The following is a 53,470-nucleotide window of genomic DNA, read 5'->3' on the forward strand; positions in this document are numbered from 1 at the left end:
TGGCGGAGTAAGTGGGAAAATCTCTCAGTTTACTTCAAATACCCAGAGCAAGTGCGAAGGGCGATTTATACAACGAATGCGGTTGAAGCGGTGCACCGTCAGTTCCGTAAACTGACCAAGACGAAAGGGGGCTTTGCTAATGAAAATGCATTGCTCAAGCTGCTATACGCGGGTATGTTGAAGGCATCAGAGAAGTGGACGCATCCGGTGCAAAACTGGAACCTGACATTGTCTCAGTTGAGCATCCACTTCGAAGGCCGAATAGACCAGCACGTCGATCTTTAAGAAATGGGTGACACAGAACTATGAACACCCTCGCATTTTCTGGTGAGACACCGTTTTCTATAAGCAGTCTTGTTAGAAAAGTCAGACGCATGTCATCGATTTCTATAAGTGCTTTGCGCGGTAAAGGGTCATTTTCTGCCCAAATCCGCATTTGCTTTTCCAATCGCTCGTTGTTGCCAAATGCGATATTCAATAACTCTTCCAGTGCGACTCGTTTTGAAGGTTCCTTGTCAATAGTCACAATGATGTTCTGTGATGCGGTCTCTTTCCATTTCTCAATAATCGCAGTATGGAAGTCACTTACTGCATTGAAATAGTTGTAGAAACTCCCTCTGGTTACGTGTCTTACCTTAGATAAGCTATCTGCTTTAAGTGCGGCAAAGCCATGATGGCGAAGGGTATCTAGACCAATTTCAATCCATTCTTCTATAGCATCCATGACTCAGCCCCATGAAATTTGGCTGGCTCAGCCGTAAACTTGAAAAGCACTTGGATGAAAGATAAAAAAGACCCCGCTATGAAGCTCCCCTAATAGCTGGATGCCCAATATTTTCACCAAGCGACAGTTGCTAATGAAAAAAAACGCCCGACTTGTGTCGGGCGTTTTTAATACAGCTCAGTACTCGCCTACAGCAAGAAACCATCCACCATATTCACCAACTTACCAATCTCTGGCTTGGTCATGGTGTCGTTTGCGCCTAACGAAAGGGCTTTCTGGCGGTTGTCGTCACTCATGATGGAGGAAAACATCAGTATAGGTGTGGTCTTATAGGCCGCGTCTGAGCGTAGGCGTTTCAGCAGGTGTAGGCCGTCCATGCGTGGCATCTCTACGTCGCTGATGATCATGCTGACAAGGTCGCTCACCGGAAGGTTTTCCTCTTTGGCGACCATGGCAAATTCGGTCAAAATTTCGTAAGCGTCGGCACCATCTTTGGCCGCAATCACGTTGTAACCCGCGGTACGTAGGGTGGTTTCAATCAGTTTACGAATAAAGGCAGAGTCATCCACCACTAATAGGGTGTTGGCTTGGCGTTTGGCGGTCATACGGTCGTCGATGATCACTTTACGATCTTCTTTGACGTTGTATTTTTCCATGCTCAGTTCTGGGTTGATGTCGGAGATGATTTTCTCAAAATCCAGAATCATGATCAGGCGCTTTTCGCGGCGCACTACGGCCACTACGCAGTCTTGCTCGCCACTTTCTAGGAACTGGCTTGGGGACTCAACCTCTTCCCAAGAGATGCGGTGAATACGACTGACACCATCGACTAAGAAGCCGTTAGACATGCGGTTGAAGTCGGTGACGATGACGTTTTTACGATCATGCTCACCTACACCGGGAATACCTAGCCAGCCCGCCAAATCTACCAGTGGAATTAGGCTATCGCGCAAAGAGAATACGCCCACTAGGTGCGGCTGCGGATTAGGGTAATCAGTGGTTTCAGGGAAACGAATTACTTCTCGAACTTTGGCAACGTTGATGCCGTAGTGTGAGATCTTCTCGCTGCCGTTGGGCAGTTGTTTACGCAGTTGAAACTCGATGATCTCCAGTTCGTTGGTGCCACTTTCCAGAAGAATGGCTTGTTTCCCTTGATCTGTTGTTGAAGCTTTAGTGGCGGTCTTCATAGTTCCCTCTTTAATTCTGTTGATCATACCGACGCTGAGAAAATCTGCACCATTCTGCGCTTTCATCCGCGTAGACGCAATTATATCCCTACAAAATCCAGTATTAAAAATGATGATCAGGCTGACTGCGCATTCAGTTACCCACACCCTGTTGTTTTTAAACAGGCTGTGGGTAAGTGTGTGGGGTGCTGCTTATCGCTCAAACACCACGCGACCATCTACCAAGGTAAACATGACTTGGCCCGATAGCGTTTCGCCTTTTTGTGGATAGTTTTCTCCAGCAGAAAATAGCTCGCCATGCTGAACTGTCCAAGTTTGATCGGTTTTGAACAAACAAATATCCGCTGCCTGCCCAATTGAGAGCGAACCAGAGTTTAGCCCTAGGGCTTTTGCTGGGCCTGTGCTGAGGCGCTCCACCAGTTGTGGCAGACTGATAATCTCTTGCTCGACCAAAGATAAGCCTTGAGCCAGTACGGTTTCCAGTGTGGCCATGCCCGGTTCTGCTGCTGCGAAGGGTGCCATTTTTGCGGCTTCTTCATGCGGCAGGTGCGCTGAGCTAATGGCGCTTAATACGCCATCACGCACGCCTTGACGTAGTGCTTCTCGGTCAGCCGCACTGCGTAGTGGCGGCTCTACAAAGAACTGGCTGTTGTAGCCGTCGATCTCTTTTTCGGTGTAAATCAGGTGGGCAATATCCACATCGGCGGTTACGGCCAAGCCACGCTTTTGAGCATTGGCGATCATTTCAACAGCACGGGCGGTTGAGAGCATGCCAAAGTGAACTTTAACGCCTGTGTTTTCAATGAGGTGCAATACACGGGATAGGCCAATGGCTTCTGCTGCCGCTGGAACGCTGGCTAAACCCAGTCGAGTCGCTAAAGCGCCTTCGTTAACACAGCCTTCGCCTTTTAACCATGAATCCTCAGGGTAGAACACGACGCGCAAATCAAAAGTTGAAGCATATTCAAAGCAGCGACGCAGCACCAAGGTGTTATCAATGGCGTTACGCATGTTGGTCACAGCCACACAGCCTGAATGCTGTAAGCCCGCCATGTTGCTCAGATGGGTGCCTTCTAACCCTTTGGTCATGGCGCCAATCGGACGTACTTTGGCTTGGCCTAGGGCTTCGGCTTTGTCCAAAATCTGCTGCACAACGGCAGAGGAATCAATGCAAGGGCTGGTATCAGGACGACAGCAAATGCTGGTATAGCCTCCAGCCAATGCAGCTTTGGTTTCTGAACGCAGGTTGCCTTTGTAGCTTGGCCCTGGCTCGCGCAGGTGTGCGCCGATGTCGATAAAGCCCGGTGCTACAACTAAGCCCTCTGCATGCAATGTGCGCTCAGGGGTAAAGCCTGCGGGGGCTTGACCTAAGGCCAGTACGCGCCCATCGGCAATATGAATATCTATCACTTCATCCAACTGTTGTGCAGGATCGATCAGGCGGCCACCACAAATGGTCAATTTCATGCTGAAGCCTCCTCGTTGTCGTCTTCTGATTGTTGGGCTGAGAGTTGTTGTTGCACTTTTTGCTGGGTTTGACCGCTGATCGCCATCGACATTACCGCCATACGAATGGCGATACCGTAGCTGACTTGGTTCAAGATTAAAGATTGAGGGCCATCGGCCACTGCTGATTCAATCTCAACGCCACGGTTGATAGGGCCTGGGTGCATGACGATGGCATCAGGACGGGCGTAGTTGAGTTTCTCTGTGGTTAGGCCATAAAGACGGTAAAACTCACCTTCGCTTGGCAGTAATGCACCATCCATGCGCTCTTTTTGTAGGCGCAGCATGATTACCACATCCACATCTTTTAAGCCATCTTCCATACGGGTATATAGCTTGGCACCCATTTCTGCAAAAGTTGCAGGCAATAAGGTTTTAGGGCCGATTAGGCGGACTTCTTGCGCCCCTAACATGTTCAGTGCTTGTACCTGTGAGCGAGCCACGCGGGAGTGCAGAATATCCCCGACAATGGCCACTTTCAGTTTTGAGAAGTCACCTTTGTGTTTGCGAATGGTGTACATGTCCAACATCGCTTGGGTCGGGTGAGCATGACGACCATCCCCTGCGTTAATGATGGCGACATTAGGGGTCACTTGGCTGGCGATAAAGTGTTGCGCGCCACTGTCGGCATGACGAATCACGAACATGTCGCTGCCCATCGCCTCTAGGTTCTGCAAGGTGTCTTTTAAGGTTTCACCTTTGGCGGTGGCAGACTTGCTGATGTCTAAGTTCAGTACATCGGCAGATAAGCGTTTTGCGGCCAATTCAAAGGTTGAGCGGGTACGGGTACTGTTCTCAAAAAACAGGTTTACGACGGTTTTGCCCCGTAATAAAGGGACTTTTTTAACCGATTGTTCGCCCATGTTGACAAAGGAATCAGCGGTATCAAGGATCTCTTCTAAGATCGCTTTATTCAGGCCGCCAATGGTCAGAAAATGGCGCAGTTTGCCATCTTCGGTCAGCTGCACAGTTCTAGGGTCTGTGCTTGAGTGGGTCACGGACGTCATCGGTTAGTTCTCACCAGCATATGTCGTTTAAAAAAAGGGTTCACAAGATCAGGTCATCAGAAGCCAACTGACTTTTGACGGTTATTTTGCGTCCTGCAACTCCAGCCGAAGTAGCTCTGGCCCGTTCAGTTTAATGCGCTCATTGGCCGCTAATGTCAGCTTCTGTCCGGTAATATCTGGCTGAATTGGCAACTCGCGTCCTGCTAGGTCAAGCAGAGTCACCAGCGTGATAGAATCTGGGCGACCATAATCAAATAGCTCATTCATGGCGGCACGAATGGTGCGACCACTCATGATCACATCATCCACCAAAATGATATTGCGGCCTTCAGTTGTAAAAGGCAGGTGCGAAGGCTGCACGCTAGGGTTTAAACCCACACGGGTGTAATCGTCACGGTAAAAAGAGATGTCTAAGCTCCCCAGCGCCTCTTCTACCGCAAGCAGCTGATGTAAACGCTCGGCCACCCAAACACCGCCAGAATGAATACCAACTATGGCGATGTTAGTTAACTGGCGCTCTGCGATCAGCGTTTGTAACCGCTCTGCGATCTGGGCAATGAGCTGTTCTGCATCGGGTAATCTGTTGTCTTGACTCATAATATAACCTTCACGTCCTTTTTGCGGGTTTGGCTTAAACCTCAGTGGGTTGTTCACGCTGTAGTTCAGCAAACCAAGCTTCTAATATCAATTGCGCGGCAATGCCATCAACGGGTGTTTTTTTGTAGCTGCCTTTATGGCCTAGTTCTTTGGCGATCTGCTTGGCTTGCTTGGTCGTGCCGCGCTCATCCATGCCAAACCAAGGTTTACCATACTGGCCATATAGTCGATTACCAAACTTGCGCGCCCGTCGACTCATCTCGCTTTCAGTGCCATCCATATTGAGGGGCAGGCCGACAACAAAAGCATCAGGTTGCCACTCTTTCAGCAGCTTTTCTAACTGTTCTTTATTGGGGATACCATCACGGGCTTGTAAAGGGGGCAACGAGTTGGCGGTGCCCAACAACTCTTGTCCCACGGCAACCCCAATGCGGGTGGTGCCAAAATCAAAGGCCAAAATGGTACGGGGTTTGGCAGGTGATTTTGTTTGGCTCATGCGTGGCCTGCTTGGCTGGTTAAGAGGGTAAGATCAATACCCAGCAAACCCGCAGCGGCATGAAGTTGTTCGGTAATAGGAGTGTCAAACAGCACGGGCAATGTTGCGGAGCAGGTTAACCAAGTGTTGTCTTGTAACTCTTTTTCTAGCTGCCCAGCGTCCCAACCGGCACAACCTAAAGCAATTAAGAACTGCTCTGGCCCTTGGCGGTTGGCAATAGCTTCTAAAATATCTACAGATGTGGTCAATGCCACTTCAGGTGTCACTTGCAAGCTAGAGTCCCAACTGGCGGCACCCGTATGAATAATAAAGCCACGCTCATGATGTACTGGCCCACCTTCTAATATCTGCGGCACCAACATTTCAGCTTCGGCTAAGCCACTGTTGGGGTTAGGCAGTTCAAGCTGGGCAAATAGCTCTGCTACTGGCAATTGGCTAAGTGGTTTGTTGATCACAATACCTAGAGCGCCTTCGCTGTTGTGCTCGCAGATATAAGTGACGGTGCCTGAAAAATTGGGGTCTTCCAGATGGGGCATCGCAATTAGAAAATGATTACGGAAACTTTGAAAGTGACTCATTGATAAACCTTAGTAATATTCAGTGCTGCTCAAATTAGCCCGCTTCACCAAATAGATTGCCATCGCCGAATTGCCAAGTTCGGATGATTTCCAAAATGTCGGTACGCTCTTTTATAGAACGCGGAAAAGCCGCGAATGGGGCGGCTAGTTTTACAATGTTGATTGCAGACTGGTCAAGCAGTTCAAACCCCGAGGATTTTAGCAGCTGAATCTCTTTGATGCTGCCATCGGCATGCAAGGCCACCAACATACGCAAGCGGCCTGAAAGCTTTTCTGCTCGAACACGTTCAGGATAGTTCAGGTTACCCACACGTTCGATCTGCTCTTGCCATTGGCGCAGGTAAGCCGCGTCATCATAGGCTTTGGCACTCACGGTTGACAGTGTGCGTACTTTTGGCCGTTTGGCATATTGTTCTGCAAGGGCTTGTTGCTCTGCTTCTAGGCGAGCGATCTCTAAACTACGTGCCAATAGGGCTTGAGCATCTATTTGTGGCAAAGCCTCTGTAGGCTCTGCTGCTGGTGTTTGTTGATCTGTAGGCTTAGGTGTGGCTTGGGGTTTGGGCTCTACTTTCGCTACTTTCGGGCTGTCTTGCTTTGCACGGTCTGTTTGAACTTCAGTCTTGTGTTCAGCCTTAGTAGGTTCCGGCTTAACAGCAACCGCTTTAACAGAAGTAGGTTGTGTCGGCTTAGCAGGCTCTGGTTTAGAGGCTACTTGTGCCGCAGGCGGTGAAGATTGTTGCTGCAATTGTTGAGGTTCTAAATCTTGCACTCCCACACCGCTGGCCGCTTGGTTGTGTTCTGCAATGTGCTGCACAGGCTCGTCAACGGTTTGTGCTTTAACTTTAACTAGCGTGACCCGCAGTGTGCTGTTGGTCTCGGTTTTAACTTTGGGCTGCGGCAGTTGAATATCCAGCGCAGCCCAAACCAAAAAGTGAATCACAACCGCCATTAATAGGGTAAAGGCCAAACGGTCAAGGGCATGCACTTGACTGTCAGGGTGGCTAATGGGCGGTAGTGTATTCACTGTATATCGCGCCTATAACTTAGCGTTCTGCCAATTTTTTGGCGATCACGTCAATCAACTGGCCTGCGATGTCTAAACCAAATTGATCGTTTAGCTCACGCACACAGGTTGGGCTGGTAACGTTTAGTTCTGTTAGGTAATCACCAATCACATCAAGGCCAACAAAGAGTAAACCTTTGGCTTTGACCACAGGGGCGACTTGCTCACAGATCCAGTAATCACGGTCGGTCAACGGACGACCAACACCTGAGCCGCCAGCGGCCAAGTTGCCCCGTACTTCGCCCTGAGCCGGAATGCGCGCCAAGCCGTAAGGAATCGGTACACCGTCGACCATCAAAATACGGGTATCGCCTTTCACAATTTCAGGCAGGTATTTTTGCGCCATAATCTGGCGCTGCCCCATCTCGGTTAAGTCTTCTAAAATCGCGCCAATATTGAGGCCATCTTCTTTCACACGGAAGATGCCAGTGCCGCCCATACCATCCAGCGGTTTAAAGATCACATCTTGATGTTCCACATGAAACGCTCGCAGCACATCGGCGCGACGGCTGACCACTGTAGGCGGGCAACACTGTGGAAATTGCTGCGCAAATAGCTTCTCGTTGCAGTCACGTAGACTCTGCGGGCGGTTCACCACCAGCACGCCTTCACGCTCGGCTTGCTCTAACAGGAAGGTGGCGTTTAAAAATTCGGTGTCAAAAGGTGGGTCTTTACGCATCAGCACTACATCAAGTTCAGCCATGCTGATGGCGCTTTCATCACCCAGCTCAAACCAGCGCTGATCATCACGGAATACTTTGAGCGGTTTAACCATCGCCATTGCTTTACCTTGACGCAGGAATAGATCTTCCTGCTGCATGTAAAACAGCTCCCAGCCCTGATCCTGCGCCGCCCATAACATGGCTAACGTGGTATCTTTTTTGTAGTTAATGCCCTGAATCGGGTCCATCACTACGCCTAGTTTGATACTCATGTTTGTACTCCTATTGACGGAAAGGATTGAGGTTCAGGGGATATGGGGGCGAAGCGCTGATCCTCAACGCTTCATACACATATTGAGTTGCGCAATACTGAAGGGGTCAAAAGTCGCCCCAGCAGTAATTCAACACACTTAAGGCCACCACGGGCGCAGTTTCAGTGCGTAGTACCCTAGGTCCAAGGGCTAGTGCTTTAAACTGATGCTGCTCTGCCTGAGTAATCTCGCTGGCGGATAAGCCGCCTTCAGGGCCAATCAACAATGCAACAGTTTCTGGTTGGGCATAACCTTCTAGACGCTGTTCGGTGCGATGGTGCAGTACCAGTTTTAAATCGGCCTCAGTTTGCGCCAACCAGTCTTGCAAACTAATAGCAGGATGAATCACTGGCACTGTATTGCGTTGACACTGTTCACAGGCACTTATGGCGATTTGCTGCCAGTGCTGCTGCTTCTTCTCGGCACGTTCGCCCTTTAAGCGCACGTCGCCATGTTCACTGTAAACGGGGGTGATCTCTGTGACGCCAAGCTCGGTGGCCTTTTGCACGGCATAATCCATGCGATCACCTTTGGAGATCGATTGCGCCAGATGTACTTTGAGCGGAGACTCACGGGAATCAGGAAAAAACTCTAACAACTGAACCGTAACAGAACGTTTGCTGGCTTGGGTGATTTGAGCTGAAAAGTAGCCGCCTTCTCCATTAAATAGAATCAGCGGCTCTTCGGCTTTCATTCGTAACACCAAACCCACATGGCGAGCAGCAGCTTCGTCTAGTTCAAGACTTTGCCCTGCTGCCATTGCTTGACGGCTATAGATACGAGGTGCGGCCATTGTGCTTATGCGTGACCTACTTCTTCTGATTGACGCTGCATCGCTTCGGCATACAGCGCATCAAAGTTAACAGGGGCAAGCATCAGAGCAGGGAAGCTGCCGCGAGTCACTAAACTGTCAATCGCTTCACGGGCGTATGGGAACAGTACGTTTGGGCAGAAGGCGCCTAGTGTGTGGTGCAGTTGCGCATCTTCCAAACCTTTAATGAAGAATAAACCCGCTTGCTGCACTTCAACCAAAAAGGCGGTTTTTTCTTCATTTGTTACTGTAACAGTTAAAGAAACAACCACTTCGTACAGGTCTTCAGCCACTTGCTGGCTGTTAGAGTTCAGGTCTAAGTTAACCTTTGGCGCCCAATCTTGACGAAAAGTGTCTGGTGCATTTGGTGATTCAAAAGACAGATCTTTTACATAAATACGCTGTAGGGCAAATTGTGGCTGTTGTGCTTCGCTCATGGAATTTCCTTTTATTTAACAATATCATGCCTCTCAGGCATAACTTCTTATTTTAACTGATTAGCTGGCCTGGCTTGCTGATCAAGCCAAGGCAAGTATCAACCTGCTAACAAACTGTCTAAGCGCCCTGCTGATTCAAGGGCGAACAGATCATCACAACCACCCACATGCGTGTCGCCTACCCAGATTTGCGGCACAGTGCGACGACCACTTTGCTGAATCATCTCGGCTAAACGCGTAGGTTCTTTTTCAACATCAATTTCTTGAAAAGCCACTTTTTTGGCTTGCAGCAAGCTCTTTGCGCGAACACAAAATGGGCACCAAGATTTGCTGTAAATTGTTACTTGTTGCATAAGACACCTTCATGTTTAAACGAATTAAACTTTGCAAGACCGTAGTGGTTGCTTAGTGATTACTTGGTGACAACAGGAAGTTTTTCGCCTTGCCACTGGCTCATACCGCCGCGCATTACGCGGGCATTCTCAAAGCCTGCCTGTTGCAACTGAGTTACCGCAGAAGAGGCTGTTTGTCCCATTTTACAAACCACAATAACAGGCTTGGTTTTGTATTTGTTTAGCTCGCCTATACGCTCTTTCAAGCTGGCAAAGCTGATATTCTGTGCGCCAGCAATATGACCTTTACGGAACTCATTGCGGTCACGGATATCGACAAACACGCCGTCTTCACGGTTCACCAATAAGGTTGCCTCTTGGCAGCTTACGGCTTTATTACCTGTGTTGAACTCATACGCCAACCACATCACCAGCAAACCCACAAAAGCGGTTACTAGCATCCAATTATTGGTCGAAAACTCAATTAACTGTTCTAACATGCTTCCTCGTCACCTTAATTTCAATACAAGGCCATCATCAAATTGCATTTTGGCAACTTACAACGGCAACTTTATATCGTTTTTATATCGTTCAGGTTTGATAGTGGCAAAATTAACCCTATCAACCGCTATTGGACTATATGAGCGTCCAATTCTGGTATTTTTTCGGCCAGTTAGTATACACAACCTGACCTGTTTTTTACTGCCGTTTTTTAGCTCAGTTTTAGGGTTGGTTTCAACCTGCTAATAGGCAGCGCATTAGACTATTTTAGCCTTTGGTTCACCACTTATTCACTGCAAAGGGTTTGGGCGCATCCTTTAATCTGCGGTATGATTGCCAATTCCGTATTGCCTGAAGCGATCTGGCAACCGAATTATTCGGCCTAATTAACCTAATTTAATTGTGACTCCAAACAGCCATGTCAAAACGAACTCCTACAGCTCTGATCATTCTTGATGGTTTCGGTTACAACGAAGCCACCGAAAACAATGCCATTGCCAACGCTAAGACACCAGTTTGGGATCAGCTTTGGCAACAATATCCGCATGCTCTGATTGAAACATCAGGCATGGCTGTAGGTTTGCCTGAAGGACAAATGGGTAACTCTGAAGTAGGTCACATGAACTTGGGTGCGGGTCGTACCGTATACCAAGACTTTACTCGTATTACCAAAGCAATTGCCGATGGCGATTTCTTTGACAATGCCGCGCTCTGTACGGCTATCGATAAAGCCGTTGCCAACAAAAAAGCCGTTCACATTATGGGCTTGCTGTCGCCAGGTGGTGTACACAGTCATGAAGACCATATCTTAGCGCTATGCCAAATGGCAGCAGACCGTGGCGCAAAACGCGTATATGTACATGGTTTCTTAGATGGCCGTGATATGCCGCCACGTAGCGCTGAAGACTCTATTGTGAAAACAGATGTGCTGCTGAAAAAGCTAGGCGTGGGCTTTGTGGCGTCTTTAATTGGTCGCTACTATGCCATGGATCGTGACAATCGTTGGGAGCGTGTTGAAGCCGCTTACAACCTGCTCACACAAGCCAAAGCGCAGCATATTTGTGCCGATGCTGTCACCGCACTGCACGCCGCTTATAACCGTGATGAAAACGATGAGTTTGTGGCGGCTAGCAGTATTCGTCCTGAAGGTGAGGCGATCAGCGTTGAAAATGGCGACAGTTTGATCTTTATGAATTTCCGCGCCGATCGCGCCCGTGAAATCACTCGCTGTTTTGTAGAGCCAGAGTTTGACGGTTTCAAACGTAGCATTACACCCAAGCTGGCAGACTTTGTCATGCTGACTGAATACGCAGCCGATATTAAAACCAGCACGGCATTCCCTCCTGCCAGCTTGGTAAACACACTGGGCGAGTATATGGCGAAGTTGGGCAAAACACAGTTACGCATTGCAGAGACTGAAAAATATGCCCACGTCACCTTCTTCTTCAGTGGCGGTAAAGAGACGCTGTACGAAGGGGAAAGCCGTGAGCTGATCCCTTCACCACAGGTTGCAACTTATGACTTACAACCTGAGATGAATGCGCCAGAGGTGACCGATAAGCTAGTCGCAGCAATTAAAAGCGGTGATTACGACCTGATTGTTTGCAACTATGCCAATGGCGATATGGTAGGCCACACGGGTAAATATGACGCCGCTGTAAAAGCAGTTGAAGCATTAGACCTATGCTTAGGTCGCGTTACCGAAGCGCTTTTAGAAGTAGGTGGCGAGTGCTTAATCACCGCCGATCATGGTAATGCAGAGCAGATGATCAACCCTGTATCAGGTGAGGTGCAAACTGCACACACTACCTTCCCAGTACCTTTAGTTTATGTGCATCAACGTCAACAACAGGCTGAATTAAGTGCAGGTCGCCTTTGCGATATTGCGCCTACCCTGTTAAAAATGATGCAGCTGCCTCAGCCTGAAGAGATGACAGGGCAGCCATTGGTCAGTTTTGGCTGATCTACTTACCGCTTTAATTTACGGTCAAGGGCGACAAGGTTTTACTTTGTCGCCAATGGAATTTGAGTCATTGATGATCGAAGTTTAACTGTGCTGTTACTCAAACACTCTCTAATCTGTAGCGTTCTTATTGTTGGCTTAAGTTTAATGCCCAGCGAATTTGCGCGTGCGGAAGAAAATAAAAAAGTCTCCGCCCAACAATTACGTGAGCTGAATGGGCGAATCAAAACCCTTGAGCAATCGCTGAATCAGGTGAAAGGCGCTAAGGCTGAAACTCAGAAAAAACTGCAAGAGTCTGAAATCAGCATCGCTAAGATTGCCAAAGACGTGCATCAGAATATCGAGTCCAGCAACAAGCTTAAAAAACAGCTACAAAGTTTAAGAGTGGAACGGGTTGAGCTGAATCAGAAACAAGCCCAGCAAAAAGACTATCTCGAAAAACAGATTCGTGCCGCTTACGCCATGGGGCGACAGGAATACCTCAAAGTATTACTTAACCAACAGCAGCCAGATCAAGTATCGCGGGTGTTGCGCTATTACGATTACATCAATCGTCAGCGCAGCCGACATATTGATGAGTACATTGCAATATCCAAAGACAAAGCCCGAGTTGAAAAAGAGATCACCCAAAAAGACTTTGCCCTTGGCGAACTACGCAGCAAACTTGAAGAGCGCAGCAACAAGCTGGAAAAAGAGCAAAAAAATCGTGAACAGCTGCTTGCCAGTTTAGACAGCGAAATCAAAGATAAAAACAGCGAATTGAATACTCTTAATCAAGATCGCACACGTTTAGAAAAGCTGTTAAAAGAGATCGAACAGGCGATTGTGAATATTCCAGTACCTAAAGACAGCCAACCTTTTAAGTCAATGAAAGGTAAGCTGCCTTGGCCAATAAAAGGGCTGGTGGCTCATGGTTACGGTAGTGAGCGTATTCCCGGCAAGCTGAAACGCTATGGCATGGAAATTCGAGCAAAAGAGGGTCTGCCAATTAAGGCGGTTCACTCGGGGCGCGTAGTGTTTGCAGACTGGCTACGGGGTTATGGGGTGCTGATGATCATCGACCACGGCAACGGTTATATGAGTTTATACGGCCATAACCAAGCGCTACTGAAAGAACAGGGTGACTGGGTGCATGCAGGCGAAAGCATTGCCACTGTCGGTCGAAGCGGCGGTCAAAGCCGTAGCAGTTTATATTTTGAAATTCGTCAACAAGGCCAAACTCAAGATCCAATTAAATGGCTTGGTCGTCGACGGGGTTAATACTATTTCTGATCAGAGCGTTTTTTTCTCCGCTTTGGTCAACAGGCCAGTGATGGCTCAAGGAGAGCATATGCGTTTGTTCAAACATCCGTTGGCCGGAACTATCGCCCAACTTTGTTTACCCTTGGCTCTAACGGGCTTTTTACAAAACCCTGCTTGGGCTGAGTCTAACGCCAATGAAGCTGAAGCCATTGACTTGCCTTTAGAAGAACTGCGTAACTTTGGTGAAGTGTTTGAACGTATCAAGCGCGCCTACGTACATGATGTTGATGATAAAACTCTGCTACAAAATGCCATTCGCGGCATGCTATCTGGCCTAGATCCACATTCAGCCTACCTTGATAGTGAAGACTTTTCTGAACTCCAAGAAAGTACTCAAGGGGAGTTTGGTGGCCTAGGTTTAGAGGTTGGCACCGAAAACGGCTTTATCAAAATTATCACGCCTATTGATGATACGCCTGCCGCCCGTGCTGGGCTGCGCCCCCATGACCTGATTATCAAGTTAGATGACACCCCCGTTAAAGGTTTGCCGCTTAATAAAGCCATCGACATGATGCGCGGAAAGCCTAACACCAACCTACGTATGACCATTGTGCGTGAGGGCGTTGATGGGCCGTTTGAAGTGACTTTAGTACGCGACCTTATTCGTGTGACCAGCGTAAAGCACAAATCGCTAGAACCTAACTTTGGCTACATCCGTATCACACAGTTCCAAGTCCATACGGGCGAAGAAGTGGTTAAGGCACTGACAAAACTGCATCAAGATAGCCCGAATAAAAAGCTTAAAGGCTTAGTGCTAGATCTACGTAACAACCCTGGCGGGGTATTACAAGCCGCAGCAGATGTAGCAAACGCCTTTATCAGCGAAGGGTTAATTGTTTATACCGAGGGTCGACTGAATAACGCAGAGATGCGCTTCACCGCCACTGAGGAAAATCCAGCTCAAGGCGTGCCTGTTGTAATTTTGATTAATGAAGGTACTGCATCTGCGTCTGAAATTGTTTCAGGAGCCTTACAAGATCATCGTCGTGCGGTCATCATGGGCACACAAAGCTTTGGTAAAGGCTCGGTACAAACCGTATTACCACTGGCTAATGACCGTGGTTTAAAACTCACCACCGCTTTATATTACACGCCATCCGGTCGTTCAATTCAGGCTCAAGGTATTACCCCTGACATTGAAGTAAAACCTGCGCGTCTGACACCTATTGAAGCTAAACTGCAAATCAAAGAGGCCGATTTAGACGGTCACCTTGAAAGCGGACAAACGCCAGAATCTGATAGCAAAAGTACAACAGAGTCGTTAGCCAATACCGACTATCAATTATTTGAAGCCTTAAGCTTGCTTAAAGGCATGGCCATTTTACAAAAATAAAGCTAATGAAAATAAAAGCTTACTTCTCAGCAATCTGTCTATGCTTGGCTTTATTTAGCGAGCATAGCGCAGTAGCTGATTCTGCCATTAAAGCCACACCTGAGGTGCCGCCTTTTAATCCTGCGCCCTCTATCGCTCCGCCCAGTACAGTAGCTAAGGTCATGCCTAGCATCACGCTTATTATTGATGATATAGGCTATAACCTTCGTAACGGACAACGCGCTATAAACCTGCCCGGAGCGGTCACCTTCGCAATTTTACCCCATACGCCCTACAGCAAGCGCCTTGCCAAAGAAGCTCACGCACAAGGTAAAACCGTCATGCTGCATGCGCCTATGAGTAATCTATTGAACCGACAACCGGGACCAGGTGCACTAACCCCTAGTATGAACAAAGAGGAGTTTACCACTGAGCTAAAACGCTCATTGGCGGCCATCCCCTTTGTACAAGGCTTAAACAATCACATGGGTAGCGAACTCACTCAGGATGCTGAAAAAATGCAGTGGTTAATGCAAATTGCCACAGAACAGCAGCTATTCTTTGTCGACAGCCGCACAACAGCAGCATCAGTAGCCGCAGATATTGCTCGGCAAAACCAAGTGCCGCACCTAAGCCGAGACATTTTTCTTGATCACATTCGCACACCTGAGGCGGTGAACGCTTCCTTCGATTTGTTGATCAAAAAAGCGCAACAACATGGTCATATTGTAGGTATTGGCCACCCCCATAGCGTCACGCTAGATATGCTAGAAACACGCTTACCTCAGCTAAGAAAGTTGGGTATCAAGCTGATTTCAGTACCTAATCGCCTGATTGCAGAGGGGCAGCACTATCCAAACCAACAACAAAAGTCCGCTGAAGATTCAGACGTATTAGTAGCACAACTTCCCTTACAGCCTGCGCAAGGTAGTCAGCCAATGGCGCTGCAACCGCCTGTAAAACGCATTGAACCAGAGGGAGGCAGCCAAGCTATCGAACTACAGCCTATTGTGCGTAGCATTAACCCTGCAATAAATAGCCAGCTACGGGATCTACAAGCGATTGTGCATGAGATTGTGGTCAGTAAAAATGCACGTCACTCAGAGGCCAATGAGCGTACGCTTTATCAGCCTGAGCGCATTAAAAGCTTACCTGAGAGACTCGAAGAGAAAACATCAACACCCGATTGGGTTCCTAGCTTAGGCCAAGACAAGCCTCAAGAGCGCCCCGAACGGCTAGCGCCAAGTTCAAAGCATCAGGACCAATCATTACTAGAGCAGCCTGTTCAAGACCCTAAATGGTTAGACGTAGCACCCGTTCAAGGCTGGCTGCTTCCTAAAAACTCTACAGCCGAGACACCATGAGTAATTTTTTCCAACAACTGAAAGAACTCGCCCCTTGGCAACAAACCGCTTACGCGGCAGCAATGGCCGAAAGAATGTTGCCTAACTATAGCTTATTCTGCCAAGCCACTGGTCAGGGCGATGCGGCGCAGATGAAAAACAGCTTAATGCTGATCTGGGAATTGCTATCGAGCAAAGAGAGCAAAATCAACTTTGAAGTACAGATAGAAAAAATTGCACAGCTGATCCCTGATGCCAACGAATTCGATATGTATGGCGTTTATCCCGCCATTGATGCGGCAATGGCGGTGCATACAGCAATGGAACTGGCGATGGGCACCTTGTCAGAAGAGGTGACAAGAGTAAGCCGCTTAATGCGCCAAACCATTATAGGCTTTATTGAAGCGACCGAAACATTGCCTGACGATGAGAAAAAGCGTCGTAGTTATTTAAATGACCATGAATTGATGCAGTTTGACCGTGACTTCCAAGACGAAGTACTGACGCAAATTATCGCCATGAAGCAACCAAATAAAGAAGCCTTAAAAGCACTGCGCTTAATGGCGGCTAACGACGGCATCAGCTGTTTAGGCTTAAGCGCAGCGGAATAACCCTGCGAGCAATTAACGACCACCAACGTAGTCAAATAATATGGAGCTGTCATGTCATTTGAAAAGCTAAGAGGTTTGGTTTATTCAACCGAAACAGGGCGGCTCTGCCCTGATTGCGAGCAGCCGATTGATGCTTGTACCTGCAAACAAGCAGATGACTGTATCCCAGCAGGTGACGGCATTGTACGAGTTAGCCGAGAAACCAAAGGGCGAAAAGGTAAAGGGGTCACCCTGATAACAGGCGTACCTGTCACCCCCAGCGAGTTAAAAGATCTTGCTAAAGCATTAAAAGCCCGCTGTGGGACAGGGGGAGCGGTAAAAGATCATGTGATTGAGATTCAAGGTGATCAACGTGATTTGCTGGTCACCCTGCTCTCTGAAAAAGGGTTTAAGGTGAAAAAAGCGGGTGGCTGATTGGTTTCTCTACGTGATTGAAACCGATGGCGGCCGTTTATACACCGGTATCAGCACAGATGTTGAACGGCGTTTAGCCGAACACCAAGCAGGTAAAAAGGGCGCACGCTTTTTACGTGGCCGAAAGCATATCGTACTGAAACATCAGCAGCCGTTTATTAATCGTAGCCTAGCCTCAAAGGCAGAGTACGCTTTTAAACAATTAAGGCGTGAAGAAAAACTCTACTGGTTGGCTCAAGGTTCAATACCGTTCAACCCAGCAACAGGCAAAATTGAACCAGCAGTAGCCAATACTGAAAATAGCGGCTTAACCGTGCAACAGGATTAACTATGAGTGAAGAAAACAGTTTTCGACCTTACGGCACTGAAGATGCCTCTTTCCAAGCCGCTGGCGGTGAAGAGGGTATTCGAAAGCTAGTTGATGCTTTCTATCAAGCGATGGACAGCCTACCAGAAGCCAAACGCATTCGAGAGATGCACGATCCAGATTTAACCGTATCGGCTGATAAACTTACTCGTTTCCTATGTGGTTGGTTAGGTGGACCAAAACTATTCCGTGAAAAATATGGCCCTATTTCAATTCCGCAAGCCCATGCCCATTTAGATATTGGCATTGCTGAACGTGATGCATGGATGCGCTGCATGGAAGAGGCGCTGAAAACACAGCCCTATGCAGAAGACTTCAAGGCCTATTTGATGAAGCAACTGCTATTCCCAGCAGAGCGTTGTCGGACAAGAGATTGAACAAAGTAAGCTAGGAAAAGTTTATAAAAGCCTGTGCAATAAAAACGCCCCTAAAGGGGCATTTTTATTGTGACCGGACATTATTAATCAGACCTAATAAAAAAACGCATTCACAATCTCTTTTGCCAATGTTAAGCCCAGCTGCTGCACTGCTTGCTGTTGTGCACGGTCAGGTAAGCTGGACACTCCTTTGCTCTCTCGTTCGAAAGCTCGCAAGGTATGGTTCTGATTGTCTTTGATTTGTACTGCTGAACGTGCGAAAACGTAGAACGTTCGGTTTTTATCGGTACGGCTGAGGCTTAAGGTATAGCTTAAACGCAGATCCGTATCACTGTTTGCTGCGGGTACTAGCTGCACACCTAGCTTTGTCAGTTCTTCTGCAAGAGAAGCCTCTAAGGCCCGTGCGCCAAGATCACCCGCTGTTAAGCTGATCTGCAATGATGAGATTAAGCGACTGATCTCTCTACGTAGTTGACGTACCTCTTCATCTGCCAGACGATTAAATGCGCCAGACTCTGCTACAAAGCTAAGCTGCTGTACCAGCTTATCTCGTTTGGCGAACAACGCCATCATGGGCAGGGCTTCACGTACGCGCTCTAGACGAGAGCCTGTTTGAGGCAGTCTCAATTCAGACAGCTCTAGATCTAAACTGGAGAGTTGCTCAGAGAGCTGTGCTACGGCCGCTCGACGGTTCAAACGCGCCAGCACATATAGAGTACCCGTTTCGGGATGCTGCCAACTGGTTTGCCAACCAATACCGGGCAAGCTGATATCAGGAATACGGCTGCGCACTTTGTCGTTTACCACTTCGACAAAGCCCGTATTACGACCATCTGTCATCTCTAAGCGACTTTGTGAACTAAAGTCACTACTCACCGTCACTTGTAGCTGTTTAATCAGATCGGCACGGGCGCGCTCACGGGCTAATTCAAGTTGGTCTGAGTCACTGGTACTTTTGTCAGCGCTACCTAAACCAAAAAGGTAGCCTTTCTGTTCTGGTAGCACATCAACCCATTCTGGGGGTGTCACTATGGGTTTTGGCTCGGTTCCTGAACAGCCTGCTATCAAGCTGACCAACATTAAAGCCAGTGCCAAGCTTCTGACAGATGTACTCAAGCGCTTAATGTATCCGTGCTGTTTCACCCACACACTCCCTCAGTTATAGATCTCAATATTATTCTAACGGGTCATCAGTTTTTTGATTTTCTTCTGACCATTCCAAACTTCACGGTTAGAGGTCATGTTGATCAGCTTGAGGTCTACTTGGTAGCTCTTCACACGGGTATCATCTAACTGATCAACAAAGGCATTAATGGTGCCAGATAGGGCAAAGTTGGCACCGCTTTCTTGACCCATAGCCGCTTGGGTGCCTGTGGCTGCATTCAACTCTTGATCTTTACGCTCTTCGCGCAGTTGATTACGCTCGTCACCACTGACCACAAAATCAACATTGCCTGAACGAATCAGCTCGCGCTTAATGTCGTTGATAAAGGTTTCCGTTGGAATATGTTCGTCAGTTTTATTACGTATCAACTGGATAATTACCGTAGGGCGGCGATCATCATCGCTGTCCATTTTGAAACGGCTGATCCAAGGGAAAGTCAGCATATCCTGCATCATCTCTTGGGCAACCAAACGCGAATCCTCATCATTCCAACGGTCGGTCAGTGCAATCTCTTGATTGGCATCCACACGCTGTACCGTAGGTTTACTGCTACAACCTGCTAATGCAATGGCACCACCTATTAGCAGTGCTGCACTCAGTTTCATGATCGGCTGCATATTCAAGCTCCTTTGATTGGAATTCTATTTTAAAACTACTGTTTTTTAGTGGGTGGCGCAGGGACAAATGTACGTAAGTTCAAGATTTTTAGCTCACCTGCCGCCAATGTAACGGTTTCTGTTTGTTGAACTGTTTGGCCATTTTGGCTTTCGCTACTCAAAACCAGCCGATGGGTGCCCGCAGGTAACTGCAAACGCTGAATACGAATATGGTGTGGCAACAATAACCAACTACGGGTGTCCGCATTAGTGGTACTGGCCGTGATTAATTTACTGCCTAAAATACCCAAGCCTCCCAAATTTTTTAAGGCTTTCATCGTCAGCATATTACGTAGCGTTTCCCGTGCCATTGCGTTATTTAGGTCATTCTGAGCATCAATAACTTGCTGTAATAAGCCGAGCATAGCCACTGAATCTGCTTTTATCATGGGGTAGCTTTTCTGCTGCGCAGTGGTTTTATCCGTAGTGGTTGTGGATAAATTTAACCCAACCGTTTTCATCGGCTCATAAGGTATCGGGTAGTAAGGCACGGCAACACGTACACCACCATTGCCCAAAATCTGATCCAGCCCAGTTTCTTCTACCAGCGACCATACAGGTTCCAGCGTGGTAGCATGGCTATTAAACAGCAAGCCTTCTGAATTCAAAATTGAACCGTCAGAAAAATCTCTCACTAAGTTATAAATGCCTTTATCGGCATATAAAATATAGAACCAAGCAGCTTGCTCACGCTGCTCTTGTCGAGAGCCGATAGGCACTGGGCGTACCACAATTTGCCGACTGCGCTCATTAATCATTAAGTGCATATTCAACACTTTACGCTGGGGCGATAAATCAACATGTTGCACCACCAGTAACTCCGCCTGATCTTTTTGATAAAGCTGTTCAAGCTCGCCCTCTTTTAGCAATGCTTTTGTTTTAACCAATTGAGGCCAGCGATCTTGATATCCCCCTGCCTTTTGCATCACCCGCACAGTGTCGCGCCATGCTTGCCGAGTCATCTCCGGATCAAGTTTATACTGCTGGGCATAACCCTTTTCATATAACTCAGCGGCCCGCTGATAGCTGATACGGGCGTTATCCAACTCACCATATTGTTCATACATCGCCCCCATCATGTAATGGGCAAAGGCTTGATCCCTAAATACTAGATCCGCAGGGTCGTAAAGCTCACCATTTAACTCACGAAAGATTTTACCAAACTGTGTAAACAGCTTTTCTTGGCCATTCTTAGCATCATCATAATCACCTGTTTTTAAGACGTTTGAATCTAATAGCAGCTGAATACGTCGATTTTCAACACGGGCACCATCCAATAGCTTCGCTTGATCTATTGCGTTATCACTCTGCTGAGCCAACATCAAATAGTTAAGCATTTTGGTGTAATGCAAAAAGCTACGTTCGTATAACTGGCCTTTATAAGCCGCATTACCGGGGTGAGTCATCGCTGTTGCCAGCCAATCTTTAAGCTCGGTTTGATATTGTGAATCAGCAATAAAATAAGCCTGCTCTAGAAGGGTATTACTGTCCTGATAACGGCCATCAAGATGAGCGATCATGCCGCGCTCTAAATAGTAAAGCAGTTGATCTTTGCCAATGGGGGATAAACTTTGTTGAGCAATCTCATCAGCAACAGCATAGTTGCCTGCTCGTGCATCATCGAGAACTGTTTGTACTGTTTCGCCATAAGTGGTGCAGCCCGCTAAGGCAAACAATAGTGCCGCTAGAACAAAGTACTTAATTTGAGAAGAAACCGATGCTAACAACAATGAGATCCTTTTCTTTATGTCGACTCGGCAAAGCGCTGCAAAAACAACTGTAGCTTGCGCTGCCATTGGGTACGAATCATAACCGATTCATTCACCAGATGATGTCTTGCTTCAGGAAAAAATTCGACAGTGGCATCAGGAAACTTTTCTTTAAGTAATGCCGTGTTATAACGCCAGTCTACAGTGTGATCACCCTCTCCTTGTAGAATTAAAACAGGGGTTGAAATAGGGTCTGCCTGCTCAATTTCAGGAATCCAAAGTTTGAGCGCATTCACCCAGTTCACCATTAAGTACCGCGCCTGTAGTGGGTCAGAGGGCAAAAACTGCAAGAAATTCTCATTATGGCTATTACAAGAGAATTTGCGCTTTAAGCGGGTTAGAAAAGGCGATAATAAATGATAGCTCAGCAAAGCACGCTGCCAATGCAGGGGTTTTACCAAGGGCGCAAGTAACACACTACAAGCGATAGGCACCTGCTCTGCAAATCCGCTACGCAACCACCAGTCAATCACCACCGCCCCGCCCGTACTTTGGCCGATTAAATGTAGCGGCTTAGGCACCTTAGCCTCTGTTTGCTGAACCACCTGCCAAAGCGCCTGAGTGTAATCATCAAAACTGATAATGGATGCTCTAGCGCCAGAAGACAAACCATGCCCCGGTAAGTCAAAAGCAATCACGGCATAGCCCGCCTCTAGTAGCGTGCTCATCAAATGACCATACAAACCAACATGGTCATAATAGCCATGACAAAGATAGAAGCTACCTTTTAAAAAATCCTGTTTGGGACGCCAATACTGATATACCACCTCATACTGACCAGAGCGCAAACAAGAAAGCTCATAATCAGCCAAAGCCAACAGCCTGCTTAAACCATAAAAGTTTAAATAACTGTGCTGCTTTTGCAGCAATTGCTTAGATAACCCCTGATGATTGAGTAACTGCTGTCGTAATGCGGCGCTTAAAAAGGGATCAACCAACATAAAATGCTCCTAGCGAGTGGTAAAACCAGCTTATGGCTATCATAGCTTAGGAAGCACTCTATTAGGGTGGTTTGACTAGATAAATTGTAATGAACTGGGCTGTTAAGCGGCAGTATATTGCGGATTATTGCAATCCGTGCTGGGAAATTATTGATGAGTTGCTTTTCATTGGCGGTTGCTTAAGTACGTATATTTCAGATTGGGGCTTACTTGGTTCCTATTTAGTATGAGGCCTTCGCATAAATCATGAAAGAGACAATACCGAACTACGCTTTGCATCATCCATCAGATCCGTAACACTGGCCAATGGGGTACGCATATTGCGAGGGACTGAAAATAAACGCTTGATAGAAAGTATTGGTAGAATGGGTAAACGCTGGGATGGTTGTCTTATGGGGGAGAAAATGGCCCGCTCGGCGCGATTCGAACGCGCGACCACCGCCTTCGGAGGGCGGTACTCTATCCAGCTGAGCTACGAGCGGGCAACAGAGACGGCATTCTATGGGGTTATTCGACTCTTGTCTAGTGAAGCTCATGGACTTAGTTCTGCTACATCTACGAAGCTATCTTCAAGTCTTTTTTATTTTTTATACTGCAATGCCGATACTTTAGAATGTTCTATTGATTAACCCCCTGCATGTATCAAAGGGTTTGTTATACCATAATTCACTCTATACTGATGTCAGCATTAGTTGATTCTTGGCTGATACTCGGTCTTGCTTACACAGTGATGTGGTGAGTTTGGGTATACTCTAACTTTATTAATCAAAAAGAAGCTCATATTGGCATGATCCCTATCTCCGAACAGGCTTTTGCAGAACAGCTTTATGCCCTTGGTTTTACACATACAGAGACCGCCTCATTGGTGCAAGCCAGCATGGGGCTAATTGCGCGGCATTGGCAAGCGCGCACTCTGTGTTTGTATCATCTATCGGGCCGTTGTGTGTATGCGTCGGAGCATGCCCAAGATCTTAGTGAACAATTACCTGAATTATTGGCCGATAAGCCCAAAGAGTTATCTAGCTACAAGGTGGGTGAGCTGCATTGCGTACCATTGAACCTAGGCTATATATTGATCAGTGATAGCACACCTGAGCCTGAGCTAAGTCGTCATTGGTGCGAAATATTTGTGCATAAGTTGGCGACCAACACGACCGAGAAGCGATCTGATGTACAAAGTAGAACCCAAACTGTAATTTCTAACGCTCAAATCATGCAGCTGGTGATGGACAATATTCCCACCCGCGTTTTTTGGAAAAATACGCAGCTAGAGTACGTAGGAGCTAACCAAGCCTTCTTACAAGATGTAGGGATTGAGTCATTAGATCAGTTACAGGGCTTAACGCTGTCGCAAATGCCTTGGGCTGAAGACAATAGGGTTCAGCTAACACAGCAGGACTTGCAGTTATTAGCGGGGGATGTACAAAGTATTGATTACGAAGAGTCTTTGACCATAGGTAAGAAAGTACTGTGGGTACAAGGACATAAGATAGCAATACGTGATAATGAGGGTAAAACCACTGGAATTTTAGGCACCTATCACGACATTACTACCCGTAAAAACGATGAAGAAAAGCTGCGCCTGCTCGCCACCGCCTTTGAGTCTCATGAAGGTATTGTGATTGCAAATTATGACGGCATCATTTTAGAAATGAATGCCGCTTTTTGTGAAATTACGGGTTATCAACCTGAAGAGATTGTCGGTAAAACCTTCCGTGTGTTGCACTCTGGTCGTCAAAATCAGCAGTTCTATTTAGCTATGTGGGCATCAATTCACGAGCGTGGACGCTGGGAAGGCGAAATATGGAACAAACGCAAAAATGGTGAAATTTACCCTGAATGGGTCACCATTACGGCTGTAAAAAATGATGAAGGTGCCACAACCCATTATGTTGCTGCATTTATTGACCTGACAGAGATTAAGACGCAGCAAGCAGAAATTCGTAGAGCTGCGTTGCAAGATCAGTTAATCAGCCAGCTATTTCATTTAACGCTACAATCCAGCTCAACCAAGCACTATTTACAGCGCACATTAGAGATTTTACTAGAATCTTTGCCTTGGTTGATGCCTATCGCATCTGTGCATATCGCGCCTAATGATAAGAGCCCCAGTTGGCAGTTAATGGCTGAATTGAATTTTTCAGGGACTTCTGATCTCTCTAATCATGCGGATTTATTATCACGACTGCGCGCTTTAGAGAGCAAACCTCAAGCACAGCATTTAAACAGCTGCCAACATTGTAGTGGCGTGCAACCCCATAGCCATTATCTGTTACCTCTATTGTTAGACAGCCAGCTTGTTGGTGCGCTCACGGTATGTTTGCGTGCTTTTGATGTGCAGAATAAGCAAGATGATGAGCAACTTAAGCGCATTTGTAATGTACTGGCGCTTGGGGTTTCTCGTCGACAAACAGAACAAGCGTTAATTCTTGCGAAAGAAGATGCCGAACACGCCAATCTTGCAAAATCTCAGTTCCTATCCAGCATGAGTCATGAGCTGCGCACGCCACTGAATGCCATTCTGGGTTTTAGCCAGCTGTTAGAGCTAGAGGAGCTTGATGATGAGCAGCAAGAGAGTGTCAGTGAAATCACGCAAGCAGGGCTACATTTATTAGAGTTAATCAATGAAGTTCTAGACCTAGCCAAGATCGAAGCGGGTCGAATTGATCTTAAAATTGAGTCTTTCAGTGTAGATATGGTACTGCGCGATTGTTTGTCTCTCTCGCAACCGTTAGCGGCTAAGCGCCAAGTACAAATAGAGTGCGACCTAGCTCAAGCTGAAAATTTTTTGGTTAAAGCTGATCGCACCCGTTTAAAACAGATTCTACTCAATTTGATCTCAAACGCTATTAAGTACGGCAAAGAGGCTGGTACGATTAGGATACTATTTTCTAATCCAGAATATGGCCGTGTGCGAATTGCCGTGCAAGATGACGGTGAAGGTATTAGTGCTGAGTATCAAAAAGAGCTATTCCAGCCTTTCCATCGACTAGGTGCTGAGGCATCTCACATTGAGGGAACAGGAATTGGCTTAGTGATCAGTCGTAAACTGGCTGAAAACATGAACAGTGAGCTAAACTTTACTAGTCAACTTGGTCAAGGCAGTACGTTCTGGATTGATCTACCTCAGGCATTTGATACTACCTCTATCGGAACTGATTTAGATGAAGATGATGACTTTTTATACGAACAAACATCTGTATCGCCAAAGCTCAGCACAATACTTTATATTGAAGATAACAAAACCAATCAAAAGCTGATCGAACAAGCCTTACATCATCGCACTAATGTTAAGTTGTTGTGTGCAGGTACTGCACTGCATGGCTTAGAGTTGGCATCAGGAGAACAGCCAGAACTGATTTTGTTAGATATGGGCTTACCTGACATGAACGGTTTTGAGCTATTAGAACTACTGAAATGTAGCAGTGAAACTGCGAATATTCCTGTGATTGCGCTAACCGCAGATGCAATGCCGGAAGTGATTGAGAAAGCCATTGCAGCAGGCTTTTCGGAATATATGACTAAGCCGATTGATGTCCAAGTTTTTTTACGTTGTATCGATCAATGGCTGGCTTAACTTAATACACGTTTTTATCTTAACAATAGGAATTTAAAGAGATGGCAGGGTCAGGAATAGATATTTTTTCAGCACGACTTTTGGTAGTGGATGACGAGCCTGTCAACGTTAAGCTATTAGAGCGGACTTTGGCGAAGGCAGGTTATCAAAATATTGAATCGACCTTAGACTCTCGCCAAGTTTGTGACCTTTATGAACAAGGTCAACATGACCTTATACTGCTAGACCTTAATATGCCGCACATGGATGGCTTTGCTGTTATGACAGCGTTAAGGCAGCGTTTTAATCCTACGCCTCAGGTGTTGGTGCTAACGGCACAAAGTGCGCAAGAGTTTCGAACACAGGCTTTAGAGCTGGGTGCTCGGGATTATGTCACCAAGCCCTTTGAACGCAATGAACTACTACACCGTGTGAGCAATTTGCTAGAAAGCACGCTGTACCGCCAAGAGCTGGAAAAGCTTAACCTCTCTTTAGAACAAAAAGTGCAGGATCGCACCCATGAGTTAAATGAAACTCGCCTGCAAATTGTGCGTCGACTCGGACGTGCTGCGGAGTACCGTGATAACGAAACAGGCTTACACATTGTACGCATGAGTAAAACCTCACGTTTGCTAGGTGCTGCAATGGGCATGAATGAAGCAGAATGCGAACTTTTATTAAATGCTAGCCCAATGCACGATATTGGCAAAATTGGTATTCCAGACAAGGTGCTATTAAAGCCTGGCAAGTTTGAACCTGAAGAGTGGCTGTTAATGCAACAACATGCACAAATTGGCGCTGATATTTTAGAAGGTGAAAGCTCTGACTTACTGAGTATGGCGCGGGAAATTGCACTCACCCATCATGAAAAATGGGATGGCTCTGGTTATCCTAATGGCTTGAAAGGAGAGGAGATTCCTCTTGTTGGTCGTATTTGTGCCATAGCCGATGTTTTTGATGCGTTAACCTCGACACGTCCTTATAAGAAAGCGTGGTCGATTGAAGATGCTTTAGCCCTGATCAATGAAAACAACGGCAAACATTTTGACCCCGCCGTTGTGGCTGCATTTATGGATAACCTAGATGCTATTCTTGAGATTAGGGACGCTTACAAAGAGCCTGAGCACGAATAGCACTGAATTTATTAGCGGCTTACCTGTGGATAACTCTGTTGCTAAGCCCTGAATCAAAGTGGATAACTTGTCATTACAGCTTTTGAGTGTCTGTACTCAAAAAAATAGACTGCTACTGACAAGTTAATGCATGACCTAACAGTCATTTAGCATAAGGCCGAATAGGCTTTTGTGCTGATTTTGGTTAAGGTACGCCGACTGAATGAGTGACTTAGGTTGGATCATGTACCGCTTCTCCTTACAAAAACTCGTGTTTTTACTGCCCGTTGTTTTCTTACTCTCTGTAATAGGGTGCAGTCAGCCAGAGACTAGTAATCACTTACCTGCCCTACAAGCACTCACTAGTCTTCATCAAAGCCGCGTTACAGTGTCAGGCTTTTCTTCTGGTGGTTATCTTGCTAACCAACTGCATTTGGCTTATCCAGAGCTCATTGAAGGGGCCGCTATTTTTTCCGCAGGCCCTTGGGGTTGCGCAATGAAAGGTTTAAGCCACGCACTGATGTCCTGCATGCAAACTCGCTTTCCTATTGCAGATATTGATGATCGTATGGCGATGCTGCATCGTGCGAGCCGTAAAAAAGAGATTGGTGATCCTGCATTGCTGGTGGACGACCCTGTATATATTTTTTATGGACAAAAAGATGATGTGCTAAAGCCTGCGGTATCTGAGAGTTTAATTAACTTTTACCAAACAATAGTGGCGTCTTATAACATTCGAATTACTGCGATGCCGCAGGCAGGACATGCTTTCCCTTCGGTGTTAAGTACACAAGCCTGTGGTTCTGAGGCTGCGCCTTATTTTCAAAACTGTCACTTTGATGGTGCAGCAGAGGCTTTGCGTGTGTTATTTGGCCAACTACAAGCGCCCAGTGATAGCAGCACAGGGCAGCTGATTGAGTTTGATCAGCGTAAATATTATGAAGGTAAAGGCATGTTAGATCGTGGTTACCTTTACCTACCCAGCCAATGCAGCTCAGGCGCTCGTGAGTGCCAACTACATGTAGTCTTACATGGCTGCGGCCAAAGCAGCGAAACACTGAAAACTGTTTTTATTGAGCAAAGTGGTTACAAACGCTGGGCAGATAGCAACGGCATTGTTTTACTATATCCACAGGCCAGTAAAAGCTTAGTGAATCCACAGGGTTGTTGGGATTGGTGGGGATATGAAAAAGGTCACTTTTACGCCCGTGACAACCCTCAATTGAGCGCCATCACAGGCATGATTAAAACCTTAGCGCGCTAATTAAACCAAGCATTACATGCTGATATTGCTGGCACTATCAACAGATATTAGCTGCTGAAAGTATTGCTGGGCATTGGGGTAACCCTGCCTAGCAGCTTGAGCGACCCAAAAAATGCCCAGCTTACGACTGATGGGTGTGCCCTCTCCCTGAAGAAACATCAAACCCAGTTGAAACTGAGCTGGTGCAATGCCAGAGTAAGCCGCTTTGTGTGTCCAGCGAAAGGCTTTGCGCGGGTCTTGCTCTACGCCGTAGCCTAAGCGATACATATTAGCGAGCTGCCACATTGCGGGCTTTACACCACCATGGGCAGCCTGCTTAAACCAGCGAGCCGCTTGAATATAGTCAGGCATTTGATTTTGTGGATTAAAATAAAGCCCTGCAAGATTAAACTGGGCGCTGGGCTCGCCTGCTTTCGCTGCACGAGTAAACCAATAGCGAGCTTGGTTCTCATCCGCCTCAACTCCCTCTCCTAGATGATATAAGCGCCCCAAGTTTACCATCGCATTCAAGTCCCCTTGCTCTGCTGCTAAGCGATACCAGTAGGCGGCCTGCTTTGAGTCCATCTCAACGCCTTCACCATTTTCATAGAGCAATGCAAGATTGTATTGCGCATCAGAATCTTGCTGCTGTGCCGCTTGTAGATAATAGTTAAATGCCTTTTGGTTATCCTCCGCAACGCCTTCGCCAGTGTCATACATTACGCCTAAATTAACCGTGGCAGAAACATGGCCTGCCGCAGAAGCGCTTTGATACCAAGCTAAAGCCTGCTGATTGTCTTCAGGGACCACTTGGCCGTAGTCAAACACGCGAGCAAGCTCATACATTGCATCGGCTAAACCTGCATCTGCGGCTTTACGCAACCACATCAAAGATAAGGCCGCACTGCCTTGAATCGTTTTATTACGCTGATAATGATGTGCCAGCTCTAGCATCGCCTGCCGATTACCTGTGTCTGCAATCTGTCTTAGTGCACCCAACTCAGGATTTTGGGCAACAGCCTGATACTCTTCCGTTGTAGCATAAGCTGGTGCAGCCTGATGCTGAGAGGCTTGATGGGCGCAGGCGCTAAGTAGCAACCAGCTACTGAATAATAAAATAAGGCGCATCTGAACCTCCTTAGAAACGATGAGTATCAGTGCGTGAAGGAAGACAAAGAGTAGAGAGTAGTTGCTATCTATCTCCGTTGCTAGTTTTGAGTATGGTTGAGTCTTTTACTGGGGAACTTGAAGATTTTGCGGCTATGGTGGCCTAAACGGGACTAAGGTTCATTATTCCGTTTAGGCGCAATAAGGTTGCTTATAGGGTTAAAGGGCGAGTGTTTCTGGCTTTTTCTTATCTTCTGTTTCAGGCTCAGCTTGTTGTTCAGCTTGTTTCTCTTTCAAGTATTGTTGGGCTTTTTCCAACTCTTGCTGTGCAATTTTTGCGGCATCTTCACCTTTCGACCATAGGCTACTGCCAAAGGCTTTAAGGCTTTGCCCCCAGTCACCACTGGCCTCTGTTAACAATTCAGCAGATTCATCCAGTAGCGCTTGCGCTTTTTCTTTTAAAGCTTCGGCATCGGCTTGAGCTGAAACACTGACGATGCTGGCGATAGCGAAGGCACTCAGCTTTTTTAACATGTTTTTATCTCCTTACCGCTTATCGAAAGTTGCGTTGTTGGTTTATAGACTCTTAAGCACTGAAAAAATTCAAAGGTGCAATCCTCTAACATCCTCCAACAGCACATGCTTAACTAGCAATGGTTCTAGCTCATCGACTGGAAGTGGTTTGCTGAACAGATAACCCTGTGCATATTGGCAGCCTTTATCGTGCAGCATATTAAGCTGGAAGACGGTTTCAACCCCCTCAGCTACGGTTTGTAAATTCAAACTACGGGCTAAGTTGATAATGGCCGTTGGGATAATTTGATCATTGCGGCGTTCAGTTAATTGCTGTGTAAAAGCGCGATCTATTTTCAGCTTATTAGCGGTGAAACGCATCAAATAGCTAAGTGATGAATAGCCCGCCCCAAAGTCATCAATAGAAATCGCAACACCAAGCGCAGCAATATCCCGCAGAATAGTTTCGGTGCGCTCAGGGTGTTTCATTACCGTGGTTTCGGTGATCTCAACGTGTAGTAACTCAGGCCTTAAGCCCGTGCGTTGCAGAACATCGGCTATTTGCACCGCTAACTGGTCATTCTCAAACTGCACCGCAGATAGATTAACGGCAATCGCCAGCGGGTACTTAAGGGTTTGATTCCATTGAGCACCTTGCTGACAGGCTGCTTCTAGCACCCATGTACCAATTTGATGAATTAAGCCCGTTTCTTCTGCATGCTCGATAAAGTCATTGGGATAGATCAAAGCATGGTTTTCAGGTTGCCAGCGCACAAGGGCTTCTACTGCAACAATGGCATGGGATTCAATTTCGATAATAGGTTGATAGTGTAAAACAAACTCTTGTCGAGTGACCGCAAGCTTAAGCTGTGTGGTGAGCGCCATACGGTCAACATTCAGATCGGTCATTTTATAATCAAAGAGCTTATAGCGCCCACGCCCAGCCTCTTTGGCCTGGTACATGGCGATATCAGCATGTTTTTTCAGTGTCTCAGAGGAGCTGCCATGTTCAGGATACAAGCTAATACCGATACTCGCTCCCACGTACACCTCTCGCTCACCGATAATGACGGCTTGCTCGATCTGTTCAATAATTTTGCCTGCAACAGTTTCTAAATCATGAATCTCATGCACGCTACGAATAATAATCGTAAATTCATCACCACTGATGCGAGCGACGGTATCAGGTTCACGAATACAGCTTTTGATGCGACGCCCCACCTCAACCAAAAGTTGATCGCCCACAGAGTGGCCGAGGGTGTCATTCACATATTTAAAGCGATCAAGATCAAGGTACAGCAAACCAAAGCGACTATGTTCACTGGCAGCGGTTCTTAACTCTTGTTCTAAGCGGTCATGAAAGAGCACTCGATTAGGCAGGTTGGTCAGCGGGTCATAGTAAGCTAACTTCTCTAGTTGTTGCTCAGCTTGCTTCATGCTGCTGATATCCATAAACACACCAACGTAGAAGGTATAGTTTTCATCAAACTCCCGTGCTAGACCGCTTTGCACGGCGTTGATGGTAAGCCATTTAGGGAAAACTTCGCCATTTTTGCGACGATCCCATATTTCGCCACTCCACTGACCATTTTTCGATAGGCTTTGCCACATCTCTTGATAGAAGCTTGCAGGATGTCGATCAGAGCGAGTGATATTAGGGTTTTGCCCTAGCACTTCTTGACGATTGAAACCTGTAATCCGACAGTAAGCGGGGTTAACTTCTAAAATACGGGCATTAGAGTCAGTAATAATCACCGCTTCACTGGTGTTGAATACCGCCATTTTGAACAGTTGCAGTTGCTTTTCAGCTTTACTGCGCTGGTCAATTTCAAGCAGGAGGTCTTCGTTCATTTTGGCCAAGCGTGCGGTGCGCTCCTGCACTCTGCCTTCTAGTGCATCATTAGAAAGTTGCAGGGCGTCTAGGGCGTTGGTCAGCTCTGCTTCAGCATTTACTTTCTGACTAATTTCTTCGTTTAGTTGCTGGTTTTGTTGGGCTATTTTTTGCTGACTTTGGTCAAGCTGCTTTAGGCTGGTTTGAAAGCAGTTAATGGCATCAGATAGCTGCTCTAACTCAAGAGTGTTATACCAAGCTCTGGGACGCTTAATATTGATGTTACCATTAGCCAGCGCCTTCATGGCTTCGATCATCTCATGCAGATGCCGAGCAAACTCTCCAGACTGTCTAGAGCTGAAGGCTAACAACATCAATAGAGCAACTAACACTAATAAAGTCGTAGCAAGAATATTTTGCTCGAATAGTTTGATCTGAATATTGATTTCTTCCTGCGAGCTTTTTCCCATTGCCTCCAGCAGGAGGATGAAAAGCTTGTGGCTTTCCATAAAGCGGCGATTGGCCTCAGACAACAGTTGGTTCGCTTCTAGTTGTCGATTATTGCTGACAAACTCTAGCGCAGTACTCATCACATCAATATAAGACTCCGCTTGCAGTTTTAGCTGATTGACCTGCTCATACAGCTCTATTTTTGAGTATTGGCGGTGATGATCATGGTCATATTGACCATCAAGATTGTTAACGATTTGGCGAGAGATGGTCAAACGTGCATGACCTAGCTCAGAAAGCGCCTCTGAACTTAAATTATCTTTATGCTGAGTCAATAGCTCATAAAGCGCGACGTGATTACGGGAAAAGTCAGACAGTAAGCTGGTGTAGCGGTTGATGCTGCCAATATCGTGGGTGGTGATATGTTGAGCCAAAGATTGCTGCTTGTTCAGCAGAAACAACATAATCACAATCACCACTGCGGTCACAATAAAGCCTAACGCAGGGATGATGAGTAGTTTTTGACGCAAGGACAAACGGCTGAACATAGAAACGCCTTTTTATCTCTTCGGTCTCTTGAGTATCGCAGGACTTTAACGAACCAAAAGCCAAGATTTTTTTATTATGAGTGAGCTTGGTAACCTCACAGAGGTTAAGCATCATACCCTAGCTTAACCTTATTTTTCATCAGGCTTATTATTGTACCGCTTGAATTCAAGTAATAAAAACGCCCCTTTGAGGTTACTCAGAGGGGCGCTTGTTTGTAGCGATACAGCACGTCTTTTATTTAATGGGCCTGATCCCAGTTGGCACCTGATCCGGTTTCAACCAGCAGTGGCACGTCTAACGCTGCGGCATTTTCCATATAAGGCTTTAAGGCCAATTTAAAGGCTTCAACCTGTGCATTGGGCACTTCAAACACCAATTCATCGTGTACCTGCATGATCATTTTCACATTCTGGCAGGCGGGGTCTTGGCCTTCTATTAACCATTGATTCACATGGATCATGGCGCGCTTGATAATATCTGCTGCGGTGCCTTGCATTGGGGCGTTAATCGCGGTGCGCTCTGCGGCTTGGCGCATGGCTCCATTACGAGCATTGATCTCAGGTAGGTACAGTCTGCGACCAAACAGCGTTTCCACATAGCCCAGCTCTTTGGCGCTGACCCGAATCTCATCCATATAACGGCGTACACCGGGGTAACGGTCGAAGTAGCGCTCAATATAGATTTTGGCTTGGGCTTGGCCGATATTCAGTTGCTTGGCTAAACCAAAGGCGGACATGCCGTAGATCAGGCCGAAGTTGATCGCTTTGGCGCTGCGGCGTTGATCTGAGCTAACCTCATCGACGGTGCAACCGAACACCTCGGCAGCGGTGGCGCGGTGAACATCTTGATCCTGCTGAAAGGCGGTTAATAACCCTTTGTCGCCCGACAGATGCGCCATAATGCGCAGCTCAATTTGCGAGTAATCGGCCGCGACAATGCTGAAGCCCTCTTCTGCAATAAAGGCTTGGCGAATACGACGCCCCTCTTCGGTACGAATCGGAATGTTTTGCAGGTTTGGGTCGCTAGAGGACAAACGTCCGGTTGCGGTGACCGCCTGATGGTACGAGGTGTGAATGCGCCCTGTAGCCGGATTTATCATCTGCGGCAGCTTATCGGTATAGGTCGATTTCAGCTTGCTTAGGCTACGGTGTTCCATCAATAACTTGGGCAGCGGGTAATCTAAGGCAAGCTCTTGCAGTACCGCTTCAGCGGTTGAGGGCTGGCCTTTTGGGGTTTTCTTTTTAACGGGAATTTTCATCTCTTCGTAGAGAATTTCACCCAGCTGTTTTGGCGAGCTTAGGTTGAACTCTTTACCCGCCAACTCGAACGCCTCGCGCTCTAACTGGATCAGGCGTGCGCTCATCTCTTGGCTGTGTTCTCCTAGTTTATGCAGATCTACCTTAGCACCATTGCGCTCAATGCTTGAAAGTACGGGGATTAAAGGCAGCTCAATCTCCTGTAGTAGCTTTTGCAGGGACGGCAGCTGTTGCAAATCGGCCTGCAAGCTATGGTGCAAACGCAGGGTGATGTCGGCATCTTCAGCCGCATAAGGTGAAGCTTGTTCTAGCTCGATCTGATTAAAGGTCAGCTGTTTGCTACCTTTGCCTGCAATCTGTTCAAAACTGATAGTGGTATGGCCGAGATACTTCTCGGCTAGGCTGTCCATATTGTGTTTTGTGGCAGTGGAATTCAGCACATAGGACGCCAACATGGTGTCGTCGGCAATACCTTGTAGTTGAATGTCATAGCGCGCCAGCACGCTCATGTCGTACTTCAGGTTTTGGCCGATTTTGCCTTTATTTGGATCTTCCAATAGTGGTTTTAACTGCGCTAATACCCATGCACGTTCCAACTGTTCAGGTGCGCCCATATAGTCGTGGGCCACAGGCACATAAGCAGCTTTGCCAGCTTCTATGGCAAAGGAGACGCCAACAATATCCGCCTGCATATAATCCAAACTGGTGGTTTCAGTATCAAAGGCAAACTGTGGTGCGGCTTGCAGTTGGCTGAGCCACTGATTGAATGCCGCTTCTGTCAGCAGTGTTTCATAACCGTCTTGGCTGATGGGACTGGCTATCTCAACAGGGGGGTGTGTGGCTTGAGGTGCTTGATCCATGTCGAGCGTTGAGGTCGCACTCGGTGAGCTTGTCAGTTCAAACGCAGGCGGTTGATCTGGAGTTTGACGCTCCAGTTCAGTCACCCAGCTTTTAAACTCTAATTCAGTATAAATATCTTTTAAGGTGTCAATGTCTTGTGGTGCCATCACCAGCTGGTCGATATTAATATCCAGCTCAACATTAAGCTTAATGGTGGCCAACAGATAAGATAGATAGGCCATCTCTTTATGTTCGGCCATTTTTTTGGCTAAGGTTTTCGCGCCCCGAAACTCTAAAGTGGCGATCTGATCAAGGTTGGCATAAATTTGATCTAAGCCCCCTAAACCTTGCAATAGACCCAACGCCGTTTTTTCACCCACGCCCGGCACGCCAGGGATGTTGTCCACTTTGTCGCCCATCAAGGCCAAAAAGTCGATAATCAGCTCGGGGCCAATGCCAAACTTTTCATGTACGCCGGGAATGTCCATCACCGTATCGGTCATGGTGTTCACTAAGGTGACTTTGTCGGTCACCAGTTGCGCCATGTCTTTATCCCCTGTGGAGATCACCACCGAGCGGCCTTGCTGTTCTGCCTGATGCGCCAAGGTGCCGATCACATCGTCCGCTTCAACCCCTTCAATACAAAGCAACGGCATACCTAAGGCTTTAATGGTTTGGTGAATCGGCTCAATTTGCAGGCGCAAGTCGTCTGGCATTGGTGGCCGCTGGGCTTTGTACTCTGCGTATAGGTCATCGCGGAAGGTTTTGCCTTTGGCGTCAAATACGACCACGACAGGTGAGCGTGGATACTGGCGCAACAAGCTTTTCAGCATGTTCACCACACCTTTTGTTGCCCCTGTTGGTTGGCCTTTAGAGGTCATCAGGGGGGGCATCGCATGAAACGCACGATACAAATAAGAGGAGCCATCAACCAAAACTAAGGGCAATAAGGTGGCATCATTCATAACGGGATATCAACTCAACTCGGTTATACTAGAGGCACAAGAGGCTGACTCTTGGCAGATTAGCTTCATCATAAAGCACAGTGGATTCAGACCAAAGGTCTGACAAGGATTAAAGCATGTTACGCGCACTCTTTTTTGGCCTTTTACTCTGTTTGCCGTTAGCACAAGCACAGGCAGAAAACCAACAGCCTGAGCCTGAAATTACCATTCGTGATGGCGGTGACCGCACTTTGTATGAATATCGCGTTAATGGCGTGCTATATGCCATTAAAGTAAAGCCTAAGATGGGGCCAGAGTATTATCTGGTGGATGTGAATGGTGACGGCAACTATGTACGCTCTGAATCGAACCGTAAGTCGTTTTTAATCCCCGAATGGGTTTTGCTACGCTGGTAATATGAATTAGTATAGCGCTCTTTTCCCGTGGATTTATAAGGCGTTTAGGTCGATTTATGGCTGTTTATACTGCAGTTTCTGCATCTGAATTAACCGAGCTTTGTCAGCGTTATGGCTTTGCTGAAACCAGTCAACTTAAAGGCATGGCGGGTGGCGTTGAAAACACCACCTATCAGCTGATCAGTGGTGAGCAGCGCTTTATTTTGACGCTGTTTGAGCAAGGTAGCGGTGAGGATCTAGATTACTTTGTGCAGCTACTCAGCTTTTTAGCGACACAAGGCTTTGCAGTAGCTGCGCCTTTGCCTGATCTACAAGGACAAGTTTTACATCAAATTGAAGGCAAGCCCTCACTATTATTTCCATTCTTACAGGGACAACACCCTGAGCAGGCTAATGCGATACAAGCTAAAGCCATTGGTCAGTGGCTGGCTCAGCTGCATCTGGCAGGGCAGCAGTTCCCTATTCAGCGTCCTAACCAACGTAGTATTGAGTGGTTGCAGCAACGCATGCCCGATGTCTTAGCGTTTTTGTCGGAAGATGATCAACGACTGATGCAAAAAGAAGTTGCACAGTTTGCAGAGCTATTGGAAACCTACCCTGACCTGCCTCAAGGGGTGATTCACGGTGATCTGTTTCGGGATAACAGCTTCTTTGCCGGTGATGAGCTAACAGGTGTCATAGATTTTTACAACGGTTGCACAGGTCACTGGCTCTATGACTTGGCGGTTGTGATCAATGACTGGAGCTTTCAAGCGGGTGATGAACCTAATACCAGTATCGGCACAGCCGTATTAGCGGGTTATCAGAAGGTTCGCCCTTTACGCCCAGATGAACAACAAGCCTTACCGGGGTTTTTACGGGCTTGTGCGTTGCGCTATTGGCTATCCCGTTTAATTGCCAAGCATCTTTCACCACCTAATGAAGATCAAAGCAGTGTGATTAAAGATCCAGAGCAATATCGCAAAATACTAGTGCTACGTAAGCGAGCATAAATCTGCCTGACAGAGCGGCTATTCCGTCAGCCAAAATTAATAAACTGACTGATACCCCCGCCCATATTTGGGCGAGGGTTTGCGGTGTAGTTTCTATATCTACTCAAGTACATCAACGCCCTCTCACCTGCTATTTTCCACACATTTTTCCGACTTTATGGGCAATTTATGACCTATGCGTCGCGTTTGTCTTATTCATTAGGCGTACGTGTAGGGACAAAAAGCCCTGTTTTCAGGTATCTTAAGCCCGTTAAGCCTGATCTAAATCAGGTGAGCACACTAAAAGCGCCAACCTGCGGCACACAGGCATTTAGGCGCACAAGGGCAAAAATAAGTTCTATAAGTTTTAGAGGCACACTTCAATGACTGAACGCGTTCAGACCGGCAACCTAAGCGTTGCAAAAGCGCTATACGATTTCATTACTAACGAAGCAGCACCCGGCACAGGTGTTGACGTTAACCAGTTCTGGGCTCAGTTTGACGCTATCGTCCATGACCTAGCCCCACGTAACCGCGAACTACTAGCGAAGCGTGATCAACTGCAAGCGCAAATTGACGAATGGCACCGCGCTCGTAAAGGCCAAGCTTTTGACCTGAACGCTTACAAAGATTTCCTAGGTGAAATTGGCTATCTGCTGCCAGAGGGCGAAGACTTCCAAGTTACCACCGAAAATGTTGATCCAGAAATGGCCACTATGGCAGGCCCACAACTTGTAGTGCCTGTGATGAACGCCCGTTTTGCACTGAACGCTGCAAACGCACGTTGGGGCAGCCTATACGACGCGCTATACGGTACAGATGCTATTTCTGACGAAGGCGGCGCAGAAAAGGGCAATGGTTACAATCCAGCTCGCGGTGCAAAAGTAATCGCTTTTGCTCGTAACTTCCTGAACGAATCAGCGCCATTAGCCTCTAGCGACCACACCCAAGCCACTCAGTACGCGGTAAAAGAGGGCGCACTGGTTGTCACCCTTAAAGATGGTTCAGAAACAGGTCTGGCCAACCCTGAGCAGTTTGTTGGTTTCAACGGCGAACAAGCAGATCCAACTGCAGTGCTGCTGATCAACAACGGCCTGCACTTTGAAGTACAGTTTGACCGTACGCACCAGATCGGCAAAGACGATGCCGCAGGCGTAAAAGATATCGTCATGGAGTCAGCACTGACCACCATTATGGATTGCGAAGACTCAGTTGCAGCAGTAGATGCCGACGACAAAGTGGTGATCTATCGCAACTGGTTAGGTCTGATGAAAGGTGACCTAACCGAAGAAGTGAGCAAAGGCGGCACAACCTTCACACGTCGCATCAATGCCGACCGTGAATACACCGCAAAAGACGGTTCAGCTTTGGCACTGAAAGGCCGCAGCTTGATGTTCGTGCGCAACGTAGGTCACTTAATGACCAATAGCGCGATTTTGGACAAAGACGGCAACGAAGTACCAGAAGGCATCATCGACGGCCTATGTACTGCGTTGATCTCACTGCACGATATTAAAGGTCTAGGCCAGTTCCGCAACACCACCACTGGCTCAATGTATATCGTAAAACCTAAAATGCACGGCCCAGAAGAAGTAGCATTTGCTAACGAACTGTTTGCTCGCATCGAAGACGCATTAGGTCTGGCTCGTTTCACCCTGAAAATGGGCATCATGGACGAAGAGCGTCGCACCACCGTTAACCTAAAAGAGTGTATCCGTGCCGCTAAAGAGCGCGTGGTATTCATCAACACTGGTTTCCTAGACCGTACAGGTGATGAGATTCATACCTCTATGGAAGCGGGCCCAATGGTACGCAAAGGCGAAATGAAAGCTGCGGCTTGGATTGGCGCTTATGAAAACTGGAACGTAGACAACGGCCTAAACTGCGGCCTAAGCGGCAAAGCGCAGATTGGTAAAGGCATGTGGGCGATTCCTGACCAAATGGCGAACATGCTAGAGGTTAAAATTGGTCACCCACTATCAGGTGCCAACACCGCTTGGGTACCTTCGCCAACAGCGGCCACTCTACACGCCATGCACTACCACAAAGTTGACGTATTCGCCCGTCAGCAAGAGCTGAAATCACGCGCGCGCGCCTCTTTAGATGACATTCTAACCATTCCAGTTGAGCCAAACCCAAGCTGGAGCGCAGAAGAGATTCAACAAGAGCTGGATAACAACGCACAGGGTATTCTGGGCTATGTAGTACGTTGGGTTGACCAAGGTGTCGGCTGCTCTAAAGTGCCGGATATCAACGACGTTGGCCTAATGGAAGACCGCGCGACACTGCGTATCTCCAGCCAGCACATCGCCAACTGGTTACATCACGGCATCTGCTCTGAAGCCCAAGTGATGGAAACCATGAAGCGCATGGCAGGTGTTGTAGACCGCCAAAACGCCAACGACCCAACCTACACCCCAATGGCACCTAACTTTGATGGCGTCGCTTTTGAAGCTGCTTGCAAACTGGTACTAGAAGGCACCACACAGCCAAGTGGTTACACCGAGCCACTGCTGCATGCTTGCCGCTTGAAGCTGAAAGCACAACAAGCTTAATCGCGGGTTAAACGCTTAAAGCTCAAAAGCCCCGACCTGAAAAGGTTGGGGCTTTTTGGTTTATAGTGGTGGGAATGAATAAAGGTTTAATTCACTCTCCGACCAAAATTGAAACAAAACGCTAGCACAACTCTTAAAACACGATCTGCTAAGCAAAGTATTGATTTATCTTCTCTGCAACAACAGTAACTCGATAATGGAGAAAGGACTCTGCATCCGACCCAAGCTCTATCAAATTTTGATCACTGTTCTGGTCAACCCAAACTGGATACTTTTAGTTGAGAGTTTTCAAACGCTATAAAAAACTCTCAAACTATGGCTTGATCGGTTTTTGATTATTCAGACAAAAGCCGTTATCGGCTGATTAGCCTTGGCTGTCTAGGTAACGCTCTGCATCCAGTGCGGCCATGCAGCCTGTTCCCGCAGAGGTAATCGCCTGACGATAAACGTGATCCATCACGTCACCTGCGGCGAAGATGCCTTCAATGCTGGTTTGTGTGGCGTTGCCTTCCAGACCTGATTTCACTTTCAGGTAGCCGCCGTTCATCTCAAGCTGGCCTGCGAAAATATCCGTGTTAGGCTTGTGGCCGATGGCGATAAAAACACCCATCACATTGATTTCGCGGGTTTGCTCGCCATCGGTTTCTTTTAGGCGTAGACCTGTTACGCCCATCTCATCACCCAGCACTTCATCTAATGTGTGGTTCCAGATGATTTCGATGTTGCCGTTGGCGGCTTTTTCAAACAGCTTGTCCTGTAAAATCTTTTCAGAACGCAGGCTGTCACGACGGTGAATCAGGGTTACTTTTTTGGCAATGTTCGCAAGGTAAAGGGCTTCCTCTACTGCGGTGTTACCACCACCGATCACAGCCACTTCCTGATTACGGTAGAAGAAACCGTCACAGGTTGCGCAGGCAGAAACACCTTTGCCCATAAAGGCTTCTTCACTTGGTAGACCGAGATACTGGGCGCTAGCGCCTGTGGCAATAATCAAGGCGTCACAGGTATAAGTGCCTTGATCACCTTTCAGTGTAAATGGGCGCTGGGTCAGTTCTACCGCGTTGATGTGGTCGAAGACTATTTCAGTGTCAAAGCGTTCAGCGTGTTTACGCATATCTTCAACCAGTTGCGGGCCTTGAATACCGTCAAATGCACCCGGCCAGTTGTCTACATCGGTAGTGGTGGTGAGCTGACCACCCATCTGCATGCCTGTGATAATGACGGGTTTCAGGTTGGCGCGTGCAGCATAAACTGCTGCGGTATAGCCAGCAGGGCCTGAACCTAAAATAATCAGTTTTTCGTGGCGGTTGTTGCTCATGGATATCTCCTGCCTGTGAGTGGCGGCAATAATCAGTATTGGGCGTTAATGTGAATCTGGTTGTCTGCCAATATGGGGACAAAAAATTCAAATGCTAGCCAGTTTGACGCTTCTTGTTCACAGGCATTTTGCTGTGCTTAAGCGTGTTTTGAATGGTCGCTAGTGTAAAGCGATTTATGTTGGCAGGCCAATTGGATTGGTGAATAACTGTGATTGGTAATGCTGATCAAGCAGGAAGGCAGGGTATAAAAACAAAAAATCCCCCTAGTTTTAGGGGGATTTATGGTGAAACAGTAAACAACATTTTAAAAGTATTCAGGAGTTGTCCTCCCGCTTAAATTCTACACTCGACAAATTTTCCTCCATATCAACACGTACAAATACTTGAATTGGAGCGCAGCAAGTCTGGCAATCTTCATAGTAGTCTTGGTCTCCTCCCGTGACATCTACCGCAAGTTCTAATTCAGACCCACAATAAGGACATTGCCCTTGTACTGTATTGAGCATTTCCTCGAACATCTTCAACGCTCCCCCAGTTAATCCATTCCTTCACTGAACCTCCTGTGCCTTGGTTGTCATCAACAATATAGGATTGAGTGTTTATTCAGTGTTGCTTTGGTTTTTTAAGCTGTGGCCGTTATAAAATCAGGTTTGTGTGACCTTCAACAGAAGCTGAATCATGGCTGTATTTACGATTTGATGACACCTCCTCTTTGATCAAAAAAATTGAACTGAATCGGTCTTAAGTTAAACATCGATATCAAGAAAAGTGACCAAGGTTTACTGCGTATAGCGTGTAACATTTTTCACTTTCGGGTCTAACTATCATCATGCTGTATTACATGGGTCTTGTCTTGCGGTGTAACTTTACTGCGGTATAGCAACTGCATATTCGTCTTCGGTGTTTTACGCCTTGCTCACTTTCTTGATAAGTTTTCGGTATTGCATTGCGTTACTTCACTTCGTATAACTTGCGGTTTACTACGATTTTGCGTCTTGCGTCTTGCGTCTTGCGTCTTGCTTCGGTCTTACATCCGGTTTTTAACCGACACCGTTTAGGTGTTTTTTAGATCAGAGAAACTTTGTTTCACTTCACAGTAGTAACTATAGCTCAGTTTTTAAGATGTACAGTTTTTTTTCAAAACTTTTGTTATGGAGGGCAAAAGCTAGACGTAGTTGAGTTAGTCCTGATGCTGTAGAAGCTGTTTCTGTTCCTGTTGAAGCTGTTCGACTACAACAAGAAGCTTATCAACAGACAGTGGTTTAGTGAGGTATTCGGTGAACCCTGATAGTAAGCATTGATTGATCTGTTCAGGATTGTTCTCTGCACTGATCGCCACGACAGGAATGGTTGCGGTTCTGGGGCTGGCTTTTAATATTTCTAACACTTCGTAGCCACTAAGCTCGGGCATATGTAAATCTAATAGGATTAAATCTACAGGTTGTTTCAACGCAAACTCAAGTGCGTAACTGGCATTTGTTTCGGTGAAAAGTTTAAGCTCTGGGTGTTGGCTTAACAGCCCTTCAATAAGGCGTAGATGTATCGGATCGTCATCAAGACACAGAATATTGAAGTGAGCGCGGGAGGTTTTAGCACTGATCTCTTGCGCATAATGTGCAAAAGGAAGCTCAATCCAGAAAATACTGCCCTTTACAGGATGGCGCTGATAGCCAATCTCGCCATGCATTAGCTTTATCAAGCGTTTACAGATGGCAAGGCCAATACCGGTGCCTTCTGTAGGGCCTTGCTCGGCACCTAATCGGTTAAAGGCTTGGAATAAAAGCTGTTCTTTATCTTCTGGAACACCTTGGCCTGAGTCTTCAATTTCAAGCCTAATTTTCTGATTGGCTATGCTTTTTAGGTGTAAGCGTACTTGGCCATTTACCTCGTTATATTTTATAGCGTTCGATAGTAAGTTGAGCAGGACTTGTTTTAGCCTGATAGGGTCGGCGTTAACCTCTGGCAGTATTCGCGCTTTATCAGAGAACTCAATGCACACATTTTTTTCTAATGCGAGCTGTTGAACCATAGCCAAGGTTTCACTTAGAGAAGCGGATAGACTCAAAGCTTCAACATTAAGTTTTACTCGACCCTGCTCCATACGAGCCAAGTCTAAAATATCGTTCACTAGATTAAGTAAATGCTTTCCCGCAGCGTGAATCTCTTGTGAGTATTCAAGCTGAATTTCGTTTAGTCCCTCATCTTGTAGCAGTTGGCTAAAGCCTAAAATAGCATTAAGAGGGGTGCGTAGCTCATGGCTGACGCTAGATAGAAGCTGTGATTTGGCTTTGCTTGAAAGTTCGGCTCTTTTACGTGCATCCTCTAGCGCTTGATCAGAAATACGCTTATTAATGCCCATGCCAAGTACATGTACAACACGGTGTAAAAAGGCACGGCTCTCGTGATTATCAATTACAAACTTAGGTAAATAGAGCACCAATACTGATGCTTTTTGATTTTGATTCAGGGGAACGGCATATAGAGCATGGTCTTTTTCAATCAAGCAGCTGCTTAAACCAAGCGCATCAAGCGGCAGTTCTTTAGGCGCGCCTTGTTGAATAACACTTCGACAAAGTGATTGTGTCATCGCGCTCTTTTCGCAATTGTTCTGCACACATGCACCATGGCTAAGTATTGAATGCAGTTCAGAGTGGGTCAATTGATAGAGGGATAAGAGCTTCCAATGCCATTGATGGTTTTGTCTTATTTGCTCCATACATTGGTTGAGAAATGCAGTCATTGGCAATTCATCGAGACAATAAGCCATCAGGATACTGAGGGAAGTTTCTTGAGCCGCCTTTTGCTCTAGCAATAGTTGCTGCTGGTAGCGCACGCTTTCATCTTCATAGAATGCAACATAATGAGTGAAGTGTCCTTGCTCATCGGTAACCGCTGAAATATTCACATGCAAGCGTATCTCACCTGACTTGAGCTTATTCCATAGCTCGCCCTGCCAATAGCCGTGCTCATAAAGTGCAAGCCAAAACTCATGATAAAATTGATCATTGTGGCGGTCAGAGCGTAACAGCCTAACATTTGCCCCTTTTAGTTGAAGGGCGCTATATCCACTCAAGTTGCAAAAAGCAGCGTTTACTTTAATAAAGGTCCCGTTGCGGTCCAGAATGGCGATGGGTTGATGTGCATTAAAGGTAGAGGCTAACAGCTTAAATTCTTCTGACCTGTCCATGTCGGTAGAAAAGGAGAGCATAATTGAACCTTAACAGATGAGTCGCAAAAGTTTACAAAGTGTAACTCTGGATAAATTATTGGTTTTACCTTTCAAGTTCAAGAAAAGTTCTGCTTTAACCTCAAAATACTTATGGTTTTAGTGCAAAGGGAGGCGGGTATATTTTTACAAGGCATAAAAAAAGCCAGTTGAGTTAACAACTGGCTTTTTAGAATTTGGAAGCGGGAGCCGGATTTGAACCGACGACCTTCGGGTTATGAGCCCGACGAGCTACCAGGCTGCTCCATCCCGCATCAAAGTAGGCACCATTATAGGCTTAACTTAGCTCCTGTCTATGTTTTTATTTAACTATTTGAAAATAAAACAAATTCAGGCTTTTTGATCCAACTATAGTGACCATTTGGTCATTAGGCTGTTGTTTATCAGAATGTTCTTTGATACCTTTTTACAAGGCATAAAAAAAGCCAGTTGAGTTAACAACTGGCTTTTTAGAATTTGGAAGCGGGAGCCGGATTTGAACCGACGACCTTCGGGTTATGAGCCCGACGAGCTACCAGGCTGCTCCATCCCGCATCAAAGTAGGCGACATTATATATATCGCAAGTGCGTTGTCAACGTTTTTTAACAAAACCATGTTTTCATGGTGGTGAAACTAGAATAAAAGACCGTATTAGCAGGCCAAAATATCTATTTTGGTGGACTAAATATGGATAAGCAGGAAAAACATCTAAAGCAGAGGGACTGTCAGATGAGTAAGAGAATCGCCTTAGTAACAGGTGGTACAGGTGGTATTGGTGCAGCTATTTGTCGTCAGCTGTCTGATGATGGTTATCAGGTGATTGCGGCCTATAGCAATGAAGAAAAAGCAAAAGCATGGCAAGAAGCTCAAAAAGCAGATGGCTATGAATTTGGTATTAGCTACATGAATGTAGGGGATTACGAGTCCTGCCGCACGGCAATCAATACTATTGCAGAGGTTTATGGCCCTGTATCAGTGCTGGTGAATAATGCAGGTATCACTCGTGATGGTGTGATGAAGAAAATGAGCTGGGAACAATGGCATGAAGTGCTCAATGTCAACCTAGACAGTGTATTCAATACAAGTAAGGCTTGTTTGGATAGCATGTTGGAGATGCAGTTTGGCCGCATCATCAATATTTCATCCATTAATGGGCAAAAAGGTCAGTTTGGCCAATCAAACTATTCTGCTGCAAAAGCAGGTATGCACGGTTTTACTAAAGCTCTAGCACAAGAAACTGCGCGTAAAGGTATTACGGTTAACACTATCTCTCCTGGTTATATTGCAACTGATATGATCATGAAAATTGATGAGCCTATTCGTAATAAAATTATGGAAGGTATTCCTGTCGGTCGTTTTGGTCAGCCGGAAGAGATTGCGCGTACAGTGTCATTTCTAGCTGCAGAAAATAACGGCTTTATCACTGGTGCTAATATCGCCATTAACGGTGGTCAGCACATGTGCTAATCGTTGTGCATATGTAAAGCTTAATGCTCGGAAACAAAGCGCTGTTCAGTAAACCTGAGCAGCGTTTTTTTTAGAGTAGATGAAATGACTTAATCTAAATTCTGTTATCAAAAATTCTTTTACGGTCTAATCCTTTCGAGTCTTGTATAATTGAAGTAGGTCACATAGATTTAATTGATGTTCAAATATAGAGCTAAGGCGAGGTTGTGGCACTGAAACTTTCTGGGCAAGAGCCTGCATTTCAGTTTAAAGGCGGTGCATTAACAGTCACAACGCTTGAGTTGTTGACAACGGATGCACTATTAATTGAAAAAGAGCTGGAACAGCAAACACGTCGTGCGCCTGCTTTTTTTCGACAAACACCAGTTGTTTTGGCTTTTGAACGTTTAGAACAGGATAATCCTGTGTCTTTAGATCTTATCGTTGCGGCTTGCAAGCGTAATGGTTTGATACCTATCGCTGTGCGCTGTGCTTTAGATAATGTAAAACAGTCGGCGTGGGCCTTAGGTTTAGGTTGGTTTCCGCCTCAAACTGATAGCCACATTAAAAGCGTTGCTCAAGATAAAAGTTGCATTGCGCGTAAAGCGACAAAATTTGTACATGGTACAGTGCGCTCTGGCCAGCAAGTGTATGCCGATTGTGCCGATTTAGTTGTGCTAGGTTCCGTGAATGAAGGCGCGGAAGTTATTGCAGATGGTAATGTTCATATTTGGGGTGTGCTACGAGGTAAAGCGATAGCAGGTGCCCAAGGGGATCAAGACGCGCGCGTAATTTGTCAGCAGTTTAAAGCGGAACTGGTTTCAGTCAGTGGCATATTCCAGACGTTTGAATCTTACAGCTGGCCAAATTCTGCGGCACAGTTAATTGAAATTTATTTAGACAACGAACGTCTAGTTGTGAAAGCGTAACCGAATATTCACAACCTGTATTGATGATGGGAGTCAGCTTTTGGCAAAGGTCGTAGTAGTCACGTCTGGAAAGGGTGGCGTAGGTAAAACAACAAGCTGTGCCTCCATTGGCACTGCGTTAGCTTTGCAAGGTTTTCGTACAGTACTGATCGACTTTGATGTTGGATTGCGAAATCTAGATTTGGTCATGGGTTGTGAGCGCCGTGTGGTATATGACCTGATCAATGTGATCTCAGGGGAAGCCAAGTTGAGTCAGGCGCTGATTAAAGACAAGCGTGTTGATGGCTTATTTATGTTACCCGCATCACAAACCCGTGATAAAGATGCTTTGACTCAAGATGGCGTTGAGAAGGTTATCGAAGAGTTAAAAGCAGACTTTGATTATGTTATCTGTGACTCACCCGCTGGTATTGAGCGTGGTGCGATGTTGGCGATGTACTTTGCTGACGAGGCTATAGTGGTGAGTAACCCTGAGGTTTCTTCGGTACGTGACTCTGATCGAGTAATCGGTTTGTTGGATTCGAAAACCCGTATGGCCGAAAATGGGCAGTCAGTACCTGCACGTTTATTGGTTACTCGCTATGACCCTGAGCGTGTTGAGTTGTCAGAGATGATGTCAGTGAAGGATGTGGCAGAAATTTTGGCAATTCCAGTTTTAGGGGTTATTCCTGAGTCTGAATCTGTTTTGAAAGCATCAAACCAAGGCGTTCCTGTTGTGCATGATCAACAAGCAGATGCAGGTATTGCATATCTTGATGCGGTAGCACGTTTTCTAGGTGAAGATCGCCCTATGCGTTTTATAACACCTGAGCGCAAAGGTTTTCTAAGCCGTATGTTTGGAGGTCGGCGATGAAACGACTACGTAGTTTATTTCAACGGGATAACGCGGCATCAGCAGATGTTGCTCGTGAACGTTTGATGGTAATGATTTCGCAAGATCGCTTGCAACGAAATCAGCCAGACTTTTTACCGCGTTTACAAAAAGAGTTGATCGAAGTGATTTTGCGTTACACAAAGAGTAGCCAAGAAGATATTCAGATTAGCTACCATAGTCTGCCTCAGCAGGCTCAGCTAGAGTTGAATGTTACATGGCCAAGCCGCTCTTAAGGAGCGGCCTCTTTAGATTGGTTTGTCTTCACTGTTGATAAGGACTTGAACTTTGAGTTCACAGCCCACTTTTTTTTGGCACGACTATGAAAGCTTTGGTGCCAATCCTCGCAAAGATCGCCCCGCACAATTTGCAGGTGTTCGCACAGATTTTGATCTGAATGAAATTGGTGAGCCGATGGAGATTTTCTGCTGCCCAGCAGATGACTTTATTCCTCACCCTGATGCCTGCTTGATTACAGGTATTGTGCCACAGCAAGCGTTGAGAGATGGCTTTACTGAAGCCGAGTTTATTGCACAGATTCATCAAGCATTAAGCCAGCCGCATACTTGTGCTTTGGGCTATAACAGTTTGAGATTTGACGATGAGCTTACACGGCATACCTTGTACCGTAACTTTTATGATGCCTATGCTAGAGAGTGGCAGAACGGTAATTCCCGCTGGGATCTGATTGATGCGATGCGTACGGCTTACGCTTTACGCCCCGAGGGTATCGAGTGGCCTATTAATGAAGAAGGCTTACCGAGTTTCAAGCTGGAGCATCTTACGGCTGCCAACGGATTAGAGCATCAAGGTGCCCACGATGCTTTGGTTGATGTAAGAGCAACTATTGCATTAGCACGCTTGTTAAAAACTAAGCAGCCGAAGCTATTCAATTATCTGTTGTCTTTACGGGATAAGAGAAAGGTATCTGATCAGCTTAACTTGATAACACGAAAGCCTGTGCTGCACATCTCAGGTATGTTTGGCGCTGCCCGTGCTAATGCGGCTTTAGTTGTGCCATTGGCAATGCATCCAACCAATAAAAATGGCGTGATCTGCTTTGATTTAATGTCTGATCCTGCGCCATTAAGCCAGCTATCAGCAGTAGAGATACATCATAGAGTATTCACTGCACAGAGCGCTTTGGTTGAAGGGCGTATTCCATTAAAGGTTGTGCACCTTAATCGCTGTCCAGTGGTTTTACCTATAGCGATGCTAGACGAAAACGTTGAGAAGAGAACGGGTATTAATCGCCAAACTTGTGAGCAACATTGGCAGATGTTGATGGCGGCAGGTGATTTGACTCAGAAGTTGCAGCAAGTTTTCAGTGACAACACAGAATTTGAAGCTTCTGACGATCCTGATTTGATGTTGTATGGTGGCGGTTTCTTTTCGACACATGACAAAGAGCAAATGGAGCAAGTGCGTCGTTGCCCACCAGAGCAGCTGGCTCAGTTAAAAACGGCATTCAGAGATGAACGTCTTGATGAGATGTTTTTCCGTTATCGTGCGCGCAACTATAAGCACAGTCTTACAGAAGAAGAGCTTATACGCTGGGATGAGTTCCGTTGGCAGCGCATTAATGACCCTGCTTTGAGTGGCTGCACGCCGCAACAGTTTGAGCAACGTTTGTTAGAGCTAAGCCAGAAAGGCTTATCTGCGCGAGACCAAAATATTCTTGAGGATCTGGTGCTTTATGTTGAGTCGCTGGTGCCTTCGCATTTATTCTGAATGCACAGAGTCCTAGTGAATATATTGTAGCATGCGCGAATGGCCGGATTGGCCGTTCGCGCGCACTAGGTTGGTTGTGAGAACAGTCTAAAAATCAAACCGCTTAGTGCTTTGCTATAGGCTTTAGCTGCGCACTTAAGGTTTTTACATCAGTAAAGGTCTTTGATTTAGGTTGATAGCTAACCTCAAACTGTCCAGCGTTACCCTGTATAATTTGTGTCTCAAAAAGCTGTACAATAGTACTCAGCTCTAGGGTTTGAACCGCACGAGCTAACTGGGCTGCTCGGTCAAAGTTGGTATATTCTAAAGCCATTTCTCGCCAGAAGCGTTGTGTACGACTTTGCAAATTATCATCTTTTTCGAGTAGGTTTCCGATAAGTCCCGCCTTTTGTTCCTCCCATGTTGTGCTCGGCATTGTGTGTAGCTTTTCCGCAAAACTTTCAAGAAAGCGCTGGCTACGCTGCTGAATATCCTCAGGAGAGTGAGTGGGTGACTGCACAAGCAAGCTCAGCCCTGGCATATTTAGAACGGGGTGATAGCTGGCAAAAACGATGTAACCTAATTGCTGCTGAGTACGCATCTCTTGGTAATAAGGGCTTTGCAATATTTGAGCGAGTAATAGCCACTGTGCTTGTGTCTCTATACTGTGACTATTGCCTTGATAATAGTGTAAGTATGCATTGTCGTTGTGCTCTATTTCTGGGTAGTGCTGTAAGTGCTGCTGATCCAGAGATAGTATGCTCATACTAGGCACTGCCTCTTTGCTCAAGCTAGGCTTGAGATACTCGACCACCATTTTTAAGCTCTGCCGTGCTTCATCCGCGGTAAGGTTGCCCGTCACCATGCTGTCAATATAGAGCTGTTGTAGAAATGCAGTTCTAAACTCAACAAGGTCTTGTAGCTGTAGTCTATTTATCGTGGACAATAACTCAGGCTCTTGCCAGTTGGGCTGTTGCAGTAAATTGGAAACCTGGCTACTCACTTGCTGGTACAGAGGGGCTTTGTCAGCGTTTTTCCAACGTTTGATCAGCGATTGTTTTACTAGGTCAAAGCGTTCTTGCGAGATTTCCTCTTTGCTCAAAATTTGTAGTAAGCGTTCTAACAATGCAGGTTGTTGCTCATCATAACCACCGAGTTGGAATGTTAAGCCGCGCATGTGTTTATAAACGCTATAGTCTAATCCCGCCAAACGTGCAGGGTAGGCAAACTCGTTACTCGCATCACTTAACCAGCTGCTGAGCATTTGGGTTAATACAGCGCTACGAACATTTGAGCTACTTATAGGTGTTTGTAGGCTAATGTATTGTTGTGCTTTGGGTGTGCCAAAGTCTGTGTCATGTTTGAACCACAAGCTGTAGAAAGGACTGGTACTAATGTTGATAGGAGTGTCAGAGTGATTACTATCCGCTTTCAGATGTAGGTTTTTGGCGATAAAAGGATTCGGTTCTGGCAGCTTGAGTACATCCAGTTGAGTTGGTGCTATTTTACTGCTATCGAAAGTTTCTAACGCATATTCTCCACCAAACCACGGCGAAGTTTTGTTTGTTTTAATATCAGGGCTTACGAGGGTAACAAGCATATTGTCTGGCTTTAGGTAAGACAGATAGCGCTGAATGAGTAGAGGATCAAAGTTTTCCATGGCATAAGCGGCATGTACTACCTCATGACTTGGGTAGCGCGACATGTTATAGGCTAAAGTGCTGACGTAATGAATAGCCGCTCCTTGCTCTACAAAATTAAACTCTTGCTCTGAAAGTGCTTTCTGTTCATCAAAACGCCACTTGTTGATGCCTTGGGTTTGAATCAGATTGATATAGCTGAATGTGGCGTTGATGATCTCTTCACGTGCGTTAACACCTGGCTCTGTTAGGTTGATGCCAATGCTAAAGAGCGCTTCTTCTTTTGTACTGATACCACTACCTGCTGAGAGCCCTGTTGCCCAGCCCTGAGCTTTAAGGTAAGACAGCAAGCTGCCCTCGCCTTCATGACCGATCAAGCTTGCAATATAGCTGGCAGGTTTTTCTTTATATAAGTAGGTTGTGCTAGGCATGGGAAATTGCAAACGCAACTCATGGCGTGCTTTTAAGGGCTTGATATTAAGCTGTTTAGGCAAGCTGTCTTTTGCAAATAAAGGTTCCTGAACGACCTTGCTTGCAATATTGCGATTAGGAATTGCACTGAAGAACCTTTCGGCGATCTGCTCTAATTCATCTAATGACTCTCGACCTAGAATGACCAGTGACATCTGATTGGCAGAATAATGCTGCTGATAGAAATCGAGCATCGCTTCACGGGCGCTGATCTCCTTGTCGCTTAATGTTTCCAAGCTCCCTGTACTGAACTTGCTATAAGGGTGATCAGGGTTTAGAGCTTGTTTCAAAATATCAAACTGGCGTCGACCATCATCGCGCAGTTTAGATTGATATTCAGAGTGGACAGCGTTCTTTTCACGGTTTACATATTCTTCACTGAAAAGTGGTGCGGTAAAGAACTGAGAGAAACGATCCAAAGCAGGTGATAAGTAGGCGCTCTCAATTTCAAAAAAATAGTTAGTATCCTCATAAGATGTAAATGCGTTGTGGTTACCACCATGCTTACTGATAAAGCTTTGGTACTCACCTGACTCAGGGTATTTCTCTGTGCCTAGGAAAAGCATATGCTCTAAAAAGTGTGCCAAGCCCGCAAAGTTTTTGGAATCACTGCCACTACCTACGCTGACATTCATCGCAGCAGCAGCTTTGTCGGCATCAGCTTCTGATATTAGTAGAACCTGCAGCTGATTATTCAGAGTGAGTGTTCGATATTCGCGGGCATCATTGTTGCTCTGGATAAATGCGGGGGTATGTGGAGCCTTCGTAGAAGTGTTTGGCATAATAGAAGTGCACGCAGTTAGTAAAATGAGAAATATCCCAGCGCAAGCTGAGCGTATAATCGTCGGCATAATTTTGATTCCTTGGTACCGCTCAATATTCAATAATCTGATATTCCATTGGATTTGTTAAATGGCATTACGTTCATGTGCGCGCTTTGCCGCTTCTATTGAAACCTAAAACGCTGCCCAATAGGCTCGGTGACTGCACGGGATTGGTTACTGGGATTGTTAACCAATGTCGAAACCGGATAGCAGTCAAAGTGATCATTGGCAATGGTGTTCGTTAAGTCTGTATTAGAGAGATTCCCCAACCAATGGGAAGCATCATCAGGCTCAATAATCACAGGCATACGTTCGCTGATTCGTATCAAGGCATCATTGCTAGGCGTCGTTAGCAGTGCAAAGGTGTCATAGAACGTATGTTCAGAGGTTGGATAGCGAGTCCAAATACCTGCAATCAAGAATGCGCGGTTATCAGGTCGACGTACCGCAAATGCTCGTTTTTGCCGAGAAAACTGCATCCACTCGTAATAACCTGAGCATGGGATTAAGCAGCGCTGAGATAGCGCATTTTTAAACATGGGCTTTTCATGTAAAGATTCTACTCGCGCAGCATAAGGGGCATGCTCAAGCACTTTTAACCATGTGGGACTATAACCCCAGTAACCTTTATCCAAAGTCAGCCGATCATCTTTTAGCCGTAAAATACTGACAAAATTCCTCGGAGCCATATTATAGCTAGTGATCAAAGCGTCATTGATTTGCACTGCGCTATGCAGAAAAGAGTCTAAATTGCAGGGCGTGATAATAAGTCGACCTGTCATAGCTAAATTAACCTGTTGGAGATAAATAGACTCTAACAATAGCGAGCAAACAGCATTAAGACCACTAGGATCTAAGTGTTAGTATTGACTTTCCACACCAAAGCTCGCGAGATGGGGCTTTGTCGCCTCTTAATAGCTGCTTAGAACCAGTAAAAAGCATTTTTTGAAAATAAAGCAAAAAAACAGTTGCGCAATGCATTCTGCTGCGTATAATACGCGCTCTCTAGTCAGGCAAGGCTTGATTGGAAGTGTTAAGTGCTTGTTTATACTGATGTTTTTGAGTGCGATATTTGATTGGTTCGGTTTTCTGAGTTGATCGGCACTGAAAAGAAAGTTGAAAAAAGTGGTTGACAATACGAGGTTCGGTTCTGTAGAATACGCAGCCTCAGTTGAGCGAAGTGATCGAGATTCTGTCTCTCCTTCGATTAACTAAATTGCTCTTTAAAAATTCAATCAGATAATTCGTGTGGGCGCTTGCTTCGATGGTCTTGGAAAGT

General features: G+C 46.4%; 45 protein-coding genes and 3 tRNA genes. 20 read left to right on the plus strand and 28 right to left on the minus strand.

The window, feature by feature from the left end:
- Positions 1-285: transposase (locus B5D26_RS13145; RefSeq protein ID WP_143833121.1), on the plus strand; the 285-nt coding region annotated here is incomplete at its 5' end.
- Between the two features lie 627 nt (positions 286-912).
- Here the strand turns inward: B5D26_RS13145 and B5D26_RS13150 are convergent.
- The 12 genes from B5D26_RS13150 to B5D26_RS13205 form a co-directional block, all read right to left on the minus strand.
- A complete protein-coding gene (locus B5D26_RS13150; protein WP_078746229.1) occupies positions 913-1,911 on the minus strand; it encodes a chemotaxis protein in 999 nt (332 codons plus the stop codon).
- 192 nt (positions 1,912-2,103) lie between these two features.
- Positions 2,104-3,378, minus strand: coding sequence for a dihydroorotase (locus tag B5D26_RS13155; protein ID WP_078746187.1), 1,275 nt, complete (start codon positions 3,376-3,378; stop codon positions 2,104-2,106).
- The gene (locus tag B5D26_RS13160; protein ID WP_078746188.1) at positions 3,375-4,424 is read right to left on the minus strand and encodes an aspartate carbamoyltransferase catalytic subunit; all 1,050 of its coding nucleotides are present in this window, start codon (positions 4,422-4,424) and stop codon (positions 3,375-3,377) included. Before B5D26_RS13160 ends, B5D26_RS13155 begins: the two co-directional genes overlap by 4 nt.
- An 81-nt stretch (positions 4,425-4,505) precedes the next feature.
- Positions 4,506-5,021: a bifunctional pyr operon transcriptional regulator/uracil phosphoribosyltransferase PyrR gene (gene pyrR / locus B5D26_RS13165; RefSeq protein ID WP_078746189.1), complete on the minus strand. Its 516-nt coding sequence runs from the start codon at positions 5,019-5,021 to the stop codon at positions 4,506-4,508.
- A 34-nt stretch (positions 5,022-5,055) separates the two neighbouring features.
- Positions 5,056-5,517 (minus strand): Holliday junction resolvase RuvX, encoded by a 462-nt coding sequence (gene ruvX, locus B5D26_RS13170; RefSeq protein ID WP_078746190.1) that lies wholly within the window; start codon positions 5,515-5,517, stop codon positions 5,056-5,058.
- The gene (locus B5D26_RS13175) at positions 5,514-6,095 is read right to left on the minus strand and encodes a YqgE/AlgH family protein (protein ID WP_078746191.1); all 582 of its coding nucleotides are present in this window, start codon (positions 6,093-6,095) and stop codon (positions 5,514-5,516) included. Before B5D26_RS13175 ends, ruvX begins: the two co-directional genes overlap by 4 nt.
- Before the next feature lie 34 nt (positions 6,096-6,129).
- Positions 6,130-7,119 carry an energy transducer TonB gene (locus B5D26_RS13180; protein ID WP_078746192.1) on the minus strand — a complete coding sequence of 330 codons (990 nt, stop codon included), beginning with the start codon at positions 7,117-7,119 and terminating at the stop codon, positions 6,130-6,132.
- A gap of 19 nt (positions 7,120-7,138) precedes the next feature.
- Positions 7,139-8,092, minus strand: coding sequence for a glutathione synthase (gene gshB, locus B5D26_RS13185; RefSeq protein WP_078746193.1), 954 nt, complete (start codon positions 8,090-8,092; stop codon positions 7,139-7,141).
- Between the two features lie 106 nt (positions 8,093-8,198).
- Positions 8,199-8,924, minus strand: coding sequence for a 16S rRNA (uracil(1498)-N(3))-methyltransferase (locus B5D26_RS13190; RefSeq protein WP_078746194.1), 726 nt, complete (start codon positions 8,922-8,924; stop codon positions 8,199-8,201).
- Positions 8,925-8,929: 5 nt separating this feature from the next.
- Entirely contained in the window at positions 8,930-9,379 is a 450-nt protein-coding gene (gene secB, locus B5D26_RS13195) for a protein-export chaperone SecB (RefSeq protein ID WP_078746195.1), read from the minus strand.
- Between the two features lie 98 nt (positions 9,380-9,477).
- Positions 9,478-9,732 carry a glutaredoxin 3 gene (gene grxC / locus B5D26_RS13200; RefSeq protein WP_078746196.1) on the minus strand — a complete coding sequence of 85 codons (255 nt, stop codon included), beginning with the start codon at positions 9,730-9,732 and terminating at the stop codon, positions 9,478-9,480.
- 59 nt (positions 9,733-9,791) lie between these two features.
- Positions 9,792-10,211 carry a rhodanese-like domain-containing protein gene (locus tag B5D26_RS13205; RefSeq protein WP_078746197.1) on the minus strand — a complete coding sequence of 140 codons (420 nt, stop codon included), beginning with the start codon at positions 10,209-10,211 and terminating at the stop codon, positions 9,792-9,794.
- A 419-nt stretch (positions 10,212-10,630) separates the two neighbouring features.
- Between B5D26_RS13205 and gpmI the strand changes: the two genes are divergently transcribed.
- The 8 genes from gpmI to B5D26_RS13245 all read left to right on the plus strand — a co-directional run bounded on the left by gpmI (position 10,631) and on the right by B5D26_RS13245 (position 17,901).
- Positions 10,631-12,175: a 2,3-bisphosphoglycerate-independent phosphoglycerate mutase gene (gene gpmI, locus B5D26_RS13210; protein ID WP_078746198.1), complete on the plus strand. Its 1,545-nt coding sequence runs from the start codon at positions 10,631-10,633 to the stop codon at positions 12,173-12,175.
- Positions 12,176-12,322: 147 nt separating this feature from the next.
- A complete protein-coding gene (locus tag B5D26_RS13215) occupies positions 12,323-13,435 on the plus strand; it encodes a murein hydrolase activator EnvC family protein (protein WP_078746199.1) in 1,113 nt (370 codons plus the stop codon).
- Between the two features lie 70 nt (positions 13,436-13,505).
- Positions 13,506-14,810: a S41 family peptidase gene (locus tag B5D26_RS13220; RefSeq protein WP_078746200.1), complete on the plus strand. Its 1,305-nt coding sequence runs from the start codon at positions 13,506-13,508 to the stop codon at positions 14,808-14,810.
- Between the two features lie 5 nt (positions 14,811-14,815).
- Positions 14,816-16,153 (plus strand): divergent polysaccharide deacetylase family protein, encoded by a 1,338-nt coding sequence (locus B5D26_RS13225; RefSeq protein ID WP_078746201.1) that lies wholly within the window; start codon positions 14,816-14,818, stop codon positions 16,151-16,153.
- Complete coding sequence (locus B5D26_RS13230; protein WP_078746202.1) at positions 16,150-16,743, plus strand: YjaG family protein; 594 nt, start codon at positions 16,150-16,152, stop codon at positions 16,741-16,743. Before B5D26_RS13225 ends, B5D26_RS13230 begins: the two co-directional genes overlap by 4 nt.
- A 51-nt stretch (positions 16,744-16,794) precedes the next feature.
- Complete coding sequence (locus B5D26_RS13235; RefSeq protein WP_078746203.1) at positions 16,795-17,157, plus strand: translation initiation factor Sui1; 363 nt, start codon at positions 16,795-16,797, stop codon at positions 17,155-17,157.
- Entirely contained in the window at positions 17,150-17,485 is a 336-nt protein-coding gene (locus B5D26_RS13240) for a GIY-YIG nuclease family protein (RefSeq protein ID WP_078746204.1), read from the plus strand. The genes B5D26_RS13235 and B5D26_RS13240 overlap by 8 nt, the downstream gene beginning before the upstream one ends.
- A gap of 2 nt (positions 17,486-17,487) precedes the next feature.
- Entirely contained in the window at positions 17,488-17,901 is a 414-nt protein-coding gene (locus B5D26_RS13245) for a group II truncated hemoglobin (protein ID WP_078746205.1), read from the plus strand.
- Positions 17,902-17,994: 93 nt separating this feature from the next.
- On the opposite strand, the gene B5D26_RS13250 is transcribed toward B5D26_RS13245, so the two are convergent.
- The 5 genes from B5D26_RS13250 to B5D26_RS13270 form a co-directional block, all read right to left on the minus strand.
- Positions 17,995-19,044 (minus strand): LPP20 family lipoprotein, encoded by a 1,050-nt coding sequence (locus B5D26_RS13250; RefSeq protein WP_078746206.1) that lies wholly within the window; start codon positions 19,042-19,044, stop codon positions 17,995-17,997.
- A gap of 36 nt (positions 19,045-19,080) precedes the next feature.
- The gene (locus B5D26_RS13255; RefSeq protein ID WP_078746207.1) at positions 19,081-19,683 is read right to left on the minus strand and encodes a penicillin-binding protein activator LpoB; all 603 of its coding nucleotides are present in this window, start codon (positions 19,681-19,683) and stop codon (positions 19,081-19,083) included.
- 35 nt (positions 19,684-19,718) lie between these two features.
- Complete coding sequence (locus B5D26_RS13260; RefSeq protein WP_078746208.1) at positions 19,719-21,449, minus strand: COG3014 family protein; 1,731 nt, start codon at positions 21,447-21,449, stop codon at positions 19,719-19,721.
- Positions 21,450-21,466: 17 nt separating this feature from the next.
- Positions 21,467-22,432, minus strand: coding sequence for an alpha/beta hydrolase (locus B5D26_RS13265; protein WP_078746209.1), 966 nt, complete (start codon positions 22,430-22,432; stop codon positions 21,467-21,469).
- A 405-nt stretch (positions 22,433-22,837) separates the two neighbouring features.
- Positions 22,838-22,914 (minus strand) — tRNA-Arg (locus B5D26_RS13270).
- 305 nt (positions 22,915-23,219) lie between these two features.
- Here B5D26_RS13270 and B5D26_RS13275 point away from each other — a divergent pair.
- From B5D26_RS13275 to B5D26_RS13285, 3 genes are all read left to right on the plus strand, one after another.
- Positions 23,220-26,009: a PAS domain S-box protein gene (locus tag B5D26_RS13275; RefSeq protein ID WP_078746210.1), complete on the plus strand. Its 2,790-nt coding sequence runs from the start codon at positions 23,220-23,222 to the stop codon at positions 26,007-26,009.
- Between the two features lie 41 nt (positions 26,010-26,050).
- On the plus strand, positions 26,051-27,121 hold the full coding sequence (locus B5D26_RS13280; protein ID WP_078746211.1) for an HD domain-containing phosphohydrolase: 1,071 nt from the start codon (positions 26,051-26,053) through the stop codon (positions 27,119-27,121).
- A gap of 202 nt (positions 27,122-27,323) precedes the next feature.
- The gene (locus tag B5D26_RS13285) at positions 27,324-28,364 is read left to right on the plus strand and encodes an extracellular catalytic domain type 2 short-chain-length polyhydroxyalkanoate depolymerase (protein ID WP_078746212.1); all 1,041 of its coding nucleotides are present in this window, start codon (positions 27,324-27,326) and stop codon (positions 28,362-28,364) included.
- Between the two features lie 12 nt (positions 28,365-28,376).
- Here B5D26_RS13285 and B5D26_RS13290 read toward each other — a convergent pair whose 3' ends face one another.
- From B5D26_RS13290 to polA, 4 genes are all read right to left on the minus strand, one after another.
- On the minus strand, positions 28,377-29,471 hold the full coding sequence (locus B5D26_RS13290; protein ID WP_078746213.1) for a tetratricopeptide repeat protein: 1,095 nt from the start codon (positions 29,469-29,471) through the stop codon (positions 28,377-28,379).
- A 198-nt stretch (positions 29,472-29,669) separates the two neighbouring features.
- Positions 29,670-29,984, minus strand: a complete 315-nt coding sequence (locus B5D26_RS13295; RefSeq protein ID WP_078746214.1) for a hypothetical protein — start codon at positions 29,982-29,984, stop codon at positions 29,670-29,672.
- Positions 29,985-30,053: 69 nt separating this feature from the next.
- Positions 30,054-32,792, minus strand: coding sequence for a putative bifunctional diguanylate cyclase/phosphodiesterase (locus B5D26_RS13300; protein ID WP_078746215.1), 2,739 nt, complete (start codon positions 32,790-32,792; stop codon positions 30,054-30,056).
- Positions 32,793-33,031: 239 nt separating this feature from the next.
- Positions 33,032-35,854, minus strand: coding sequence for a DNA polymerase I (gene polA, locus B5D26_RS13305; protein ID WP_078746216.1), 2,823 nt, complete (start codon positions 35,852-35,854; stop codon positions 33,032-33,034).
- Between the two features lie 116 nt (positions 35,855-35,970).
- Between polA and B5D26_RS13310 the strand changes: the two genes are divergently transcribed.
- The 3 genes from B5D26_RS13310 (at position 35,971) to B5D26_RS13320 (ending at position 39,775) form a co-directional block, all read left to right on the plus strand.
- Entirely contained in the window at positions 35,971-36,249 is a 279-nt protein-coding gene (locus tag B5D26_RS13310; RefSeq protein WP_078746217.1) for a DUF2782 domain-containing protein, read from the plus strand.
- A gap of 56 nt (positions 36,250-36,305) precedes the next feature.
- On the plus strand, positions 36,306-37,241 hold the full coding sequence (locus B5D26_RS13315) for a homoserine kinase (RefSeq protein ID WP_078746218.1): 936 nt from the start codon (positions 36,306-36,308) through the stop codon (positions 37,239-37,241).
- 362 nt (positions 37,242-37,603) lie between these two features.
- Positions 37,604-39,775: a malate synthase G gene (locus B5D26_RS13320; protein ID WP_078746219.1), complete on the plus strand. Its 2,172-nt coding sequence runs from the start codon at positions 37,604-37,606 to the stop codon at positions 39,773-39,775.
- 364 nt (positions 39,776-40,139) lie between these two features.
- Here B5D26_RS13320 and trxB read toward each other — a convergent pair whose 3' ends face one another.
- The 5 genes from trxB to B5D26_RS13345 form a co-directional block, all read right to left on the minus strand.
- The gene (gene trxB / locus B5D26_RS13325) at positions 40,140-41,093 is read right to left on the minus strand and encodes a thioredoxin-disulfide reductase (RefSeq protein WP_078746220.1); all 954 of its coding nucleotides are present in this window, start codon (positions 41,091-41,093) and stop codon (positions 40,140-40,142) included.
- A 315-nt stretch (positions 41,094-41,408) separates the two neighbouring features.
- Positions 41,409-41,612, minus strand: coding sequence for a CPXCG motif-containing cysteine-rich protein (locus B5D26_RS13330; RefSeq protein ID WP_327196256.1), 204 nt, complete (start codon positions 41,610-41,612; stop codon positions 41,409-41,411).
- Positions 41,613-42,274: 662 nt separating this feature from the next.
- Positions 42,275-44,302, minus strand: a complete 2,028-nt coding sequence (locus B5D26_RS13335) for a PAS domain-containing hybrid sensor histidine kinase/response regulator (RefSeq protein WP_078746221.1) — start codon at positions 44,300-44,302, stop codon at positions 42,275-42,277.
- A 195-nt stretch (positions 44,303-44,497) separates the two neighbouring features.
- Positions 44,498-44,574: transfer RNA gene (locus B5D26_RS13340), tRNA-Met, on the minus strand.
- Positions 44,575-44,777: 203 nt separating this feature from the next.
- Positions 44,778-44,854 (minus strand) — tRNA-Met (locus B5D26_RS13345).
- A gap of 175 nt (positions 44,855-45,029) precedes the next feature.
- Between B5D26_RS13345 and phbB the strand changes: the two genes are divergently transcribed.
- From phbB to sbcB, 5 genes are all read left to right on the plus strand, one after another.
- On the plus strand, positions 45,030-45,767 hold the full coding sequence (phbB, locus tag B5D26_RS13350; protein WP_078746222.1) for an acetoacetyl-CoA reductase: 738 nt from the start codon (positions 45,030-45,032) through the stop codon (positions 45,765-45,767).
- 206 nt (positions 45,768-45,973) lie between these two features.
- Positions 45,974-46,675 carry a septum site-determining protein MinC gene (gene minC / locus B5D26_RS13355; RefSeq protein WP_078746223.1) on the plus strand — a complete coding sequence of 234 codons (702 nt, stop codon included), beginning with the start codon at positions 45,974-45,976 and terminating at the stop codon, positions 46,673-46,675.
- Positions 46,676-46,715: 40 nt separating this feature from the next.
- Positions 46,716-47,528 carry a septum site-determining protein MinD gene (minD, locus tag B5D26_RS13360; RefSeq protein WP_078746224.1) on the plus strand — a complete coding sequence of 271 codons (813 nt, stop codon included), beginning with the start codon at positions 46,716-46,718 and terminating at the stop codon, positions 47,526-47,528.
- Complete coding sequence (minE, locus tag B5D26_RS13365) at positions 47,525-47,782, plus strand: cell division topological specificity factor MinE (protein WP_078746225.1); 258 nt, start codon at positions 47,525-47,527, stop codon at positions 47,780-47,782. Before minD ends, minE begins: the two co-directional genes overlap by 4 nt.
- 52 nt (positions 47,783-47,834) lie before the next feature.
- Positions 47,835-49,277 (plus strand): exodeoxyribonuclease I, encoded by a 1,443-nt coding sequence (gene sbcB / locus B5D26_RS13370; protein ID WP_078746226.1) that lies wholly within the window; start codon positions 47,835-47,837, stop codon positions 49,275-49,277.
- Between the two features lie 103 nt (positions 49,278-49,380).
- Here the strand turns inward: sbcB and B5D26_RS13375 are convergent, their stop codons facing one another.
- Positions 49,381-52,149: an insulinase family protein gene (locus B5D26_RS13375; RefSeq protein WP_159445666.1), complete on the minus strand. Its 2,769-nt coding sequence runs from the start codon at positions 52,147-52,149 to the stop codon at positions 49,381-49,383.
- A 164-nt stretch (positions 52,150-52,313) separates the two neighbouring features.
- Positions 52,314-52,973, minus strand: coding sequence for an SOS response-associated peptidase (locus B5D26_RS13380; protein ID WP_078746228.1), 660 nt, complete (start codon positions 52,971-52,973; stop codon positions 52,314-52,316).
- Positions 52,974-53,470: the final 497 nt, after the last annotated feature.

Source organism: Oceanospirillum multiglobuliferum, assembly GCF_900167095.1.
Lineage (GTDB): Bacteria > Pseudomonadota > Gammaproteobacteria > Pseudomonadales > Halomonadaceae > Oceanospirillum > Oceanospirillum multiglobuliferum.

Bases quoted from the DNA above. Each gene is read 5' to 3' on its own strand.
- B5D26_RS13315 (WP_078746218.1), top strand. From the start codon at position 36,306: ATGGCTGTTTATACTGCAGTTTCTGCATCTGAATTAACCGAGCTTTGT.
- phbB (WP_078746222.1), top strand. From the start codon at position 45,030: ATGAGTAAGAGAATCGCCTTAGTAACAGGTGGTACAGGTGGTATTGGT.
- B5D26_RS13245 (WP_078746205.1), top strand. From the start codon at position 17,488: ATGAGTGAAGAAAACAGTTTTCGACCTTACGGCACTGAAGATGCCTCT.
- B5D26_RS13280 (WP_078746211.1), top strand. From the start codon at position 26,051: ATGGCAGGGTCAGGAATAGATATTTTTTCAGCACGACTTTTGGTAGTG.
- B5D26_RS13220 (WP_078746200.1), top strand. From the start codon at position 13,506: ATGCGTTTGTTCAAACATCCGTTGGCCGGAACTATCGCCCAACTTTGT.
- ruvX (WP_078746190.1), bottom strand. From the start codon at position 5,517: ATGAGCCAAACAAAATCACCTGCCAAACCCCGTACCATTTTGGCCTTT.
- trxB (WP_078746220.1), bottom strand. From the start codon at position 41,093: ATGAGCAACAACCGCCACGAAAAACTGATTATTTTAGGTTCAGGCCCT.
- grxC (WP_078746196.1), bottom strand. From the start codon at position 9,732: ATGCAACAAGTAACAATTTACAGCAAATCTTGGTGCCCATTTTGTGTT.
- B5D26_RS13310 (WP_078746217.1), top strand. From the start codon at position 35,971: ATGTTACGCGCACTCTTTTTTGGCCTTTTACTCTGTTTGCCGTTAGCA.
- B5D26_RS13265 (WP_078746209.1), bottom strand. From the start codon at position 22,432: ATGTTGGTTGATCCCTTTTTAAGCGCCGCATTACGACAGCAGTTACTC.
- B5D26_RS13335 (WP_078746221.1), bottom strand. From the start codon at position 44,302: ATGCTCTCCTTTTCTACCGACATGGACAGGTCAGAAGAATTTAAGCTG.
- polA (WP_078746216.1), bottom strand. From the start codon at position 35,854: ATGAATGATGCCACCTTATTGCCCTTAGTTTTGGTTGATGGCTCCTCT.
- gshB (WP_078746193.1), bottom strand. From the start codon at position 8,092: ATGAGTATCAAACTAGGCGTAGTGATGGACCCGATTCAGGGCATTAAC.
- B5D26_RS13255 (WP_078746207.1), bottom strand. From the start codon at position 19,683: ATGCAGCCGATCATGAAACTGAGTGCAGCACTGCTAATAGGTGGTGCC.
- B5D26_RS13330 (WP_327196256.1), bottom strand. From the start codon at position 41,612: ATGTTCGAGGAAATGCTCAATACAGTACAAGGGCAATGTCCTTATTGT.
- B5D26_RS13225 (WP_078746201.1), top strand. From the start codon at position 14,816: ATGAAAATAAAAGCTTACTTCTCAGCAATCTGTCTATGCTTGGCTTTA.
- minE (WP_078746225.1), top strand. From the start codon at position 47,525: ATGAAACGACTACGTAGTTTATTTCAACGGGATAACGCGGCATCAGCA.
- B5D26_RS13320 (WP_078746219.1), top strand. From the start codon at position 37,604: ATGACTGAACGCGTTCAGACCGGCAACCTAAGCGTTGCAAAAGCGCTA.
- B5D26_RS13380 (WP_078746228.1), bottom strand. From the start codon at position 52,973: ATGACAGGTCGACTTATTATCACGCCCTGCAATTTAGACTCTTTTCTG.
- B5D26_RS13290 (WP_078746213.1), bottom strand. From the start codon at position 29,471: ATGCGCCTTATTTTATTATTCAGTAGCTGGTTGCTACTTAGCGCCTGC.
- B5D26_RS13175 (WP_078746191.1), bottom strand. From the start codon at position 6,095: ATGAGTCACTTTCAAAGTTTCCGTAATCATTTTCTAATTGCGATGCCC.
- pyrR (WP_078746189.1), bottom strand. From the start codon at position 5,021: ATGAGTCAAGACAACAGATTACCCGATGCAGAACAGCTCATTGCCCAG.
- B5D26_RS13230 (WP_078746202.1), top strand. From the start codon at position 16,150: ATGAGTAATTTTTTCCAACAACTGAAAGAACTCGCCCCTTGGCAACAA.
- B5D26_RS13275 (WP_078746210.1), top strand. From the start codon at position 23,220: ATGATCCCTATCTCCGAACAGGCTTTTGCAGAACAGCTTTATGCCCTT.
- B5D26_RS13295 (WP_078746214.1), bottom strand. From the start codon at position 29,984: ATGTTAAAAAAGCTGAGTGCCTTCGCTATCGCCAGCATCGTCAGTGTT.
- gpmI (WP_078746198.1), top strand. From the start codon at position 10,631: ATGTCAAAACGAACTCCTACAGCTCTGATCATTCTTGATGGTTTCGGT.
- B5D26_RS13190 (WP_078746194.1), bottom strand. From the start codon at position 8,924: ATGGCCGCACCTCGTATCTATAGCCGTCAAGCAATGGCAGCAGGGCAA.
- secB (WP_078746195.1), bottom strand. From the start codon at position 9,379: ATGAGCGAAGCACAACAGCCACAATTTGCCCTACAGCGTATTTATGTA.
- B5D26_RS13160 (WP_078746188.1), bottom strand. From the start codon at position 4,424: ATGACGTCCGTGACCCACTCAAGCACAGACCCTAGAACTGTGCAGCTG.
- B5D26_RS13285 (WP_078746212.1), top strand. From the start codon at position 27,324: ATGAGTGACTTAGGTTGGATCATGTACCGCTTCTCCTTACAAAAACTC.
- B5D26_RS13375 (WP_159445666.1), bottom strand. From the start codon at position 52,149: ATGCCAAACACTTCTACGAAGGCTCCACATACCCCCGCATTTATCCAG.
- B5D26_RS13235 (WP_078746203.1), top strand. From the start codon at position 16,795: ATGTCATTTGAAAAGCTAAGAGGTTTGGTTTATTCAACCGAAACAGGG.
- B5D26_RS13155 (WP_078746187.1), bottom strand. From the start codon at position 3,378: ATGAAATTGACCATTTGTGGTGGCCGCCTGATCGATCCTGCACAACAG.
- B5D26_RS13300 (WP_078746215.1), bottom strand. From the start codon at position 32,792: ATGTTCAGCCGTTTGTCCTTGCGTCAAAAACTACTCATCATCCCTGCG.
- B5D26_RS13150 (WP_078746229.1), bottom strand. From the start codon at position 1,911: ATGAAGACCGCCACTAAAGCTTCAACAACAGATCAAGGGAAACAAGCC.
- B5D26_RS13205 (WP_078746197.1), bottom strand. From the start codon at position 10,211: ATGTTAGAACAGTTAATTGAGTTTTCGACCAATAATTGGATGCTAGTA.
- B5D26_RS13215 (WP_078746199.1), top strand. From the start codon at position 12,323: ATGCCCAGCGAATTTGCGCGTGCGGAAGAAAATAAAAAAGTCTCCGCC.